Source organism: Streptomyces sp. NPDC101227 (genome assembly GCF_044767545.1).
Taxonomy (GTDB): Bacteria; Actinomycetota; Actinomycetes; order Streptomycetales; family Streptomycetaceae; genus Streptomyces.
The window spans coordinates 57,672-115,342 of the sequence record NZ_JBIWOD010000013.1 but is presented as its reverse complement, the minus strand read 5'-3'; the positions used below and the strand labels follow the sequence as shown (position 1 = coordinate 115,342).

At 73.8% G+C, this 57,671-nt stretch carries 7 protein-coding genes and 1 pseudogene (2 of these 8 cut by a window edge); 7 read left to right on the top strand and 1 reads right to left on the bottom strand.

What is annotated here, in order from left to right:
* From ACIRPT_RS27645 to ACIRPT_RS27620, 6 genes and pseudogenes are all read left to right on the top strand, one after another.
* On the top strand, nucleotides 1–2,772 hold the 3' portion of the coding sequence (locus tag ACIRPT_RS27645) for a LuxR C-terminal-related transcriptional regulator (protein WP_403831777.1). It extends 45 nt beyond the left edge of the window; the window shows 2,772 of its 2,817 coding nt (coding positions 46–2,817); the start codon falls outside the window, past its left edge; the stop codon is at nucleotides 2,770–2,772.
* Complete coding sequence (locus tag ACIRPT_RS27640; RefSeq protein WP_403831775.1) at nucleotides 2,762–5,530, top strand: ATP-binding protein; 2,769 nt, start codon at nucleotides 2,762–2,764, stop codon at nucleotides 5,528–5,530. Before ACIRPT_RS27645 ends, ACIRPT_RS27640 begins: the two co-directional genes overlap by 11 nt.
* A gap of 547 nt (nucleotides 5,531–6,077) precedes the next feature.
* Nucleotides 6,078–6,704, top strand: a complete 627-nt coding sequence (locus tag ACIRPT_RS27635; protein WP_403832016.1) for a LuxR C-terminal-related transcriptional regulator — start codon at nucleotides 6,078–6,080, stop codon at nucleotides 6,702–6,704.
* 407 nt (nucleotides 6,705–7,111) lie between these two features.
* Entirely contained in the window at nucleotides 7,112–35,581 is a 28,470-nt protein-coding gene (locus tag ACIRPT_RS27630; RefSeq protein ID WP_403831773.1) for a type I polyketide synthase, read from the top strand.
* A gap of 44 nt (nucleotides 35,582–35,625) precedes the next feature.
* A pseudogene (locus ACIRPT_RS27625) lies at nucleotides 35,626–47,235 on the top strand (SDR family NAD(P)-dependent oxidoreductase); the annotation flags it as partial.
* A 102-nt stretch (nucleotides 47,236–47,337) separates the two neighbouring features.
* Entirely contained in the window at nucleotides 47,338–48,114 is a 777-nt protein-coding gene (locus ACIRPT_RS27620) for a thioesterase domain-containing protein (protein ID WP_403832014.1), read from the top strand.
* Between the two features lie 66 nt (nucleotides 48,115–48,180).
* Here ACIRPT_RS27620 and ACIRPT_RS27615 read toward each other — a convergent pair whose 3' ends face one another.
* The gene (locus tag ACIRPT_RS27615) at nucleotides 48,181–49,368 is read right to left on the bottom strand and encodes a cytochrome P450 (RefSeq protein WP_403831771.1); all 1,188 of its coding nucleotides are present in this window, start codon (nucleotides 49,366–49,368) and stop codon (nucleotides 48,181–48,183) included.
* Nucleotides 49,369–49,624: 256 nt separating this feature from the next.
* Between ACIRPT_RS27615 and ACIRPT_RS27610 the strand changes: the two genes are divergently transcribed.
* Nucleotides 49,625–57,671, top strand: the start of a protein-coding gene (locus ACIRPT_RS27610) for a type I polyketide synthase (RefSeq protein ID WP_403832011.1). The gene runs 12,302 nt beyond the window's last position; 8,047 of the gene's 20,349 nt are visible here — the first part of the coding sequence; the start codon lies at nucleotides 49,625–49,627; its stop codon lies off the right edge, out of view.

Here is a 57,671-nt window from a genome sequence, read left to right as displayed (position 1 = left end):
GCGGGGCGTCGGCGCACCGACCCGTCCCTGCTCGAACGCGAGCAGGAGAAAACGCAGTTGAGGCAGGTGGTGGCCGCGCTCGGCGAAGGCCGCCCCGCCGTCGTCTCCGTGACCGGCCGCCCCGGCTTCGGACACAACGCCCTGCTGCGTTGGACGGCCCGCCTTGCAGAGAAGCGCTCGGTACGCGTACTGCGCGTCAGCGGCTCCCTGGCCGAACGCGACCTGCGCCACGGAGCCGTGGTCCAACTCCTCACCCCGCTCGGCGAGGTGGCCGAACGCTCAATGCGGGTCCTGCGCGGGCAGCGCGAGCCGGACGGGCTGCCGGGCCTGCCCGAACTCCTGCACACCACCCGCCGCACCCCCACGCTCGTGACGGTGGAGGACGCGCAGTGGCTGGACGCGGCCTCCCTGCCCTGGCTGCAGGCCCTGGTACGCCGCCTGTCCACGGGCATCCCCCTCGCTCTGCTCATCGGCCGCACCGGCCTGGACCCGCACGGCCCCGAATGGCTGGCCGACGCCGCCCCCTGCGCGCGGCTGACCCGCCATCTCACCGTCCGGCCACTGAGCCCTCGCGCGGTCGCCGACCTCACCGAGCAGATCTGCGGCACGCCCTGCGACGAGGAGTTCGCCACCACGGCCACCGAGGCGTCCCACGGCAGCCCCGCCATACTGCACGCGGCCCTGCACTACTTCGCCGAAGCCGGCCACCCACCGACCGCCGACCGCGTCCCGCAGCTGCGCGCCCTGGTCACCGGCATCATCGGCGACCGCGTGGGGCGCGCCCTGCGGGGACTGTCCGACGAGGCCACCGCCGTGCTCCGCGCACTGGCCGTCAGCGGCGACCTGCTGGACTTCCCCTTGAACTGCTCCCTGGCCGGGCTGCGCACCGTACGCGAATCCCGGCTGCGCGCGGCGCTGCAAGCGGCCGGCTTCACCACCCCCGACGGCGCCTACGAACGCATTCGCCTGGCCGTCGCCCGGCAGCGCATCCTGGAGGAGACGCCCGCCGCCGAACGCGCCGCCCTGCACGCCCGCGCCGCCCACCTCGCCTACCGGGCCGTGGCCGACGACGAGGACATCGCCCGCCTCCTCCTCCAGGCACCCCCCATCGGCGAGCCCTGGGCGGTCCACGCCCTGTCCGGCAGCTTCGGCGCCGCCCTGCGCCGCGGCGACTTCGTCCGCGCCACCACCTACCTCAACCGCGCCCTCGACGAGCCCCAGGACCCCCTGCAACGCGCACACCTCAGCCTCGACCTGGCCGGCGCCGAGGCCGTGGCCGCCCCCGAAGCCGGCGACCGCAGGCTCACCAACCTCATCCACACTCCGGGCAAGGGTGAAGGGTGGTCCCAACTGCGCGTACGCGCCCTGGACATGGTCCTGGCCCGCGGCGACGACTCCAGGGGCCGCCACGCCGCCACTCACGCCCTCGCCACCGCCCACGGCAGCGAGCGCGACGACCTGATCGCGCTGTACTGGTGCGCCGCGGATACCGGGCCCGAGGCCACCGACGTCCCCCTCCCCGGCGTCCCCGCCCTGTCCGAACACCCCCTCGCCCCCGCCCAGGCCGGCATCCGCGCCTGGCAGCTCGCCGCGCGCGGCCGGGACCGCGCAAGGGCCGCGGAACTGGCCCGCCGAGCCCTGGAAGCAGGCGACGCCGCACCCGTAATGCCCCGCCTGGTCGCCGCCAAGGCACTGTGGCTCACCGACGCCGCCACCGAAGCCGAGGACCACCTCGCCGCGCTCGTCGCCGAACTGCGTCGCCGCCACAGCGCTCCCACCCTCGCCCGCGCCCTGGTCCTGACCGCCGAACTGCATGTGCGCGGCGGCCGCCTGGACGCCGCCGAACGCGCCGTGAACGACGCCGAACGGGCACAGCCCGCCGCTGCCTGGCACCCCTTGGCCGTCCCGCACCTCATGGTCATCCGCGCCTTCATCGCCCTGGAGACCCGCCGCAGCGACGAGGCCCGTGCCCTGCTCGACACGCCCATGCCGCCGGGCACCGTATACGGCGTCCGCTGGTCCTACCTCCTGTACGCCCGCGCCCGAGTGGCCGCCGACGAAGGACGCTGGGCCGAGGCCTTCGAACTGTTCAAGGAGAGTGGACGCTGGCTGCTGCGCCAACAATGGGCCAACCCCATCGTGCTGCCGTGGCGTTCCATGGCGGCCCGAGCCTGTCTCACACTCGGCGACCCGGAACAGGCCCAGCGCCTGATCCGCGAGGAACTCACCCTCGCCCGCCACTGGGGCGCCCCCAGCGCAATGGACCTGGCCCACCTGGCCGCCGGATCCCTCGACCACCGGGGGTCGTCCGGCCGCTCCGGCGCATCCCCCCACCCGCCGCGCGAGCTGCCCACCCGGCTCGCCTACGCCGACATCCTGGCCGAACTCGCCACCGAGGAAGTCACCAAGGGCGACCACGTCACCGCGGCCCGCCTGCTGACCGAACTGTCCCGCCTCACCGTCACCCCGGCCGACAGCCGCCTGGCCGAACGCGTACGGCGGCTGACCGCCCGGCTGGCACAGCCCGCCACCCCCGACGGCACCACCGTCCCCGAGGAGGAGTGGGCCACCCTGTCGCCCGCCGAGCGGCAGACCGCCGAACTGGCCCGCCGCGGCCTGAGCAACCGAGAGATCGCCGAACAGCTCGGGGTGAGCCGGCGCACCGTCGAGCTCCGGCTGAGCAGTACGTACAAGAAGCTGGGCATCACCTCACGCAAGGAACTCCTCGCGCGGAGGGGGCCGACGGAAAGGAATCTCACCGATGTTGTATGAGCGGGAACCCGAACTGGCACGCATCGACACCGCAGTACGTCAGGCACAGGCGGGTCGTTCCTCCGCACTGCTGTTCACCGGCCCCCTGGGCATCGGCCGGTCCACGCTCCTCCAGGAGGCCGGAGCCCATCCACCCGATGGCTTACGGGTCTTACGGGCCAACGCCGCAGCCATGGAGCAGGACTTCGCCTTCGGCATCGTCCACCAGCTCCTCGGCCCCCTCCTGGCCGGTGGCCCCGCCGCCCCCGGCGGCCAGGAGGTGGGAGGCGCCGCCAGACCCCTCCCCACCTCCAGCCTCCCCGCCCCCGGCGACCAGGACGCCCCTGCCTCCGAAGCCGTCCTGCACGGCCTGCGGTCCCTGCTGGCCGAAGCCTGTGCCACCGCCCCCGTACTCCTCCTCGTGGACGACCTGCAATGGGCCGACCTCCCCTCCCTGCGCTGGCTCGCCTACCTGGCCCGGCGCCCGCACGGGCTGCGCGCCGCCCTCGTGTGCACCCTGCGCGACGGCGAGCCCCGCGCCCCGCACCCGCTCGTCCGCGAGATCGCGGACGCCGCCGACATCCTGCGCCCCGCCCCGCTCTCGCTCGACAGCACCCGGGCCCTGATCCACCACCACCTGGGCGAACCCGCCGACGACAGCTACGCCCACGCCTGCCACGACAGCTGCGCAGGCAATCCCCTCTTCCTCCAGTCCGTCCTGCGCGACCTGGGCCAGAGCGGCAACCGGCCCATTGCCGAACACGCCCAGCAGGCCCGCGCGCAGCGCCCTGCCCAGCTCCGCGACCGCCTGGCCGGCTCTCTGTACGCCCAGCCCGGCCCCGTACGCGACCTGGCCGCGGCCATCGCCGCCTTCGGCGACCACGGCGATCCCGAGCTCATCCAGCGCCATGCGCGCCTGGACGTCATCGGCTACCAGCAGGCCCTGCGGACCCTGCACCACCTCGGCCTGCTCGCCCCCCACGACACCCCGCGCTTCATCCACCGCGTCGTCCGTGACGCCGTCGAATCCGCCCTCACCGTCGCCGAACGCGAACGCTCCCGGTACGCCGCGGCCACACTCCTCCACGAGACCGGCCGCCCCGCCGAACAGGTCGCGGACCTGCTGATGACCGTCACCGCCACCCACCGCCCGTGGGCCGTACGGATACTGCGGACGGCCGCGGAAGCCGCGCTGCGCCGCGTCATGCCGGGAACCGCCGCCCGCTACCTGCAGCGCGCCCTGCTGGAGAGCACCGCGGGCGACGACGAGCGCGCCCGCCTGCTGATCGAGCTGGCCGGCGCCGAACGCGGCATCGACCCCGCCGCCTGCGAACGCCACATCAGCCAGGCCGTCCGCCTCCTGCCGTCGGCCACCGACCGGGCCGCCGCCACCTTGCGCATGCCACCCAACTTCCTGGGCCAGGCCCGCCCCTCGGCGGTGGACCTGCTGCGCCGCGCCTCCCAAGACCTCGACCCCACGGCGCCGCACCAAGGACGTGCCCACGACATCGCGCTGCGCCTGGAAGCGCGGCTGTGGCACGCCGGGCACGAGAACCCGGCGGAGCTGACCGGTGCGGTGGAACGCCTGCGCGCACTGGGCACCCCGCCCCCCATGGACACCGGCGGCGCCCGCGAACTGGCGGCCGTTCTGACCCACGCGGCGGTTCTCTCGAGTGCCTTGTCGGCAGCGGACGTGGCGACCCTGGCCGGACAGATCCTGGACCGCGAACCGGTGAACGCCGCACGCGCCTGCACCGCACTCCCGCTGGTCGCGGTGGCCCTGTACGCCGCCGACAGCGTGCAAGGCATCACCGCCCGCCTGTCCTGCGAGCAGCACTTCGACGGCCCGCACGCGGTGGTGCACGCCGAGAATGCCCTGATCCAGCTCGCCCGCGGCCGCCTGACCCAGGCCCGTGAACAGGCCGACCGGGCCGCGGAACTGGCCGACGCGGACTGGCGCGAGCCCACCGCCGCCGTCCGGGCCGCGGTGGCCATGGAGACCGGCGACATCCAGCTGATGGAACGCCTCGTCGAGGACGCCGGGCAGCGCTGGCCGGACAGTCTCGCCCTGACGGCCACGCTGCAACTCCTCAAAGCCTCGCTCGACGCCCGCCGCGGCCGCGGCGTCCACGCCCTGGAATCGGCCCTGGCCTGCGGCCGCCGACTGGAAGCGGTCGGCTGGCGCAACTCCGCCCTCTTCCCCTGGCGGCCCCGCGCCATCGTCCTCCACCACCGGCTGGGCGAGCCCGGCCCGGCCCTGGCCCTCGCGGACGAAGAACTGGCCTGGGCGCGGCAGTGGGCTTCCCCCGCCGCCCTCGGCCGCGCGCTGCGCCTGAAGGCGCTCCTGTCCGGCGCAGGGGGCGTCCCCGCCCTGCGCGAGTCCGCCGAGATCCTCCGCACGTCCGCCGGCGCGCTCGAACTGGCCCGGACGTTGCTTCAGTTGGGCCGAACGCTGCAGGGCGGCAAGGAACGGAACGCGGTGCTGCGTGAGGCCGCCGATCTCGCCACCGCCTGCGGCGCCCCCTGGCTGGCCGAACGTGCCTACGCGGCCCTGGGAACCGCCGCCCCGAACGCGGAGGTATCGCTCACCCAAAGCGAGCGCAACGTCGTCTCGCTGGTGGGCCGGGGCCTCACGAATCAGAAAATCGCCGGCGAACTCGGCGTGAGCACCCGTGCGGTGGAGAAGCATCTGACGTCGTGTTACCGGAAGTTAGGCGTTTCGGGGCGACGCGAGTTGCTGGCGGGCCGGCGTGCGGGCGAGGTGCCCGTTTCACGCTGAGGACGCCCGTTTCTGTGCGGCTTACCGGCGGTATGCAGCGCGGAGTGTTCGGACGGAGTGCCCGCTTCGCGCTGGGGAATGCCTGTTTCTGTGCGGCTTACCGGCGGTAAACGGTGCGGAGTGTTTGGGCGGGGCCGAGATGACCGAAAGGGCAATGGCTGGGGGGACCGAAAGGGCAAGGGTTCGGGGGGACCGAAAGGGCGGTGCGGGACCGTACCAAGCGGGGGTTCGACCACAGGTTTAGCGATGGGGGCCGGGTGAGCGTTGACGCTCGTCCGGATCGCTCCTTAGTGTCGATTGTGTCGGGAGCACGGAATTCCTTCCCGACAGCCGCCGGGACCCACGGTCGGCCCGGCCCGCTTCATTTTCTGGACTTCTCTCGCTCGATCTCTCTATTTCCGCTTTGCAGACGGGGGTTGGAAAGGATGTCGGTCCCTTGATGTTTTCTGCTCTGGTGGATGCTCCGCATTTATCGACAGGCCGGAGTGCGGCCGCCGCGGCGGGACGGCGCGAAGAGCGGCCGCTGTCCGACCAGCCGGGCGTGTGCATGGCCGTACTGGACTCGGAATTGACGATTCGTCAGGCAAACCAGGATTTCTTCCGTCACTTTGCGACCCCGACCGCCTCCGTCGACGTACTCGCCGCTCCTCCCTCCGAATCCGCGACCACGGCACCCGACGTCTGCGGACGCAAGTTCCGCGATCTGGTGCACCCCAGTGTGCGGCAGCCGCTCATGGGGCAGTTCGAACGGCTGCTGAAGGGCCACCGCGACCGGTTCGCCGCGCACGTGGTGGCGCTGCGGCCGACAGGTGACGCGTTCACCGGCAGCCTCGCGGCCACCGCCGTGAGCGGCTATGCCCCCGATCCGGCCTCGGTTCTCGTCGTGATGCGGTCGGGTCAGAGCGAGGAGGACGAGGCGGTGGTGGCGCCGCGCAAGAAATTACTCAGCGAGATCGACGCGCGCATTCTGGAGGGGATCGCGGCGGGTCTGTCCACGATTCCGCTGGCGTCCCGGCTCTACCTCAGCCGGCAGGGCGTGGAGTACCACGTCACCGGACTGCTGCGGAAACTGAAGGTCCCCAACCGCGCCGCCCTGGTCTCCCGCGCGTATGCGATGGGCGTGCTGACGGTGGGGAACTGGCCGCCCCGTGTCGTCGAGGACTTCATCAAGTAACACAGCATTCCTGTGGCGGTTCGCCGCACGGACTCGCGTCCCGGATCCAGGCCTGAGGACCTGGACCGATCCGAAAGAGAGCCAAGCAGACACAAGGCGCCGGGGGGGGGGGGGGGGCCCCCCCGGCCCCCCCCCCCCCGGGGGGGGGGGGGGGGGGCCCGCGCCCCCCCCCCCCCCCCCCCGGCGCCTTGGCGTGCGGCCGGCCCCGAGGTCCGGCGGACACTAGGGAATTCCATGGCCGCGCGCGTCAAGACTGGGCGCGTGGCGTGCGGGAAGTCGAACTGCCTCGTGCAGGGCACGCAGATAACTCAGTTGCTGTGGAACAGCCGGCCCCAGTGCCGGATGCCCACATCGAAATCCTCTGCTGACCGCCGTTCTTGAGATGGGTTGGGTCGAACGTGGCGAACATGGACCAGGAACAGAAGCTCCGCGATTACCTGAAGCGGGCCAGCGCCGATCTGCGGCGCTCGCGGACGCGGGTGGGCGAGCTGGAGGCGGCTGCCCGCGAGCCGATCGCGATCGTGGGCATGAGCTGTCGCTTCCCGGGAGGCGTGAGCAGCCCCGAGGAGCTCTGGTCCCTGCTCGCCGCCGGCGGGGACGGCATCACGGCATCCCCCGCCGACCGTGGCTGGGAGCTGTCGGCCGAGGACGCGGGGGAGTTCTCCGGCGGATTCCTGCACGACGCGGCCGAGTTCGACGCCTCCTTCTTCGGGATCTCCCCCCGTGAGGCGCTCGCCATGGACCCGCAGCAGCGGCTGCTGCTGGAGTCCTCCTGGGAAGCCTTCGAGCGGGCCGGCATCGACCCGGCGGCGGTCCGGGGCTCCAGGACGGGCATGTTCGTCGGGGCGATGCCCCAGGAATACCGGGTGGGCCCGGACGACGACGTCCAGGGCTTCGCCCTGACCGGCACCGCCACCAGCGTCCTCTCGGGCCGGCTCGCGTACTTCTTCGGGGCCGTAGGGCCGGCGGTCACCGTCGACACCGCCTGCTCGTCCTCCCTCGTGGCCCTGCACCTGGCCGCCCACTCCCTGCGCCAGGGCGAGTGCTCCCTGGCGCTGGCCGCCGGCGTCACCGTGATGTCCAGCCCCACCACCTTCGTGGAGTTCGCCCGCCAGGGCGGGCTCGCCGCCGACGGGCGCTGCCGCTCGTTCGCCGACTCCGCCAACGGCACCGGCTGGGCCGAGGGCGCGGGCGTCGTGGTCCTGGAACGCCTCTCGGAGGCCCGCCGCAACGGGCACGAGGTCCTCGCCGTCATCCGGGGCTCCGCCGTCAACCAGGACGGCGCCTCCAACGGGCTGACCGCGCCCAACGGCCCCTCGCAGCAACGGGTCATCGAGCAGGCGCTGGTCAGCGCGCGGCTCTCGGCCGACGAGATCGACGCCGTCGAGGCGCACGGCACCGGCACCACCCTGGGCGACCCGGTCGAGGCCCAGGCACTGCTGGCGACCTACGGGCAGGGCCGCGACGCCGATCGCCCCCTGCTGCTGGGATCCGTCAAATCCAACCTCGGCCACACCCAGGCGGCGGCCGGCATGGCCGGCGTCATCAAGATGGTGCTGGCCATGCGGCACGGCCTGCTCCCGCGCACCCTCCATGTGGACGCGCCGTCCTCGCACGTCGACTGGACGCAGGGGGCCGTACGCCTGCTCACCGAGCAGGTCCCCTGGCCCCAGGGCGAACGGCCGCGCCGGGCCGGCGTCTCCTCGTTCGGGCTCAGCGGCACCAACGCGCACACGATCCTGGAGGAGGCCCCGGCCCCCGAGGCCGGCCAGGAGGACACGGCAGGTCCGGCCGCCGAACCCGTGGCGGCGGGCGCCGTCCCGTGGCTCCTCTCGGGGCGCACCCGCGAGGCGCTGCGCGCCCAGGCGGCGAGGCTGCTCGAACACCTCGCGTCCCACCCCGGTCTCGCGCCCGTGGACGTGGCCCACTCCCTGGCCACGGCACGCTCCGGCCTGGAGCACCGCGCCGCGTTCACCGCGGCCGATCTGGACCGGGCCTGCGCCGCCCTCACCGCGCTCGCCGAGGGCGCGCCGACCCCTGGCCTGGTGCAGGACACCGCCAGGACACGGTCCAAGCTCGCCTTCCTCTTCGCCGGACAGGGCTCCCAGCGGCCGGGCATGGGGCGTGAACTGGCCGCCCGCTTCCCCGTCTTCGCCACCGCCCTCGACGAGGTCCTCAGCCACCTCGACCAGGGTCTCGAACGACCCCTGAAGGACGTGCTGTTCGCCGCCGAGGGCACGCCCGAGGCCGCCCTGCTCAACGAGACCGGCTACGCCCAGCCCGCACTGTTCGCGCTCGAGGTCGCGCTGTACCGGCTCGCCGAGTCCTTCGGCATCAAGCCGGACTTCCTCGCCGGGCACTCCATCGGCGAGATCGCCGCGGCGCACGTGGCCGGTGTCTTCTCCGTGGCCGACGCCGCGGCCCTGGTACGCGCCCGCGGCCGCCTCATGCAGGCGCTGCCCGAAGGCGGCGCCATGGTCTCCCTCGAAGCGACCGAGGAGGAGGTCCGGCCCCTGCTGGAGGACCGGCCGGACCGCGTCTCGATCGCCGCGGTCAACGGTCCCGCCGCCGTCGTCGTCGCCGGACAGGCCGACGAAGTCACCGCCGTCGCCGAGCACTTCGCCGCGCTGGGACGCAAGACCAAGGGGCTGCGCGTCTCGCACGCGTTCCACTCCCCGCTCATGGAGCCCATGCTGGAGGAGTTCCGTACGGTCGTCTCCCGGCTCACACCGCAGGCGCCGGTGCTCCCGGTGGTCTCCGGTCTGACCGGAACCCTCGCCACGGTGGAGCAGCTGACCTCCCCCGACTACTGGGTGGACCACGCCCGTCACGCCGTACGGTTCGCCGACGCCCTCGCCTGGCTCGACGGCCACGGCGCCGCCACCTTCCTGGAGCTCGGCCCCGACGGCGTCCTGTCCGCCATGGCCCAGACCTGCCTGGCCGCGGCCGGCACCGCCGACGCCACCGGCCCCGTTGACGGCGTCTCCGCCACGCTCGCCGTACTGCGCCCCGGCCGCCCCGAGGCCGAGACCCTCACCGCAGCGCTGGCGGGCCTGCACACCCGCGGTGTGGCCGTCCAGTGGGAGCCCTACTTCCAGGGCACCGGTGCCCGGCGCACCGACCTGCCCACCTACGCCTTCCAGCGCCGCCGCTACTGGCCCAAGAGCCTGCCCGCGACCGGCGGTGACGTGCGCGCCGCCGGTCTGGGCGCGGCACACCACCCGCTGCTGACGGCTGCCGTGTCGGTCGCCAACTCCGACGGCCTGCTGCTCACCGGCCGGCTGTCGCGGCGCACCCACCCCTGGCTCGCCGACCACGCCGTGCGCGGCACCGTGCTGCTGCCGGGCACCGCCTTCCTGGAGCTGGCCGTGCGCGCCGGGGACGAGGCCGGCTGCGGCCGCGTGGAGGAACTCACCCTGGCCGCCCCGCTGGTGCTGCCCGAGGAGGGCGGCGTCCAGGTGCAGGTGTGGGTGGGCAGCCCGGACGAGTCGGGCCGTCGCGCCGTGAGCGTCCACTCCCGTCCCGACGGGCCGGAGGAGCTCCCCTGGACCCAGCACGCCGTCGGCACCCTCGTGGCCGACGAGCACGGCGTCGGGTTCGACGCCACCGTCTGGCCGCCCGCCGACGCGCGACCGCTGGACCTCGACGGCTTCTACGACCGCATGGCCGACACCGGCTTCGGATACGGCCCCCTGTTCCAGGGCCTGCGCGCCGCCTGGCGCAGCGGCGACGACGTCTACGCCGAGGTGACGCTGCCCGAGACGGACGGCGCCGACGCCGCGTCGGCTGCGTCTGCTGCGGCGTTCGGGATCCACCCGGCCCTCCTGGACGCCGCATTGCACGCCGCGGCCTTCCTCGACCTGGGCGAGCACGCCCGTGGCGGCCTGCCCTTCGCCTGGCAGGACGTGACCCTGCACGCGAGCGGGGCGAGCACGGTCCGCGTGAAGCTGACCCCGGCCGACGGCGACGCGGTGGCGATCGCCGTCGCCGACACCACCGGCGCCCCTGTCGCCTCCATCGGCTCGCTGGTCCTGCGCACCATGCCCGACGAGCGGCTGAACGCCGCCGACTCCTTCGTCCGCGACGCCCTGTTCGAGCTGCGCTGGACCGAACCGCGCCAGGCCGCCCGGAAGGCGCCCGCCTCGGTCGCCGTCCTCGGCCCGGACCTCTTCGGCCTGGAGCGGGCCCTCTCGACGCCGGCTCTCACGGTCACCGCGCTGTCCGGCGCGGACACCGCCGCCCACCTCCCTGAGGTGGTTCTCGCCCCCGTCGCCGGTGCCGCCGATGCCGCCGATGACGACGTCGTGGCCTCCGTGCACGCCCGCACCGCCCACGTACTGGAGCGCCTGCGGACCTGGCTGGCGGACGAGCGCTGCGCCGACTCCCGGCTGGTCTTCGTCACGCGTGGCGCCATCGCCACCGACGCCCGGCAGGCACCCGACCCGGTGGCCGCCGCCGTCTGGGGCCTGGTGCGGGCCGCGCAGAGCGAACACCCCGGCCGTTTCGGGCTGCTGGACCTTGACCCCGACACCGCCGAGCCCGCCGCGGAGCCGCTGACACGGGCCCTGGCCCTGGACGAGCCGGGGACCGCCGTCCGCGGCACCGCCGTGCGCACCGCGCGGCTCGCCCGCGCCCAGGCGTCGGGGACCGAAACGGAGTGGGACCCCGAGGGGACCGTGGTCCTCACGGGCGCCACCGGCGGCCTGGGCCGCGTACTGGCCCGGCATCTGGTCGCCGAGCGCGGCGTACGGCACCTGCTGCTCGCCGGCCGCCGCGGCGCCGACGCCGACGGCGCCAGGGAACTCGTGGCCGAACTGGCCAGGCACGGCGCGCAGGTGGCCATCACGGCATGCGACCTGGCCGACCGCGCCGCCGTGCAGCGGCTGCTGGCCGGGGTGCCCGCCGAGCACCCCGTCACCGCCGTCCTGCACTGCGCCGGCGTCCTCGACGACGGCGTGATCGAGTCGCTCACCCCCGACCGGATCAGCGCCGTCCTGCGGCCCAAGGCCGACGCCGTCTGGCACCTCCATGAGGCCACCCGGGACCTGGACCTGGCCGCCTTCGTCGTCTTCTCCTCCCTCTCCGGCACCGTGGGTGCGGCGGGCCAGGGGAACTACGCCGCCGCCAACGCCTTCCTCGACGCGCTCGCCCAGCTGCGCCGCGCCCAGGGGCTGCCGGGGCAATCCCTGGCCTGGGGCCCGTGGGCGCCCACCGCCGGAATGACCGGCGGACTGACGGACGAGGACCTCGACCGCCTGGCCCGTATGGGCACGCCCGCGCTCACCGAGGAACAGGGCACAGCCCTCTTCGACGCGGCCACCGCCACGGACGCCGCCGTTCTGCTGCCGACCCGGTTCGACCTGTCCGTCCTGCGCGTCCAGGACGAGATACCGCCGCTGTGGCGTGGCCTGATCCGCACCCCGGCCCGCCGCGCGGTGGTCTCCGGCTCGGAGGCCGCCGTCACCCTCGTACAGAAGCTGTCGCGGCTGGCGGAGACCGACCGCCACGAGGTCGTGCTCGACCTCGTGGCCGGACAGGTGGCCGCCGTACTCGGCCACGCCGGCACCGCCGACATCGACGCGCGGCGCCCGCTGCGGGATCTGGGCTTCGACTCGCTGACCGCCGTGGAACTGCGCAACCGGCTCAGCGCGGCCACCGGCCTGCGCACCGCCGCGACGGTCATCTTCGACCACCCGACCGTGGATGCCCTCGCCGCGCACCTCCTCGACGGACTCATGGGCTCCGAAGCCGCCGCCGCGACCGATGCGCCCCGTACCGCCGCGGACGACGACCCCATCGTCATCGTCGGCATGGGCTGCCGCTACCCGGGCGGCGTCGCCTCGCCCGAGGACCTGTGGCGACTGGTCAACGAGGGCACCGACGCCATCTCGGGCCTGCCCACCGACCGGGGCTGGGACCTGGACGCGCTCTACGACCCGGACCCGGACCGCACCGGCACCTCCTACTCCCGCTTCGGCGGATTCCTGCACACCGCCGCCGACTTCGACCCCGCCTTCTTCGGCATGAGCCCCCGCGAGGCCCTGGCCACCGACTCCCAGCAGCGGCTGCTCCTCGAAGCGTCGTGGGAGGCCATCGAGCGGGCGGGCATCGACCCGGTGTCCCTGCGCGGCAGCCAGACCGGCGTCTTCGCGGGCGTGATGTACAACGACTACGCGACGGTGCTCTCCGGCGGGCAGTTCGAGGGCCACCAGGGCAGCGGCACCGCCCCGAGCGTCGCCTCCGGACGCATCTCGTACACCCTCGGGCTCGAAGGCCCCGCCGTCACCGTCGACACCGCGTGCTCGTCCTCGCTGGTCGCCATGCACTGGGCGATGCAGGCACTGCGCGCGGGGGAGTGCTCGCTCGCGCTGGCCGGCGGCGTCACGGTCATGTCGACGCCGGGTGCCCTCATCGAGTTCTCCCGGCAGCGCGGACTGTCCCCGGACGGCCGCTGCAAGGCGTTCTCCGACGGCGCCGACGGCGTCGGCTGGTCCGAGGGCGTCGGCGTGCTCGTCCTGGAACGCCTCTCCGACGCCCGCCGCAACGGACACCGGGCCCTGGCCGTCGTACGCGGCTCCGCCGTCAACCAGGACGGCGCCTCCAACGGCCTCACCGCCCCCAACGGCCCCTCCCAGCAGCGGGTGATCCGGCAGGCGCTGGCCGCCGCCGGGCTGTCCGCCACGGACATCGACGCGGTGGAGGGCCACGGCACCGGCACCACCCTCGGCGACCCCATCGAGGCCCAGGCCCTGCTCGCCGCCTACGGCCAGGACCGTGACGCGCAGAGCCCGCTGCTGCTGGGCTCCGTGAAGTCCAACATCGGCCACACCCAGGCGGCGGCCGGCGTCGCCGGCGTCATCAAGATGGTCATGTCGATGCGCCACGGCACGCTGCCCCGCACCCTGCACGCCGACGAGCCGTCCTCGCACGTGGAGTGGGACTCCGGAGCGGTGCGCCTGCTCACCGAGGAGACGCCCTGGCCGCAGGCCGACCGGCCGCGCCGCGCCGCTATCTCCTCCTTCGGTTTCAGCGGTACGAATGCGCACCTCATCGTCGAGGAGCCGACGGCCGCCCCCGAGCCGCGCGAACAGCCGGCGCTCACCCCGGCCGTGGTGCCCTGGACGCTGTCGGGCACGAGCCGCGCGGCGCTGCGGGACCAGGCCGCCCGGCTGCGGTCCTTCCTCGACGAGCGCCCCGCCCTCGACCCGGCCGACGTCGCGCTCTCCCTCGCCACCACCCGCTCGGCCTTCGACCAGCGCGCCGTCGTCACCGGAGACCGCGACGAACTGCTCGCCGCGCTGGCCCACCTGGCCGCTGACCGCCCCGCCTCCGCGCTCACCGAGGGCGAGATCGGCGGCACCGGCAAACTGGCCGTGCTGTTCGCCGGGCAGGGCAGCCAGCGCCCCGGCGCGGGACGCGAACTCGCCGCGCGTTTCCCCGCGTTCGCCCGGGCCCTGGACGAGGTGACCACCGCCCTCGACCCGCACCTGGACCGTCCCCTCAAGGACGTCCTGTTCGCTCCGGAAGGCAGCCCCGAGGCGGCGCTGCTGGACCGCACCGAGTGGACCCAGCCGGCCCTGTTCGCCATCGAGGTCGCGCTCTACCGGCTGCTGCGCACCTGGGGGATACGCCCCGACGTCCTGCTGGGCCACTCCGTCGGCGAGATCGCCGCCGCGCACGTCGCAGGCGTCCTCACGCTCCCCGACGCGGCCCGCCTGGTCGCCGCGCGGGCACGGCTGATGCAGGCACTGCCCGCCGGCGGCGCGATGATCTCCCTTGAAGCCACCGAGGACGAGGCCGCGCCGCTGCTCGCCGGGCGCGAGCACGAGGTGTCCCTCGCCGCCGTCAACGGCCCCCGCGCCGTCGTCGTCGCCGGAGAGCCGGCCGCGGCCGAGGAAATCGCCGCGCACTTCGCCGCCCAGGGCCGCAAGACCAAGCGCCTGAAGGTCAGCCATGCCTTCCACTCGCCGCTCATGGAGCCGGCGCTCGACGCTCTGCGTGAGGTCGCTGCGCAGCTCACCTATGGTGTACCGGAGCTGACCGTCATCTCCGGCCTCACCGGGCGGCCCGCCACCGACGACGAACTGCGCTCCCCGGACTACTGGGTCGCGCATGCGCGCGGCACCGTACGCTTCGCCGACACCGTGCGTGCCGCGCACGCCCACGGCGCCGGCACCTTCCTCGAACTCGGCCCCGACAGCGTGCTGTCGGCCCCCGCCCAGGACACCCTTGGCGATGAGGGGGACGACACGGACACAGACTTCGTCGCGCTGCTGCGCGCCGGGCGCGGCGAGGAACGCTGTGCGGCCACCGCCCTGGCCCGCCTGCACGTACGCGGCACGGCCGTCGACTGGCCCGCATACCTCGACGGCACCGGGGCACGCACCGTCGACCTGCCCACCTACGCCTTCCAGCACGAGCGCTACTGGCCCGAGCCGGCCCCGGCCCGCCTCGCGCAGGCCGCCGCCGACCCCGCGGACGCCGAGCTGTGGGGCGCCGTCGAACGCGGCGACGCCACGGAACTGGCCGCCCTCCTCGGACTGCGCGACGAACAGCACGCCTCTCTGTACGCCCTACTGCCCGCGCTGTCCTCCTGGCGCCAGCACCGGCACGAGAAGGCGCTGCTGGACTCCACCCGCTACCGCATCGCCTGGCGGCCCGTGCAGGCCAACGCCGCGCCCGTACTCGAAGGCACCTGGCTGCTCGTCACCGCCGACGGCATCGACAGCGACGAGATCCTTGACGCGCTGCGCGGCCACGGCGCCCAGTTCGAGCCCCTCGTACTGGACGCCGCCTGCCTCGACCGCGCCCACCTCGCCGACCGGCTCGCCGCCGTACGCGACCAGGACCGGCCCCTGACCGGCGTGCTGTCCCTGCTCCCGTTGGCCGACCGGCCCGGGACCGAGGCCGGCGCGCAGCCGGCCACCGGGCTCGCGCTGAGCCTCGTCCTGATCCAGGCGCTCGCGGACACCGATCTCGCCGCACCGCTGTGGACCCTGACCCGCGGCGCCGTCACCACCGGCTCCGGCGACCCGCTCACCCACCCCCTCCAGGCGGCGGTCTGGGGCCTGGGCCGGGTCGCCGCCCTGGAGCACCCGCAGCTGTGGAGCGGTCTGATCGACCTGCCGCCCGCCCTCGATGCGCCCACCATCCAACACCTGGTCAGCGCCCTCGCGGCACAGGGCGGCGAGGACCAGATCGCCATCCGCGCCGCCGCGGCCCTCGGCCGGCGCCTGATCCGTCACCCGCAGGCCGAACTGCCCCCGGCCGACGCATTCACCGCGCGCGGCACCGTGCTCGTCACCGGCGGCACCGGAGCGCTCGGCGCCGAGGTCGCGCGCTGGCTCGCCCGCAGCGGCGCCGAGCACCTCCTGCTCACCAGCCGCCGCGGCCCCGACGCCCCCGGCGCCGGTGAACTGGCCGCGGAAATCGAGGCGTTGGGCGCCCGCGTCACCCTCGCGTCCTGCGACACCGCCGACCGCGCCGCACTCGCCGCGCTGCTGGACTCCGTACCGCACGAGCACCCGCTGTCCGGCGTCGTGCACGCGGCCGGTGTCGGCCAGGCGGCCGCCCTCGCCGACACCCCGCTGGCGGACGCCGCACAGGCGATGTCGGCCAAGCTGCTCGGCGCGGCCCACCTCGACAGCCTCCTGGACGGCCACGACCTCGACTTCTTCGTCCTCATCTCCTCGATCGCCGGAGTGTGGGGCAGCGCAGGACAGAGCGCCTACAGCGCCGCCAACGCCTACCTCGACGCCCTCGCCGAGCACCGCGCGGCCCGCGGCCTGCCCGCCACCTCCGTTGCCTGGGGCCCCTGGGCCGAGGCCGGCATGGCCACCCACGAGGCCGTCTCCGACGAACTGCACAAGCGCGGGCTGCGCTTCCTCGCGCCCGCGACCGCCCTCGCCGAACTGCGGCGCGCCGTCGTCCACAAGGACGTCACCGTCACGGTCGCCGACATCGACTGGGAGCGCTACCACCCCGTCTTCACCTCCACCCGCCCCAGCGCCCTCTTCGACGAACTGGCCGAGGTCCAGGCCCTCGTACCCGCCGAGGGCGTGGGCGCCGCGCCCGAATTCGCCGCGCGCCTGCGGGGCCTGGACGAGGACGAGCAGCGGCGGCTGCTGGCCGACCTGGTGCGGGCCGAGGCGGCCATCGCCCTCGGCCACGATTCCGCGGACGCCGTCCAGGAGCGGCGGGCCTTCCGTGACGCCGGCTTCGACTCGCTCACCGCCGTGGAGCTGCGCAAGCGGCTGGCCGCCCTCACCGGCCTGGCCCTGCCCGCCACCCTCGTCTTCGACCACCCGACCCCCGCCGCCCTCGCCCGCCACCTGCGCGAGGAACTCCTGGGCACCGGCGGCGACCCGGCGGCTCCCGCGGCCGCGGCGGCCTCATCGGGCCGCTTCGACGAACCCATCGCCATCGTCGGCATGAGCTGCCGCTTCCCCGGCGGCGTCCGCTCCCCGCGGCAGTTCTGGGACCTGGTCTCCGAAGGCGTTGACGCGATCTCCGACTTCCCCGTCAACCGCGGCTGGGACACCGGCCTTCACCACCCCGACCCGGACAACCCCGGCACGACGTACTCCAGCCAGGGCGGCTTCCTGCACGACGCGGGCGAGTTCGACGCCTCCTTCTTCGGCATCTCGCCGCGCGAGGCACTCTCGATGGACCCCCAGCAGCGGCTGCTGCTGGAGACCACCTGGGAGGCGTTCGAGCACGCCGGTATCGACCCCACCACCGTCCACTCCACCCCGACCGGCACCTTCATCGGCTCCACCTACCAGGAGTACGGGTTCGGCGTCGAGGACGGCTCCGCCGGCCACCTGGTGACCGGCACCAGCCCCAGCGTGCTCTCCGGGCGCCTGGCCTACCTCTTCGGCCTCGAAGGACCGGCCGTCACCGTCGACACCGCCTGCTCCTCGTCCCTGGTCGCCCTGCATCTGGCCTGCCAGTCGCTGCGCAACGGCGAGAGCTCCCTCGCGCTCGCCGGCGGCGCGACCGTGATGACCAACCCCAACCCGTTCGTCGCCTTCAGCCGGCAACGGGCCCTGGCCGGCGACGGCCGCTGCAAGGCGTTCTCCGACGGCGCCGACGGCATGACCCTCGCCGAAGGCGTCGGCATCCTCGTCCTGGAGCGCCTCTCGGACGCCCAGCGCAACGGGCACGACATCCTCGCCGTCGTACGCGGTTCGGCCATCAACCAGGACGGCGCCTCCAACGGCCTGTCCGCCCCCAACGGCCCCTCCCAGCAGCGCGTCATCCGCCAGGCCCTGGCCAACTCGGGGCTGGCCGCGGCGGACATCGACGCCGTCGAGGCCCACGGCACCGGCACCGCCCTCGGCGACCCCATCGAGGCGCAGGCCCTGCTCGCCACCTACGGCCGGGACCGTGACCCGCAGCGCCCGCTGCTGCTCGGCTCCGTCAAGACCAACATCGGCCACACCCAGTCGGCGGCCGGCGTCGCCGGCGTCATCAAGATGGTCATGGCCCTGCGCCAGGGACAGCTGCCGCGCACCCTGCACGCGGACACCCCCTCCCGCCACATCGACTGGACACCCGGCACCCTCGCCCTGCTGAACGAACCCGCCCACTGGCCCGAGGGCGAGCACCCGCGCCGCTGCGCGGTCTCCTCCTTCGGCATCAGCGGGACCAACGCCCACACCATCCTCGAAGAGGCCCCCCGCCCGAGCGAGACGACGCCCGCCCCGCCGGTGCCCCCGGCCGGGGACGCCATCCCCTGGGTGCTGTCCGCCCGGACCCCGGGCGCGCTGCGCGCCCAGGCTGCCCACCTCGCCGCCCACCTCGACGGCGAGCAGGCACCCGGCGCGCTGGACGTCGCCCACAGCCTGGTGGCCTCGCGCGCGCTCTTCGACCACCGCGCCGTCGTCGTCGGCGCCGACGACCGGTCCCGGCGCGCGGCCCTGGACGCCCTCGCCGCCGGCGGCTCCGCACCCGGCGTCGTCCAGGGCGCGGCCGACACCGACGGCAAGACCGTCTTCGTCTTCCCCGGCCAGGGCTCCCAGTGGGTCGGCATGGGAGCGCGGCTCCTGGAGGAGTCCCCGGTCTTCGCCGAGCGCCTGACGGAATGCGCCACCGCCCTCTCGGAGTTCGTCGACTGGTCCCTGCTCGACGTGCTGCGCCAGGCCGACGGCGCGCCGCCCCTGGACCGCGTCGACGTCGTCCAGCCCGCCTCCTTCGCCGTCATGGTGTCGCTGGCCGCGCTGTGGACCTCCCACGGCATCACGCCCGACGCCGTGGTCGGCCACTCGCAGGGCGAGATCGCCGCGGCCGCCGTCGCCGGGGCGCTCTCCCTGGAGGACGCGGCCCGCGTCGTCGCGCTGCGCAGCCAGGCCATCGCCCGCGGGCTGGCCGGATCCGGCGGCATGCTGTCGGTTCCGCTGCCCGTCGCCGACGTCGAACAGCGCCTCGCCGGGACCGCCGGGTACCACGACCTGTCGATCGCCGCCGTCAACGGCCCCCGGTCCGTCGTCGTCTCCGGTGCCACCGCGCCGCTGGACGCCCTGCAGGCCGAGCTGGTCGGCGAGGACATCCGCGCCAAGCGCATCGCCGTGGACTACGCCTCGCACTCCGCGCAGGTCGAAATGGTGCGGGACGAACTGCACAGTGTCCTCGCGCCGGTGCGCCCGCGCCCCGCGCAGGTGCCCTTCTTCTCGACGGTGACCGGCGACTGGCTGGACACCACCGTCATGGACGCGGAGTACTGGTTCACCAACCTGCGCCAGACTGTCCGCTTCCGGCCCGCCATCGGCGAACTCCTGTCCCAGGGCCACCACTTCTTCATCGAGGTCAGCTCCCACCCCGTCCTGTCCATGGGCATCCAGGCGACCGCCGAGGAAGCCGGCCCCGCGGCCGCGGTGCTCGGCACGCTCCGCCGCGACGCGGGCGGTGCCGACCGCTTCCTGACGTCCCTCGCCGAGGCCTTCGTGCGGGGCGCGAGCGCCGACTGGGACGGTGTCCTCGCCGACACCGGCGCCCGCCGCGTGCCGCTGCCCACGTACGCCTTCCAGCGCGAGCACCTGTGGGCGATCCCCGACAGGTCCCAGGGCCGGCCCGAAGCGGACCCCGCGGACGCGGAGTTCTGGACGGCGGTCGAGGAGGAGGACGTCGAAGCGCTCGCCTCCAGTCTGCGGCTGGACCGCACCTCCCTGGCCCCGGTCCTCCCGGCCCTCTCGCACTGGCGCAAGCGCCGCCGCGACCTGTCCACCGTGGACTCCTGGCGCTACCACGCCACCTGGAAGCCGCTGACCGGCCTGCCCACGGCGGCCCTGACGGGCACCTGGCTCGTCGTCGCCCCCGAAGGGGCCGACACCGACGCCGTCACCGGTGTCCTCGCCGCCCACGGCGCCGAGACGCGCACCCTCGTCCTGGACGACACCTGCGCCGACCGCGCGACCCTGACCGCGCGCCTGACCGGCCTCGACGACGCGGCGGACCTCACGGGCGTGGTGTCCCTGCTGGCCGAGGCCGAGGGGCCGAGCGCAACGCACCCGGCGCTCACCCGCGGGCTCGCCCTGACCCTCGCGCTCGTCCAGGCACTCGGTGACGCCGGAGTCGACGCACCCCTGTGGTGCCTGACCCAAGGAGCCGTCTCCACCGGCCGCGCGGACCGGCTGACCCACCCCGACCAGGCCCAGATCCTCGGCCTCGGCTGGACCGCGGCGCTCGAACACCCGCAGCGCTGGGGCGGCCTGGTCGACCTGCCCGAGCACCTGGACCAGCGGGCCGGCGAGCGCCTGGCCGCCGTCCTGACCGGCCACAGCGGCGAGGACCAGCTCGCCCTGCGCGCCTCGGGTGTCCTCGCCCGCCGCGTCGTACGCGCCGCCTCCGCGGACCCCGCCCCGGCAAGCCCCTGGACGCCGAGGGGCACCACCCTCGTCACCGGCGGCACCGGCACCCTCGCCCCGCACCTGGCCCGCTGGCTCGCCCAGCAGGGCGCCGAACACATCGTGCTGACCAGCCGCCGCGGCCCGGCGGCGCCCGGCGCGGGCGAACTCGTACAGGAACTGGCCGAGTTGGGCTGTGAGGCGGAGGCCGTGGCCTGTGACCTGACCGACCGCGACGCGGTCGCGCAGATGCTCGCCGCGCTTCAGGCCGAGGGCCGCACCGTACGCACCGTCGTCCACACCGCCGTCACCATCGAGCTCGCGCCCCTGGACGAGACGACTCCCGACGACTTCGCGAAGGTCATGGACGCCAAGGTCACCGGCGCCCGGCACCTGGACGAACTCCTCGGCGACGACCTCGACGCCTTCGTCCTGTACTCCTCCACCGCCGGCATGTGGGGCAGCGGCGCCCACGCCGCCTACGTCGCCGGCAACGCCTACCTGAACGCCCTGGCCGAACACCGCCGCGCCCGCGGCGCCCATGCCACCGCCGTCTCCTGGGGCATCTGGGCCGACGACCTCAAGCTCGGCCGCGTCGACCCCGGCCAGATCCGCCGCAGCGGACTGGTCTTCATGGACCCCCAGCTGGCCCTCACCGGCCTGCGGCAGGCCCTCGACGACGACGAGACGGTCCTGGCCGTCGCGGACGTGGACTGGGAGCGCTACCACCCCGTCTTCACCGCCGCCCGGCCCACCCCGCTCTTCGAGGACCTGCCCGAAGTCCAGCGGCTCGAGGAGAACACCACCCACATCGCGGACTCCGGAAGCGAGTTCGCCACCCGGCTCCTCGGGTTGGCCGCCGCCGAGCAGGACCGCCTTCTGCTGGATCTGGTCCGGACCGAGGCGGCCACCGCACTCGGCCACGCCTCACCCGATGTGCTCTCCGAACAACGCGCCTTCCGCGACGTCGGCTTCGACTCGCTGACCGCCGTCGACCTGCGCAACCGGATCGCCGCCGTGACCGGGCTCGCCCTGCCGAGCACCATGGTTTTCGACTACCCCAACCCGCTCGCGCTCGTCGCCTTCCTGCGCGAGTCCATCGGCGGGTCCGCCACGGGCACCGCCGTCGCGACCACGAACACCGCCGTTGCCGACGACGAGCCCATCGCCATCATCGGCATGAGCTGCCGCTACCCCGGTGGCGTCGGCTCGCCGGAGAACCTGTGGCGCCTGGTCGCCGAGGGCGGCGACGCCACCGGCGAGTTCCCCACCGACCGCGGCTGGGACGCCGAGGGGCTCTACGACCCCGACCCCAACCGGACCGGACACACCTACTCGACCCGGGGCGGCTTCCTCCACGACGCCGCCGACTTCGACGCCTCCTTCTTCGGCATCTCGCCCCGCGAGGCCCTGGCCATGGACCCCCAGCAGCGCCTGCTGCTGGAGACCTCCTGGGAGGCGATGGAGCGCGCCGGGATCGACCCCGCCACCCTGCGCGGCAGCAGCACCGGCACGTTCATCGGCGCCAGCTACCAGGACTACGGAGCCAACGGCGCGAGCCCGGAGGGCGCCGAGGGACATCTGATCACCGGCACCATCTCCAGCGTCCTGTCCGGCCGGCTCGCCTACACCTACGGCTTCGAGGGCCCGGCCGTCTCCCTCGACACCGCCTGCTCCTCGTCCCTGGTCGCCCTGCACCTGGCCTGCCAGTCCCTGCGCAACGGCGAGAGCTCCCTGGCCGTCGCGGGCGGCGTCAGCATCATGTCCACGCCCGGCGCGTTCGTCGGCTTCAGCCGGCAGCGCGCGATGGCGGCCGACGGCCGCTGCAAGGCGTACTCCGACCAGGCCGACGGCATGAGCCTGGCCGAAGGCGTCGGTCTCGTCCTCGTCGAGCGGCTCTCCGACGCCCGCCGCAACGGACACCAGGTCCTGGCCGTCATCCGGGGCTCCGCCGTCAACCAGGACGGCGCCTCCAACGGACTGACCGCGCCCAACGGCCCGTCCCAGCAGCGCGTCATCCGCCAGGCCCTGGCCAACGCCAAGGTGGACCCCGACGGCATCGACGTCATCGACGGACACGGCACCGGCACCGCACTCGGCGACCCCATCGAGGCGCAGGCCCTGCTGGCCACCTACGGCCAGGGCCGCGACCCCGAGCACCCGCTGCTCCTGGGCTCCGTCAAGTCCAACATCGGCCACACCCAGATGGCGTCCGGCATCGCCAGCGTCATCAAGGTGGTCATGGCCATGCGCCACGCCACCGTGCCGCAGAGCCTGCACATCGACCGGCCCTCCTCGCACGTCGACTGGAGCTCCGGCGCCATCCAGCTGCTCACCGAGCCGCTGCCCTGGCCGAGCACCGCACACCCGCGCCGCGCGGGCGTCTCCTCCTTCGGTCTCAGCGGCACCAACGTCCACACCATCCTCGAACAGGCCCCGGATGAAGGGCCCGAGGACGACACTGTCACCGCACCGGCCCGCCCGGCCGACCCCACCCCCGTACCCCTGGTCCTGTCCGGACGTACCGAAACGGGCCTGCGCGCCCAGGCCGGCCGGCTCCTGACCCACCTCGCCGACCACCCCCTCCCGCTCACCGACCTCGCCTACTCCCTCGCCACCTCCCGGACCGCCCTGGAGCACCGCGCGGCCGTCGTCACCGACGACCCCGACGCCCTCACCCGCGCCCTGACCGCGCTGCGCGACGCGTCCCCCGACGGCGGACTGCTCACCGGCCGCCCGGACGGCGGCCGGCTGGCCTTCCTCTTCACCGGCCAGGGCAGCCAGCGCCCCGGAATGGGCCGCGAGCTCTATGACCGCCACCCGGTCTACGCCCAGGCCCTGGACGCCGTACTGGCCCGCTTCGACCTCGCGCTCGACCGCCCGCTGCGGGAGATCCTCTTCGCCGACCCCGGAACCCCCGAGGCCGCGCTGCTGGACGACACCGGCTACACCCAGCCCGCCCTCTTCGCCCTCGAGGTGGCGCTGTTCCGGCTCGCCGAGTCCTGGGGCCTGCGCCCCGACTACGTCGCGGGCCACTCCATCGGCGAGTTCGCCGCCGCGCACGCCGCCGGAGTCCTCTCCCTGGAGGACGCCTGCACCCTGGTCGCCGCCCGCGGCCGGCTGATGGCGGCACTGCCCCCGGGCGGCGCCATGGCTTCCGTCCAGGCCACCGAGGACGAGGTGGCCGCCGCGCTCACCCCGTACGACGGACGGGCCACGGTCGCCGCCGTCAACGCCCCGGAATCCCTGGTCGTCTCGGGCGACGAGGATGCGGTCCGCGCCGTGACGGCCCACTTCCAGGAGCTCGGCCGCCGCACCAAGCGACTGCGCGTCAGCCACGCCTTCCACTCGCCGCACATGGACCCGATGCTGGCGGACTTCGCCCGCGCCGTCGGCTCCGTCACCTGCCACGTACCCACTGTGCCGCTGGTGTCCACCGTCACCGGCGCACTCCTCACGCGCGAAGAGCTCGCCGCGCCGGAGTACTGGACCGGACAGGTCCGCGGCACCGTCCGCTTCGCCGACGCCGTACGGTTCCTGACCGAGCACGGTGTGACGACCTTCTTCGAGCTAGGCCCGGACGCCGTACTCAGCGGCGCGGTGCGCGAGAGCACCGGTGAGCAGCCCCACGCCACTGCCACCGCCGTCCCGTCGCTGCGCCGCGACCGGCCCGAGGCCCCGGCGCTGACCACGGCACTGGTCCGGCTGCACCTCCACGGGATACGGGTCGACTGGGACACCGTGTTCGCGGGCAGCGGCGCCCGCCGGACCGACCTGCCCACCTACCCCTTCCAGCGCGAGCGCTTCTGGCCCGAGACGGCCGGCGAAGCCGTCGCACCCGCGCACCCCGCCGACGCGGCGGACGCGGAGTTCTGGTCCGCCGTCGAGCGCGCGGACCTCGCATCCCTGGGTTCCTCGCTGCACCTGGACGACGACACGCTCACCGCCGTGGTGCCCGCCCTCTCCTCCTGGCGGCGCAAGAGCCGGGAGCGCTCCACCGTCGACGGCTGGCGCTACCGGGCCACCTGGAAGCCCCGCACCGGCCAGGCCGGTGGCGGACACCCGGCCGGGACCTGGCTGGTGCTCGCACCGGCCGACGGCGAGCGGGCTTGGACCGATGCGGTCGCCGGGGCCCTGGGTGCCGACGCCGTGCGCGTCGAGGTGAGCGCCCCGCAGCGCCGGGAGCTGGGCGAGCGGCTGAGTCAACTCGCCGCCGAGCACGGCGAGTTCACCGGCGTCCTGTCACTTCTGGCGACGGCCGGTGACGGCGCCGATGACGCCACGACCGCGGGTCTGCTGCTGACGACGACCGCCGTCCAGGCCCTCGGCGACGCGGGCATCGCGGCCCCGCTGTGGTGCGTGACGCGCACCGCCGTGGCCGTGGACCGCGCCGAGCACCCGGCCCGGCCCGCGCAGTCCGCCGTCTGGGGCCTGGGCAGAGTGGCCGCCTTGGAGCACCCGGAGCGCTGGGGCGGCCTCATCGACCTCCCCGACGAGCTCGACGGCACCGCCCTGCGCCGCCTGGCCGACGTCCTCGCTGAAAGCGGCGGCGAGGACCAGCTCGCCGTACGCACCACCGCGACGTTCGTCCGCCGCCTGGCACACCACCGAGCCGCACCGGCCCCCGAGGGCACGTTCAGCCCCACCGGCACCGTGCTCGTCACCGGCGGCACCGGCGCCCTCGGCGGCCACGTCGCCCGATGGCTGGCCGAGGCGGGCGCCCAGCACCTGCTGCTGGTCAGCCGCCGGGGTGCCGACGCCCCCGGCGCCGGCGAACTGGCCGAGCAGATCGAGGCAATGGGCGCAAAGGTCACCCTCGCGGCGTGCGACACCGCCGACCGGGACGCGCTCGCCGCCGTACTGGCCTCGATCCCCGACGAGCACCCGCTCACCGCGGTGTTCCACACCGCCGGCACCGTCGACGACGGCACCCTGGACACGCTCACCGCCGAGCAGTTCGCCTCCGTCCTGCGTGCCAAGGTCACCGCCACCCTCAATCTGCACGAGGCGACCCACGGCCAGGACCTGACCGCCTTCGTCCTCTTCTCCTCCGTCGCCGGAACCCTCGGCGCACCCGGACAGGGCAACTACGCCGCCGCCAACGCCTTCCTGGACGCCTTCGCCGAACACCGCCGCGCCCAGGGCCTGCCCGCGACCTCGCTGGCCTGGGGCCCCTGGGCCGAGACCGGAATGGCGGCCGACGGCGCGGGCATCCAGGACCGCGTCCGCCGCGGCGGCTTCACCCCCATGGCACCCCAGCTCGCCCTCACCGCACTGCGCCGGGCGATCGAGCACGACGCCACGACGCTGACCCTCGCGGACATCGACTGGCAGCGCTACGCACAGGTCTTCACCGCGACGCGCCCCAGCCTCCTCGTCGGTGACCTGCCCGAACTGCGGCAGGCCACGCGACCCGTCGGGACACCGGAAGCCGCCCTGCGGGAACCGGCCCTGCGCCGGCGCCTCGCCGGGCTCTCCCCGGCCGCGCGCCCGCGCTTCGTCCTGGACCTGGTACGCACCCAGGTGGCCGCGGTCCTCGGACACACCGGCACCTCGGCCATCGACGCCGAACGTGCCTTCGGCGACCTCGGCTTCGACTCGCTGACCACCGTCGAACTGCGCAACACCCTCATGGCCACCACCGGCCTGAAACTTCCCGCGACCCTCGTCTACGACTACCCGACACCGACCGCCCTCGCCGACTTCCTGCTCGCCGAACTCCTGGGCAACCTGAACGAACCCGGCGCCCCGGCCCTCGTCGGCCGCGCGGCGGACGACGACCCCATCGCCATCGTCGGTCTCAACTGCCGCTTCCCCGGCGGCGTACGGTCCCCCGAGGACCTCTGGCGGCTGCTGAGCCGTGGAGAGGACGCGATCGGCGGGTTCCCCGCGGACCGCGGCTGGGACCTCGACGCGCTCGCCCGCGGTGCCTCCGCCACCCTCGAAGGCGGATTCCTCGACGGCGTCGGCCTCTTCGACGCCCCCTTCTTCGGCATCGCGCCCCGCGAGGCGCTGGCCATGGACCCCCAGCAGCGGCTGCTGCTGGAGACCTCCTGGGAGACGTTCGAGCGAGCCGGAATCGACGCGACCACCCTGCGCGGCAGCCGCACCGGCGTCTTCGTCGGCACCAACGGCCAGGACTACGCCACGCTCCTGCGCCAGGGCACCGGCACCACCGACGTACGCGGCCACGTCGCCACCGGCAACACCGCCAGCGTCCTGTCCGGCCGCCTCTCCTACGCCTTCGGCCTGGAGGGCCCGGCCGTCACCGTCGACACCGCCTGTTCCTCCGCGCTGGTGGCCCTGCACATGGCCGCCCACGCCCTGCGCAACGGCGAGTGCACCCTCGCCCTGGCCGGCGGCGTCTCGGTCATGTCCAGCCCCGACTCCTTCACCGAGTTCACGGTCCAGGGCGGGCTGGCCCCCGACGGGCGGTGCAAGCCGTTCGCCGACGCGGCCGACGGCACGAGCTGGTCCGAGGGCGTGGGCGTCCTCCTCCTGGAACGCCTCTCCGACGCCCGCCGCAACGGCCACGACGTATGGGGCATCGTGCGCGGCACCGCCGTCAACCAGGACGGCGCCTCCAACGGACTGACCGCGCCCAGCGGACGGGCCCAGCAGCGCGCCATCCGCCAGGCCCTCGCCGACGCCGACCTCGCTCCCGCCGACGTCGACGTCGTCGAGGCCCACGGCACCGGCACCACCCTCGGCGACCCCATCGAGGCACATGCCCTCATCGCCGCCTACGGACAGGACCGGCCGAAGGACCGGCCGCTGCTGCTCGGCGCCGTCAAGTCGAACCTGGGCCACACCCAGGCCGCCGCCGGTGTCGCCGGCACCATCAAGGTGCTGCTGGCGATGCGCCACGGCGTCCTGCCCGAGACCCTGCACCTCAACTCCCCGTCCTCGCACGTCGACTGGACGGACGACACGGTCTCGCTCATCACCGAGCAGCGGGCCTGGCCCGAGACCGGGCACGCCCGGCGGGCCGGCGTCTCCGCCTTCGGCGTCAGCGGCACCAACGCCCACGTCATCATCGAGCAGGCGCCGGACGCCGAGGAGCCCGTGGCACAGGAGCCGCCCACCACGGTGCCGGGCCTCGTGCCCTGGCCGGTGTCGGGCAAGTCCGACGCCGCGCTGGAGGCAGGGATCGAGCGGGTCTCGGCGCTGACCGGCCCGTCGCCGGTCGACGTGGGCCACTCCCTCACCACCGGCAGGGCGGCGTTCGCCCACCGTGCGGTCCTCGCGGCCGACGGAGCGGGCGTACGGGAACTCGCACGCGGCGTCGCCCAGGAGGTCGACGGAAAGCTGGCGGTGCTGTTCTCGGGCCAGGGTGCGCAACGCGTCGGGATGGGCCGGGAGTTGTACGGCCGGTTCCCGGTGTTCGCGGAGGCGTTGGACGAGGTGCTGGCGCACTTCGATGCCGGGCTGCGGGAGGTGATGTTCGGCGATGTGGAGGGTCTGGACGAGACGGGGTTCACCCAGCCTGCGCTGTTCGCCGTCGAGGTGGCGCTGTTCCGGCTGGCGGAGTCCCTGGGCGTGCGGCCGGACTTCGTGGCCGGGCATTCGATCGGCGAGATCGCGGCCGCGCACGTGGCGGGGGTGTTCTCGCTGGCGGATGCGTGTGTGCTGGTGGCGGCGCGGGCGCGGCTGATGCAGGCCCTCCCGGCGGGCGGCGCCATGGTCGCCGTTCAGGGTACCGAGGAGGAGGTGGCCGTGCGGCTGGTCGACGGGGTGTCGATCGCTGCGGTCAATGGTCCGGAGTCGGTGGTGCTGGCGGGGGAGGAGTCCGACGTCCTGCGGATCGCGGAGGAGTTCGCCGGCCAGGGTCGTAAGACGCAGCGTCTGCCGGTCAGCCACGCCTTCCACTCGCCGTTGATGGAGCCGATGCTGGAGGACTTCCGGCGGGTCGCCGAGGGACTGTCGTACGACGCCCCGCGGATCGCGCTGGTGTCCAACCTCACCGGTGAACTCGCCACCGACGACCTCGTCCGCTCCGCCGAGTACTGGGTCCGGCATGTGCGCGAGACCGTGCGCTTCGCCGAGGGCGTCCGCGCCCTGTCCGCGGAAGGGGCCGCCGTCTTCCTGGAGCTGGGTCCGGACGGTGTGCTGACCGCGCTGGCCCAGCACACCCTGGACGGCACCGCTACCGCCGTACCGGCCCTGCGCAAGGACCGGCCCGAGGAGACCGCGCTGCTCACCGCCCTCGCCCAGCTGTACGTCGTAGGCGTCGGGGTGGACTGGTCCGGGATCTTCGCCGGTACCGGAGCCCGCCGCGTCGACCTGCCCACCTACCCCTTCCAGCACCAGTGGTACTGGCCGGACGGCGCGCCCGCCGCGGAGGCGACGACCGGTGCGCAGGACCCCGTGGACGCCGAGTTCTGGGACGCGGTGGAGCGCGAGGACCTCTCGTCGCTCTCGGACGGCCTCGAACTGGACGACGCCGCACTGTCGGCCCTCGTCCCCGCCCTGTCCGCCTGGCGTCGCGGGCGCATCGAGCGCGCGACGGTCGACGGCTGGCGCTACCACGTCACCTTCAAGCCGCTGACCGGCACCGCGCCCGGCACCCTCACCGGACCGTGGCTGGCGCTCGTCCCGACGGGCGGTGCCGACGAGTGGACCGCCGCCGTACTCGCGGCCCTCGGCGAGTCCGCCGTCACCGTCGAAGCCGACCCGACCGACCGCGGCGCGCTCACCGGACGGCTCGCCGAACTCGCCGCCCAGGGAGCCGAGTTCACGGGAGTGATCTCCCTGCTCGCGGCCTCGTACGCCGACACCCTCCCCGCCGGACCGGCATGGCCGGACGAGGCGGTGGCGGCACTGGCGGACGCCGGAATCGACGCCCCGCTGTGGTGTGCCACCCGCGACGCGGTGTCGGTGGGCCGCTCGGAGACCGAAATCAGCGTCGCCCAGGCGGCGGTGTGGGGGCTCGGCAGGGTCACGGCCCTGGACCACCCGGACCGCTGGGGTGGCCTGGTCGACCTACCGCAGGTGCTCGACCGGCGCTCGGCCGAAAGGCTCCGCGCCGTACTGTCCGGCGCCGGCGACGAGGACCAGGTGGCGCTGCGGCCCTCCGGCGTCTTCGGGCGACGGCTGGTGCGCGCCACGGACGACGTCCCCGCGACCCCGTGGCGGCCGACCGGCACGGTCCTCATCGTCGGCCCGGCGACCGGAACCGGCGGACACTGCGCCCGCTGGCTCGCCGAACAGGGCGCCCGGAACCTGGTGCTGGCCGACCCCACCGCACCGGACACGGCGCAGCTGCGCGCCGAACTCGACGCCCTCGGTGTGCCGTTGACGGTGCTCGACTGCGCACCGGCCGACGGCGAGGCGCTGCTGACCGCGCTCGCCGCGCTCCCGGCGCAGGCGCCGCTGACGGCCGTGGTCTTCACGGACGGGCCGTCCGGCACCGACGGACCCGCCACCGCCCCGGCCGCGCTGCGCGCCGACGTGGAGAGCCTGGCGGCCGTGGCCGAGGTGGCGGCCGTTGACCGCCCCCTGGACGCGTTCGTCCTCTTCTCCTCGATCGCCGGGACCTGGGGTGCCGGAGGCCGGGGCGCAGAGGCGGCGGCCGGCGCCCAACTCGAAGCCCTGGCGCGCACATTGCGTATGCGCGGACTGCCTGCCACGACGGTTTCGTGGGGCGGCTGGGCCGACACGGTCTCCGACGGTCTGGCCGCCCACCTGAGGGCCAACGGGCTGCCCGCGATGGACCCCTCGCGGGCCCTGACCGCGCTCGCCCGCTCCCTCGGCACCGACACCCCCGCGGTAACGGTCGCCGACGTGCGGTGGGACCGGTTCGCGCCCGCCTTCACCCGCAACCGGCGCAGCGCCCTCTTCGCGGAACTGCCCGAAGCCCGCGCGGCGTTGGCCGCACCGGGCGTCGCCGAGCCGGACACGGCGGGCAGCGCGAGCGGCCTGCGGGCCGAACTCGCCACCCGTCCCGATGCGGAACGCACCGAGGTCGTCCTGGCCCTGGTCCGTGCCCAGGTGGCCGCGGTGCTCGGGTTTGCGGACGCCGACGCCGTACCCTCCGGCCAGGCGTTCAGGGACCTCGGCTTCGACTCGCTGACCGCGGTCGACCTGCGCAACCAACTCGCCCTCGCGACGGGCCTGGCCCTGCCGGCCACCCTCGTCTTCGACTACCCCACGGCCGACGCACTCGCCGGCTACCTGCGGGCGGAACTCCTCGGCGAGGACGCGGAGGAACTCCCCGCGACGGCGCGGGCGAAGGGCGCCGACAGCACCGATGACCCGGTGGTCATCGTCGGCATGAGCTGCCGCTACCCGGGCGGGATCCGCTCGCCCGAGGACCTGTGGGAGCTGGCCGTGGGAGAGGTGGACGCCATCGGTGGCTTCCCCGTCGACCGGGGCTGGGACCTGGACCGGCTGCTGCACGGCGACCGTGACGGCCGCGGCCGGACCGTCACCAGCGAGGGCGGATTCCTCCATGACGTGGCGGACTTCGACCCCGGATTCTTCGGGATCTCGCCGCGCGAGGCCATGGTGATGGACCCGCAGCAGCGCATCCTCCTGGAAACCGCCTGGGAGGCGCTGGAGCGTACCGGCATCGACCCGGCCGGGCTGCGCGGCGGTGACACGGGCGTCTTCATCGGCGGTGGCTCCGGCGACTACCGGCCCGAGGCGGGCCAGCTGGGCCATGCGCAGACCGCGCAGTCGGCGAGCCTGCTCTCCGGCCGGGTGTCCTACACCTTCGGCCTGGAAGGCCCGTCCGTCAGCGTCGACACGGCCTGCTCGTCATCCCTGGTGGCCCTTCACCTGGCTGCCCAGGCGCTGCGCAACGGCGAGTGCTCCCTGGCGCTCACCGGCGGTGTGACGGTGATGTCCAGTCCGGTGAACTTCATCGAGTTCGGGGAGATGGGCGCTCTCGCGCCCGATGGCCGCTGCCGGGCCTTCGCGGACTCCGCGAGCGGCACCGGCTGGTCCGAGGGCGTGGGCGTCCTCGTCCTGGAGCGGCTCTCGGACGCCCGCCGCAACGGGCACGAGATCCTCGCCGTCCTGCGCGGCTCGGCCATCAACCAGGACGGCGCCAGCAACGGCATCACCGCCCCCAACGGCCCCTCGCAGCGCCGCGTCATCCGGCGCGCCCTGGCCGACGCCGGGCTGGCACCGGCCGACGTGGACGCGGTGGAGGCGCACGGCACGGGCACCACCCTGGGCGACCCCATCGAGGCGCAGGCGCTGCTGGCCACGTACGGACAGGACCGGGAACGTCCGCTGATGCTGGGGTCGTTGAAGTCCAACATCGGCCACACCCAGGCCGCCGCCGGCGTCGCCGGTGTGATCAAGATGGTGCAGGCCATGCGCCACGGCATGCTGCCCAGGACCCTGCACGTCGACGAGCCCACGACCCATGTCGACTGGAGTGCGGGTGCGGTCGAGCTGCTGACGGCCGCGGCCGCCTGGCGGCGGCCGGGCCGCCCCCGGCGGGCCGGCATCTCGGCCTTCGGCGCGAGCGGCACCAACTCCCATGTGATCATCGAACAGTTCGAGCGGCCCGAGCCGCCCGCCGGGACCGCACCCGCGGGGGAGTCCCACGGCCCGCTGCCGGTGCCCGTATCGGCCGCCGCGCCGGAGGCACTGCGGGCCCAGGCCCAACAGCTGCACGCCTACGTGACCGCCCGGCCCGAACTCACCACCGCCGGCCTCGCCCGGTCGTTGGCCACCACCCGCTCGGTGTTCGCACACCGTGCCGCCATCGTCGCCGTCGACCGCGACGACCTGCTGGGCGCCCTGGCCGCGCTCGCCGGCGGCCACACCTCGCCGCAGGTCGTCCAGGCAGAAACGGCGGCCCGCCATGGCAAGCTCGCGGTGCTGTTCTCCGGCCAGGGCACACAGCGGCTGGGCATGGGACGGGAGCTGTACACCCGCTTCCCGGCGTTCGCCGAGGCATTCGACGCGGTGGCCGCACACCTGGACGCCGAGCTGGAACGCCCCCTCCGTGACGTCGTGTTCGACGACGCGGAGCGGCTCAACGAGACCGGATTCACCCAGCCCGCGCTGTTCGCCATCGAGGTGGCACTGTTCCGCCTGGTCGAAACCTGGGGCATCCGCCCGGACTTCGTTGCCGGACACTCGGTCGGTGAGATCGCGGCGGCACACGTGGCCGGGGTCTTCTCCTTGCGGGACGCCTGCAAGGTCGTGGCCGCACGGGCCCGGCTGATGAACGCCCTGCCGGCCGGCGGCGCCATGGTCGCCGTCCAGGCCACCGAGGAGGAAGCGGCGGCGCTCCTGACCGGGGGAGTGTCGATCGCCGCGGTCAACGGGCCGCGGTCAACGGTCCTCTCCGGCGACGAGGCCGCCGTCCTGGGCATCGCCGAGAAGTTCACCGCCGACGGGCGCAAGACTAGGCGTTTGCGGGTCAGCCATGCGTTTCACTCCCTGCATATGGACGCCATTCTGGAGGACTTCCGACGGGTCACCCGGAGCGTGGACTACCACGCCCCGCAGATCCCGCTCGTGTCCAATGTGACCGGCGAGGCAGCGACCGAAGCACAGGTGTGCTCCCCGGACTACTGGGTGAGCCACGTCCGTGAGGCCGTCCGCTTCGGCGACGGTGTCCGCACCCTCACCGAGCGTGGCGTGACCGCCTTCCTGGAGCTCGGCCCCGACGGCGCGCTGTGCGCCATGGCCCAGGAGACCCTGGACACCCTGCCCTCGCAGGCGATCACCGTCCCGGCGCTGCGCAGGGACCGCGGCGAACAGGAGTCCGTGGTCACCGCCCTCGCCCGGCTGTACGTCGACGGAGCCGTCCCGGACTGGGATGCCCTGCTCGAAGGGGCCGCCGGCGAACCCCGCCGCACCGACCTGCCCACCTACCCCTTCCAGCACCAGCGGTACTGGCCGGCCACCCAGCCGGTCACCGAACCCGCCGCACCGGGCGGCGAGGACGACGCCTTCTGGTCGGCGGTGCGCGAGGCCGACTTCGCCTCGCTGGAGACGACGCTGCGGGTCGACGGCGACGCACTGGCCAAGGTGCTGCCCGCGCTCGCGGACTGGCGTCGCAGGCATGGCGAGCAGAGCACCGTCGACGGCTGGCGGCAGCAGATCACCTGGCAGCCGCTGACCCCGAAGCCCGCCCGCACTCCGGCAGGCACCTGGCTCGCCGTGCTCCCCGCCGGATACACCGACGACCCCTGGGCCGCCGACGCCGTCGCCGCCCTGGGCCCGGACACCGTACGCCTGGAAGCGCCCGGCCCCGACCGCGCGGCGCTGGCCGCACTGCTACGCCAACTGGCCGCCGAAGGCCACGAGTTCACCGGAGTGGTGTCCCTGCTCGCCCTCGCCGCCGCACCCGGACACGGTGCCGCGGCGCCCGAGGGACTGGCCCTGACCACCGCCCTGATCCAGGCGCTCGGCGACGCGGACCTCGCCGCACCCCTGTGGTGCGTCACCCGCGGCGCGGTCGCCGCCGCGCCCTCCGAGCCGGTACCCGGGCTCGCCCAGGCCGCCGTATGGGGCCTGGGACGGGTCGCCGCCCTGGAGCACCCGCAGCGCTGGGGCGGTCTGATCGATCTGCCCGACACCCTCGACGAGCGGTCCACGGTCCGCTTCGCCGAAACCCTCGCGACCCCCGGCGGCGAGGACCAGATCGCGATCCGGCCCTCCGCCGCCCTCGGCCGCCGGCTGGTACCCGTACCGGCCGGGCGCGGCACAGCGGAGTGGAACCCCACCGGCACCGTCCTGATCACCGGCGGCACCGGTGCGCTGGGCGCCCATGTGGCACGCCGGCTCGCCGAGGCGGGCGCTGGCCACCTGCTGCTCCTCAGCCGCCGGGGCGCCGACGCGCCCGGCGCGGACGGACTGCGGGCCGAACTCACCGCACTGGGCGCCGAAGTCACCCTCACCGCCTGCGACGTCGCCGACCGCGACGCGCTCGCCGAGGTCCTCGCCGCGATTCCCGACGGGGCACCCCTGACCGGCGTGATCCACACGGCGGGCGTCCTGGACGACGGTGTCCTCGACAGCCTCACCCCGGACCGCTACGACGCCGTCTTCCGCGCCAAGGCCGCCTCGGCCCTGGCCCTCCACGACCTCACCCGGGACCTGGATCTGGCCGTGTTCGCCCTGTTCTCCTCGTCCTCCGGAGCGGTCGGCAACGCAGGCCAGGCCAACTACGCCGCCGCCAATGCCTTCCTGGACGCCCTCGCCGAACAGCGCCGGGCCCAGGGCCTGGCCGCGACCTCGATCGCCTGGGGCGTGTGGGGCGGCGGCGGAATGGCCGACGACCACCGGGCGACCGACGTGGCCCGGCGCATCGGGATCCGCCCACTGGACCCGGACCTCGCCGTCGTGGCGCTGCGCCGGGCCGTCATGGACGGGCGGCCCACCGAGGTCGTCGCCGACATCGAACGCGACCGGTTCGTCCGCTCCTTCACCGCCGTACGGCCCAGCCCGCTCCTCGGCGAGCCGGCCGTCGCCGAGCACGGGGCGGCGGGGGACGGCGGCGAGGAGACCACCGGCGACGCGCTGCGCGAGAAGCTGACGGGCCTGTCGCCCGCCAAGCGCTCCGAAGCCGTACTGGAGCTGGTCCGCACCCGGGCCGCGGCGGTACTGGGACACCCCACGGCCGACGCCGTAGGTGCCGACCGGGCGTTCCGCGACCTCGGCTTCGACTCCCTCAGCGCCGTCGAACTGCGCAACCAGCTCGGCGTCGCGACCGGGCTGAGCCTGACCGCCACGCTCGTCTTCGACCACCCCCACCCCGCCGACCTGGCGCACCACCTCCTGAGCCTGCTCGTCCCCGACGAGGGATCGGGGCAGGGGACCAACGACGGCGACCTGGACCCCTCCGGCATCAGGGCCCTGCTCGCCTCCGTCCCCATGAGCCGGCTGCGCGAGATCGGCGTACTCGAACCCCTGATGAAGCTCGCCGCCGAGCAGAGCGCGGCGTCCCACGGCGAGGCCGTCGCCACCACGGCGGCAGACGCCTTCGACGACTCGATCGATGCGATGGACGTCGCCGGCCTGGTGCAGGCGGCACTCGACGGCAATTCCTCCCAAGAGCGCTGAAAGAGCGGACCATGACCACATCCAGTGAAACCGTCGTCGCGGCCCTTCGCGCCTCGCTGAAGGAAGCCGAGCACCTGCGCCGCCAGAACCACAAGCTCGTCGCCGCGGCCACGGAACCGATCGCGATCGTCGCGATGAGCTGCCGGTACCCCGGTGGCGTGCACTCGCCCGAGGACCTGTGGGAGCTCCTGGCCGCAGGCAAGGACGCGATCGGCGCGTTCCCCACGGACCGCGGCTGGGACCTGGACGCCCTGCGGGGCGCCGGGGTCGACCAGCGCGGCAACGCCGTCAGCCAGGAAGGCGGCTTCCTCGACGGTGCGGGGGACTTCGACGCGGACTTCTTCGGGATCTCGCCCCGTGAATCCGTCACCATGGATCCGCAGCAGCGGCTCCTGCTGGAGACCTCCTGGGAGGCGATCGAGCGGGCCGGCATCGACCCGGCGTCCCTGCGCGGCAGCCGTACCGGTGTGTTCGTCGGCACCAACGGCCAGGACTACGCCTATCTGCTGGTGGGCTCCCTGGCCGATGCCACCGGCGACATCGGCACCGGAATCGCCGCCAGCGCCACCTCCGGTCGGCTGTCCTACACGCTGGGCCTGGAAGGCCCGGCGCTGACGGTCGACACGGCGTGCTCCTCCTCGCTCGTGGCCCTGCACACGGCGACCCATGCCCTGAGGGCCGGTGAGTGCTCACTGGCCCTGGTCGGTGGCGTGAACGTCATGTCGTCCCCCGGTTCCCTGATGGAGTTCAGCCGGCAGGGCGGCCTTGCGGCGGACGGCCGGTGCAAGGCGTTCGCCGACGCGGCCGACGGCACCGGCTGGTCGGAAGGCGTAGGCGTCCTCCTCGTCGAGCGCCTGAGCGATGCCCGCCGCAACGGGCACCCCGTTCTCGCCGTCGTACGGGGCTCGGCCGTCAACCAGGACGGCGCCTCCAACGGCTTCACCGCACCCAGCGGGCCGTCGCAGCAGCGGGTGATCCGGCAGGCCCTGGCCGGTGCCGGTCTGTCGGCCGGCGATGTGGACGTGGTGGAGGCGCACGGTACGGGTACCTCGCTCGGCGATCCGATCGAGGCCCAGGCGTTGCTGGCCACGTACGGGCAGGGGCGCGATTCCGCTGACCCGTTGTTGCTGGGTTCGGTGAAGTCGAACCTTGGTCATACGCAGGCGGCGGCCGGGGTGGCGGGGATCATCAAGGTGGTGTTGGCGATGCGGCACGGTGTGCTGCCGCAGACGCTGCATGTGGATGAGCCGTCGTCGCATGTGGACTGGTCGTCCGGTGCGGTGGAGCTGCTGACGGAGTCCCGGGAGTGGCCCAAGGCCGACCGGCCGTGGCGGGCGGGTGTGTCGTCGTTCGGCATCAGCGGCACCAACGCCCACGTGATCGTGGAACAGGCCGATCCGGTCGAAGAGCCCACAAAGGAACCGGAGTTGGCGCCCACCGTGGTGCCGTGGCTGGTGTCGGGCAGGTCCGAGGAAGCACTTGCGGCGGGGATCGAACGGATCTCGTCGCTGAGGGGCTCGTCGTCACCGGCGGATGTGGGGTTCTCGCTCGCCTCGGGCCGTTCGGTCTTCGCTCACCGGGCGGTGCTGCTGGCGCAGTGCCCCGACGGCGAGCTGTCCGAGGCGAACCGGGGCCGCGCGGAGACGGGCCGCTCGCTCGCGGTGCTGTTTTCGGGTCAGGGTGCGCAGCGGGTGGGGATGGGCCGGGAGTTGTACGGCCGGTTCCCGGTGTTCGCGGAGGCGTTGGACGAGGTGCTGGCGCACTTCGATGCCGGGCTGCGGGAGGTGATGTTCGGCGAAGCGGAGGGTTTGGACGAGACCGGATTCACGCAGCCTGCGTTGTTCGCCGTCGAGGTGGCGCTGTTCCGGTTGGTCGAGTCTTTGGGTGTGCGGCCGGACTTCGTGGCGGGGCATTCGATCGGTGAGATCGCTGCGGCGCATGTCGCCGGGGTGTTCTCGCTGGCGGATGCGTGTGTGCTGGTGGCGGCGCGGGCGCGGTTGATGCAGGCCCTTCCGGTGGGCGGCGCGATGGTGGCCGTCCAGGCCGCCGAGGGTGTGGTCCGGCCGTGTCTGGTGGAGGGGGTGTCGATCGCCGCGGTCAATGGTCCGGAGTCGGTGGTGTTTGCGGGGGTGGAGTCCCATGTCCTGCGGATTGCCGGGGAGTTGGCGAAGCAGGGTCGTAAGACCCAGCGCCTGCCGGTCAGTCACGCTTTTCATTCGCCGTTGATGGAGCCGATGCTGGAGGAGTTCCGGCGGGTGGCCGAGGGGCTGTCGTACGAGGCTCCGCGGATTCCCCTTGTGTCGAATGTGACCGGGGAGATGGCCGCCGAGGAGTTGGTGTGTTCGCCCGGTTACTGGGTGCGGCATGTGCGGGAGACGGTGCGTTTTGCCGACGGTGTGCGTGCGCTGGCGGCCGAAGGGGCCTCGGTCTTCCTGGAGCTGGGTCCGGACGGTGTGCTGACCGCGATGGCCCAGCACACCTTGGACGGCACCGCTACCGCCGTACCGGCCCTGCGCAAGGACCGGCCCGAGGAGACCGCGCTGCTCACCGCCCTCGCCCACCTGCACGTCGCGGGCGTCGGGGTGGACTGGTCGGGAATCTTCACCGGTACCGGCGCGCGCCGCGTGGACCTGCCCACCTACCCCTTCCAGCACGAGCGGTACTGGCCCAGGCCCGCCGCGCCGGCGGGTGCGGTGACCGCCGCCGGACTCCTGCCCGCCGAGCACCCCCTGCTGGGCGCGGCGGTGCCGCCGGCGGGCTCGGGCGGGCTGCTGTTCACGAGCCGGCTGTCGACGCGGGCCCACCCCTGGCTGCGCGATCACGTGAGGGACGGAGCGTACGTCTTCCCCGCCGGCGGGTTCCTCGAACTGGCCGTCCACGCGGGCGACCAGGTCGGCTGCGACCGTGTCGGCACGCTCGCCCTCACCGAGCCGCTGGTCCTGGCCGAGGACGACGCCGTACTCCTCCAGGTCTGGGCCGGGGCCCCCGACGCGGACGGCATGCGCGAGGTACGCATCTCCTCTCGGGCCGCGGGCGGAGCCGACCGGTCGTGGACGGACCACGCCACCGGCACGCTGACTTCCGCAGAGCACACAGGAGAACCAACAGGAGAACCAATAGGAGAACAAACAGCACACGGAGCGACGGAGTTCGACGCCTCGGTATGGCCGCCGAGCGGTGCCGAAGCGGCGGACCCGGCGGACTTCGCCGAGGACGTCGAGCACGGCCCGGTGTTCCGGACCGTACGCGCCCTGTGGAACCGCGGAGACGAGACCTTCGTCGAGGCAGTGCTCCCCGGCGAGGTGGCGGATGCCACGGAATTCGGCCTGCACCCGGCGCTGCTGGAAGCGGTGACACAGGCGGCCGGATGCGACGGTGACCGCGTGCCCGCGGCTTGGAACGGGGTCGCGCTGCACGCCAGTGGGGCTTCGGAGGTGCGGATACGCATCGTGAAGACCGGCCAGGACGCGTTCTCCGTCGCCGTGGCGGACACCGCGGGCGCGCCCGTCCTATCGGCGGACTCACTGGTCCTGGACGCCAGGAAGCCCCTCCGGCAGCCGACCCACCGCACGGGTGCGGAACAGGGTGCGCTGCTGCGGCTGGAGTGGGTGCCGGCCGCGGAGACGCCGGTCGGCGGCGAGGTGCGGAGCGTGACGCTCGACGCCGACGGACTGGCGGCGCTGGCGGACGTTCCCGAGCTGGTCGTGGTTCCGGTCTCGGGCGCGGGCGCCGAAGGCCCGGCAGCGGTGCACGAACTGACCGCAGAGGTACTGGAGTTGTCGCAGGAGTGGCTCGCGGGGGAGCGGTTCGCCGCGTCCCGGCTGGTGTTCGTGACCTGCGGCGCGGTGTCCGGCGACGACCTGGCCGCCGCGGCCGTGTGGGGACTGGTGGGGTCGGCGCAGTCCGAGAACCCGGACCGGTTCGTCCTGGTGGACGCGCCGGACGCGGCTCTCCCGTCCCTGCTGCCGCGCCTGCCGGGCCTGCTCGCCACCGGCGACGCCCAGTTCGCCGTACGCGACGGGGCGGTGCATGTGGGCAGGCTGGCCAGGCAGGCCGCTCCGGACGACAGCACGCCCCGCCGCCCCGCCTGGGACCCGGACGGCACGACGCTGATCACCGGCGGTACGGGTGGTCTGGGCGGCCTCCTGGCCCGGCATCTGGTGGCCGAGCGCGGCGCCAAGCACCTCGCCCTGGTGAGCCGCAGCGGCGAGGCCGCACCCGGAGCCGCGGAACTGCGTGCGGAGCTGACCGCGCTCGGCGCCGACGTGACGATCGCGGCCTGTGACACCGCCGACCGGGCCGCGCTCGGGCGGGTGCTGGACTCCCTCGCGCATCCGCTGACCGCGGTGGTTCACGCGGCCGGTGTGCTGGACGACGGCGTGGTCACCTCGCTGACCGCCGACCGACTGTCGGCTGTGCTGCGCCCGACGGTGGACACGGCCTGGCATCTGCACGAACTCACCCGGGAGATGAACCTCGGCGCGTTCGTCGTCTTCTCATCGGTTTCCGGCGTCATCGGCGGCGCCGGCCAGGGGAACTACGCCGCGGGCAACGTCTTCCTCGACGCCCTGGCCAGGCACCGTGCCGCCCAAGGCCTGCCCGCCCAGTCCCTCGCGTGGGGCGCATGGGCACAGGCGAGCGGAATGACGGGAACGCTGTCCGAGGCGGATATGCAGCGGATCGCGGCGACCGGTGTGCCGCCGCTCTCCGCCGAGCAGGGCCTGGCGTTGTTCGACACCGCCACCGCGACCGACGAGCCCTACCTCGTCCCCGTCGGCCCGGTCGCCACGGGCACCCGGGTCCGTGGCACCGTACCGCCGGTGCTCCGGGGCCTGTTCAAGGGCGCCCGGCGGCCGGCCGCCGGCTCCACGGCCGGCGCCGAAGCCGCCGCCACGCTCGGCCGTCGGCTGGCGGAGGCGGGGGCGGAGGAACGCACCCGCCTGATGACCGGCTTGGTACGGACCGAGGCCGCCGCCGTGCTCGGGCACGCCTCGGCCCAGGCGATCGACGCCCGGCGGGAGTTCCACGACCTGGGCTTCGACTCACTGACCGCCGTCGAACTGCGCAACCGGCTCTCCGCCGCCACGGGGCTCAGGCTGACCGCCACCCTCGTCTTCGACCACCCCAGCCCCACCGCACTCGCCGCACACCTTGTCTCCCAGCTCGTGGAGGAAGCCCAGGCCGCTACGGGCCCGGCCCTCCTCGCGGAGCTCGCACGGCTCGACGGTGCACTGGCAGCCGGTGCGCCCGACGCCCACACCAAAGCCGCCGTCACCCACCGCCTGTCGCAGATCCTGGACAAGTGGCGAGGGACCGCGGCGCAGGAGAACGGCGCCGAAGTCGCCGAGCGGATCGAAGCCGCCAGCGCCGACGAAATCTTCGCCTTCATCGACAACGAACTCGGGCGTCACAGCGATCGCTGAGTCCGGCCCCCTACTTTGCACGGAAGGTTCCTCGTCATGCCGAACGACAACGAGTTCGTCGACTACCTGAAGTGGGTCACGAACGACTTGCACCAGACCCGCCAACGGCTTCTGGAGGTCGAGTCCGCCAAGCAGGAGCCCCTGGCCATCGTCGGAATGTCCTGCCGGCTGCCGGGCGGGGTGCGCTCGCCCGAAGAACTCTGGCAGTTGCTGAGCGAGGGCCGCGACGGCATCTCGGCGTTCCCGACGGACCGTGGATGGAACCTGGGCCTGCTCACCGGTGACGGAAGCGGCAGCAGCACGACGGGCGAAGGCGGCTTCGTGGACGCCGCCGGCTTCGACGCCTCCTTCTTCGGTATCTCGCCCCGCGAGGCCGTGGCCATGGACCCGCAGCAGCGCATCCTGCTGGAGACCTCCTGGGAAGCACTGGAGCGTGCCGGAATCGACGCGACCACCCTGCGCGGCACCGAGACCGGTGTCTTCGTCGGCACGAACGGCGTCGACTACACCAACGTCGTGCTGAACTCCCGCGAGGACGTCGAGGGGCACGGCAGCACCGGCCTCGCCGGCAGTGTGCTGTCCGGCCGGCTCTCGTACACCTTCGGCCTGGAGGGCCCGGCGGTCACCGTCGACACTGCCTGCTCCTCCTCGCTCGTCTCCCTGCACCTTGCGGCCCACGCGCTACGCTCCGGCGAATGCTCGCTCGCCCTGGCCGGAGGCGTGACGGTGCTGTCGTCGCCGATGAGCTTCGCCGGATTCAGCCGACAGGGCGGCCTCGCCGCGGACGGCCGGTGCAAGGCGTTCGCCGACGCGGCCGACGGCACCGGCTGGTCCGAGGGCGCGGGTGTCCTGGTGCTGGAGCGCCTGTCCGACGCCCGCCGTAACGGGCACGAGATCCTCGCCGTCGTACGGGGCTCGGCCGTTAACCAGGACGGTGCCTCCAACGGTCTGACGGCACCCAACGGCCCCGCCCAGCAGCGGGTGATCCGGCAGGCCCTGGCCGGTGCCGGTCTGTCGGCCGGTGATGTGGACGTGGTGGAGGCGCACGGTACGGGTACGTCGCTCGGCGATCCGATCGAGGCCCAGGCGTTGTTGGCCACGTACGGGCAGGACCGGGCCGATGGGCAGCCGTTGTTGCTGGGTTCGGTGAAGTCGAACCTTGGTCATACGCAGGCGGCGGCCGGGGTGGCGGGGATCATCAAGGTGGTGTTGGCGATGCGGCACGGTGTGCTGCCGCAGACGCTGCATGTGGATGCGCCGTCGTCGCATGTGGACTGGTCGTCCGGTGCGGTGGAGCTGCTGACGGAGTCCCGGGAGTGGCCCAAGGTCGACCGGCCGTGGCGGGCGGGTGTGTCGTCGTTCGGCATCAGCGGCACCAACGCCCACGTCATCATCGAGCAGGCACCAACCGCCGACGAGCCCGACGAGCCCGACGAGCCCGATGAGTCCGACGACGAGGACGGCGCCGAGCCGGGGACCGTACTGCCGGTCGTGCCGTCGGCCGTGCCGTGGCTGGTCTCCGCGCGGTCCGAGGACGCGCTGGCCGCGCAGCTAGCGCAGATCACCGCGCTGACCGACCACTCGCCGCTCGACCTGGGCTTCTCGCTGGCGACCTCCCGCGCACACCTGGAGCGCCGTGCGGTGCTCCTGGCCGAGGGGGACGAAACCGTCGAGGTCGCGCGCGGCCTCGCCGAGGACACGGCCGGGAAGTTCGCGGTGCTGTTCTCGGGCCAGGGTGCGCAACGCGTCGGGATGGGCCGGGAGTTGTACGGCCGGTTCCCGGTGTTCGCGGAGGCGTTGGACGAGGTGCTGGCGCACTTCGATGCCGGGCTGCGGGAGGTGATGTTCGGCGATGTGGAGGGTTTGGACGAGACCGGATTCACGCAGCCTGCGTTGTTCGCCGTCGAGGTGGCGCTGTTCCGGCTGGCGGAGTCCCTGGGCGTGCGGCCGGACTTCGTGGCCGGGCATTCGATCGGCGAGATCGCGGCCGCGCACGTGGCGGGGGTGTTCTCGCTGGCGGATGCGTGTGTGCTGGTGGCGGCGCGGGCGCGGCTGATGCAGGCGCTCCCGGCGGGCGGCGCCATGGTCGCGGTCCAGGGTACCGAGGAGGAGGTGGCCGTGCGGCTGGTCGACGGGGTGTCGATCGCTGCGGTCAATGGTCCGGAGTCGGTGGTGCTGGCGGGGGAGGAGTCGGACGTCCTGCGGATCGCGGAGGAGTTCGCCGGCCAGGGTCGTAAGACGCAGCGTCTGCCGGTCAGCCACGCCTTCCACTCGCCGTTGATGGAGCCGATGCTGGAGGAGTTCCGGCGGGTCGCCGAGGGACTGTCGTACAAGGCTCCGCAGATTCCCCTAGTGTCGAATGTGACCGGGGAGATGGCCGCCGAGGAGTTGGTGTGTTCGCCCGGTTACTGGGTGCGGCATGTGCGGGAGACGGTGCGTTTTGCCGACGGTGTGCGTGCGCTGGCGGCCGAAGGAGCTTCGGTCTTCCTGGAGTTGGGTCCCGACGGCGTACTGACCGCGCTGGCCCAGCACACCTTGGACGGCACCGCGACCGCCGTACCGGCCCTGCGCAAGGACCGGTCCGAGGAGACGGCCCTGCTGACCGCGCTGGCGCGGCTGCACGTCACGGGTGTGGCGGTGGACTGGGCCACGTGGTTCGCCGGCACGGGCGCGCGCCGCGTGGACCTGCCCACCTACCCCTTCCAGCACGAGCGGTACTGGCCCAGGCCCGCCGCGCCGGCGGGTGAGGTGACCGCCGCCGGACTCCTGCCCGCCCAACACCCCCTGCTGGGCGCGACGCTGACGCTCGCGGACTCCGACGAAGTGCTGTTCACCGGCAGCCTGTCGCTCCAGACGTACCCGTGGCTGACCGACCACGCCATAGGCGACAACGTCCTCTTCCCGGGCGCCGGTTTCCTGGAACTGGCCCTGCGCGCCGGAGACCAGGTCGGCTGCGACCGCGTCGAGGAGTTCGTCCTGCTCGCCCCGCTGGTGCTCACGGAAGAGAGTGCCGCACAGGTCCAGGTGCTGGTCGGCGCCCCCGACGCGACGGGTGCCCGGACGATCTCGGTGCACTCGCGCTCGGACATCGCCCCCGACCAGCCGTGGATCCAGCACGCCAACGGCACCCTGACCACCGGCGAGCGGATCGCGGACTTCGGCTCCCGGGCGTGGCCGCCGCGGGACGCGGTGGCCGTGGACCTGGACGGCTTCTACGACGGGACCGGGTACGGCCCGGCCTTCCAGGGCCTGCGCGCGGTGTGGCGGCGCGCGGACGAGGCCTTCGTCGAGGTCGTCCTGCCGGGCCAGGTCGCGGAGGAGGCGGAGTCCTTCGGGATCCACCCCGCGCTGCTGGACTCGGTGCTGCAGACCCACCGGATGGCCGGCGTCGGCGGCGACGAAGACCAGCTCATACCGTTCGTCTGGCAAGGTGTGTCGCTGCACGCAGGCGGCGCCTCGATCCTGCGGGCCCGCGTCGTGAAGACCGGGGAGGACTCGGTGTCCATCGCGGCCGTCGACGTCGAGGGCGCCCCCGTACTGTCCGCCGAGGCACTGGTGCTGCGCGGTCAGCTGGCCGGCACGGCAGCGCCGGCGGGCATGCGGCGCAGCGCCGAGCACGAGGCGCTGCTGTCGCTGGACTGGGTGGCCGCCCCCGAGGTGCAGCCCGCCGACATCCGCTGTGTGTCCCTGGGCACCGACGAACTCGGCGTGGGTGCGTCGGTCGCCTCCCTGGCGGACCTCACCGGCGACGAGGACCTCGTGGTGGTCCCCGTCTCCGGTACGGGCGATGACCTGCCCGCCGCTGCGCACGAGCTCACCGCCCGGGTCCTGGGCCTGCTCCACGAGTGGGAGGAGCGGCAGCGGTCCGGCACCGCGCGCCTGGTGTTCGTCACCCGTGGCGCCGTCTCCGCCGAAGAGGGCGAGTCCGTAAGGGACTTGGCCGCGGCCGCGGTGTGGGGCCTGGTGCGCTCGGCGCAGTCGGAGAATCCGGGCCGGCTCGTGCTCCTGGACCTCGAGGGCGGCGACGGGGGCCTCACCGCGGTGTGCGCGGACCTGCCGGGCCTGCTGGCCACCGACGACGCCCAGTTCGTCGTACGTGACGGTGCCGTCCGGGTGGGGCGGCTGGCTCTTCTGGGCAGCGGCGCGGGACTGCTGCCGCCCGTGGCGGTGCCGTGGCGGCTGGACAGCGCGGCCAAGGGGAGCCTCGACACGCTGATGCTCGCGCCCTGCCCGGAGACCCTGGAACCGCTCGCACCGGGGCAGGTCCGGCTGGACGTCCAGGCAGCCGGGGTGAATGTCCGCGACGTCCGGGACGCCCTGGGCGAGGAGCCGGGCGAGGCCGTGCCGATGGGTGCCGAAGCCGCTGGCGTGGTGACCGAGACCGGACCCGAGGTGAGCCAACTGCGCCCGGGGGACCGGGTGATGGGCCTGGTGCCCGGCGGCTTCGGCCCGGTGGCCGTCGCCGACGAGCGGCTCCTGACCCGTATCCCCGACGACTGGTCGCCCGACCGGGCCGCGTCCGTTCCGCTGGCCTTCCTGACCGCCCGCTACGCCCTGAAGGACCTCGCCGATCTGCGGCCGGGCCAGTCGATCCTGGTGCATGCCGATGCCGGCGGCGTCGGCATGGCGGCGATGCAGCTGGCACAGCACCTCGGCGCCGAGGTGTTCGCCGTGGCCGGCGAGGACCAGTGGGACACCCTGCGGGAACGGGGCGTCGCACACGACCACATCGCCTCGTCCCGCACCACCGACTTCGAGCGGCGCTTCCGAGAGGTCACCGAAGGCCGCGGAGTGGACGTGGTGCTCAACGCCCTGGCGGGCGAATTCGCCGATGCCTCCTTGCGGTTGACCGCACCGGGCGGCCACTTCCTGGAGACGGGCAGGACCGGTCCGTCCGACCCCGAGTCCGCCACTGGGGTGCGCTACCGCGCCTTCGACCTCGCCGAAGCGGGCCCGGACCGGACCCAGGAGATGCTCGGCGAACTGCTGGAGCTGTTCACCCAGGGCGCGCTGCGCCCGCTGCCCGTCGCCACCTGGGACGTACGACGGGCCCCCGAGGCGTTCGGCCACATGGGCCGCGCCGAGCACCTCGGCAAGACCGTGCTCACCATGCCGCGCGCCTGGGCCCCGGACGGCACCGTACTGATCACCGGCGGCACCGGCGGACTGGGCCGCGCACTCGCCCGGCACCTGGTGACCGAGCGCGGCGTACGCCACCTGCTGCTGGTCAGCCGCAGCGGCCCCGACGCGCCCGGAGCAGTCGTACTGCGGGACGAACTGGCCACCCACGGCGCCGAGGTCACCATCCTCGCCTGCGACGTGGCCGACCGCCGGGCGGTCGCCGCGGCGGTGGCATCGGTGCCGGCCGCACACCCGCTGACCGCCGTGATCCACACCGCCGGTGTCCTCGACGACGGCGTGGTGACCTCGTTGACCCCCGAGCGGCTGTCGGCCGTACTGCGCCCGAAGGTGGATGCCGCCTGGCATCTGCACGAGGCCACCAAGGACCTCGACCTGGCCGCGTTCGTGCTGTACTCCTCCCTCTCGGGCGTGACCGGAACCCCCGGCCAGGGCAACTACGCCGCGGGCAACGTCTTCCTCGACGCGCTCGCCCGGCACCGCACGGCGCACGGCCTGCCCGCGCAGTCCCTCGCGTGGGGCGCGTGGGCCCAGGGCGGCGGCATGACCGCCGCCCTGTCCGACGCGGACATCCAGCGGATCGCCGCGTACGGCGCCACCCCGCTGACCGTCGAGCGGGGGCTGGCGCTGTTCGACGCGGCCGGGGCGTGCGACGCGGCCCACCTCGTCGCGCTCGGCCGGACCTCGGGCCCGGTGCGCGTCGAGGGCCCCGTACCGCCCCTCATGCGCGGCCTGCTCCCGTCCCGCCGCCGCGCCGCCGGAACCGCCGCCACCGGCGCCGGTACGGCCGAGGGGCTCACCGGGCGGCTCGCGCAACTGGGCGAGGAGGAGCAGACCGCCTACCTGGTCGATCTCGTCCGGACCGAGGCCGCCGCCGTGCTCGGGCACGTCTCGGCCGAGGGCGTCGAGCCCCACCGTGAGTTCCTCGGGCTGGGTTTCGACTCGCTGACGTCGGTCGAGCTCCGCAACCGGGTCGCCGCGGCCACCGGGCTGCAACTGCCCGCGACGGTGGTCTTCGAGAGCAAGACCCCGGAAAAGCTCGCCATGTGGCTGCGCGGCGAACTCGTCGCACAGAAGAATCTGCACGGCTCCCCGTCCAGTGGCGAGTTCACCGGCGCTGCCCCGGGGGAAGAGGTCGACTGGCTGGAGAAGCGCTTCCTCACCGCCATCAAGGAAGACAAGATCGCGGAAGCCATGCGGCTGGTGTCGGCCATGGGTGGCGTCGGCGGCCCGTCCTTCGAGAACACGGCCGAGCTGGACGACCTGCCGCGGCCGACCACGCTCACCGAGGGCCCCTCCGCACCGCGGCTGATCTGCATCAGCACGCCCACCGCCAACGGCGGCGTCCAGGAGTACGCCAGGTTCGCCGCCCGCTTCAGGGGCAAGCGGCACGTCTGCGGGATGCCGCTGGTGGGCTTCACCCCGGGCGACCCGCAGCCGGCCACGGCCGAGTGCGCGGCCCGGTCGATCGCGGAGAGCGTGCTGCGCGCGAGCGACGGCGAGCCCTTCGTCATGGTCGGACACTCATCCGGCGGTTCGTACGCCTACGCGGCCGCCGGTGTGCTGGAGAGCACCTGGGGAATCAAGCCCGCGGGCCTGGTGCTGCTGGACACCCTCAGCATCCGGCACGAGGCACACGAGGAGATCGACTACGGCGGCCTGCTGAAGGCGAACTTCCTCGCCGCCAGCGCCTCCCAGGTGCGGATAACGAACGCCAAGCTGTCCGCGATGGGACGGTGGATGCGCCTGTTGAACAGCATCGACGTACAGCCCACGACCGCCCCCGTGCTGAGCATCGAGGCAACGCGGCTGTATCCCGGCATCGAGGCCGGCGGTGCGGGGCTGGCGAAGATGATCCCGACGGCCGACATCGTCAAGCTCGACGCGGACCACCTCTCCATCGTCAGGGACGACGCCCCGGCGGCCTCGGAGGTCGCGGACAAGTGGCTCGACGCCGTTTTCGGAGCGTGACAGCGGCACGGTGACACACGCCACGGCGGGCGGCCCCCGAGGGCCGCCCGCCGTGATGTTTCCCTGCTACCAGGCCACCGGCAGCTCGGTGAGGCCGCCGGACAGCCGGCCGTCCCGCTCATGCAGCTCGTCCACCGCGACGGCCAGGTGCAGGCCGGGCAGGCGGGTGAACAGCTGGGTGAACACCGTCTTCAGCTCGATGCGCGCCAGGGGCGCGCCGATGCAGTGCCAGATGCCGTGGGCGAAGGACAGATGCGGGTTGGGGGCCCTGGTGATGTCGAACCGCTCCGGTTCGTCGAAGGCCCGCTCGTCGAAGTTGGGGAGGCTGAAGTCGAACATGACCAGATCCCCGGACCGTATCGTCACTCCGTCGAGCGCGATGTCCTCGGTGGCATAGCGCGGCAGGATCGACCCGCCGGCCTTGGCAGCCCGCAGCACTTCTTCCACGGCGTGCGTCATCAGGCCGGGGTCCGCCAGTGCCGCCGCGCGCTGCTCGGGGTGGGCGGCCAGGAGCACCACACCGTGGTCCATGATGGTGACGACGCTGTCCAGCCCGGCGAACAGCAGGCTCACGGCCAGCGTTGCCACGCGCTCGTCCGACAGCCCGCCCTCGGTCAGCCGGGTGATGATGTCGTCGCCGGGCTCGGCCCGCTTGCGATCGACCAGCTCCGCGACGAACGCGAAGAGGTCGCGCTGGCCGTGCTCCACGCTCTCGCGGTCGTCCAGCACGGCCATCCGGGACAGCAGCGACGTCAGTTGTTCGCGGCTGTGCGAGGGCACACCGATGATGTCGTGGAGCACCGTGAGCGCAACCGGCACACACAGGCCGTCGTGCAGATCGGCGGGTGGCCCCTGCGCGATGAACCTGTCGAGTGCGCCGTCGACGACCGCCGCCACCTTCGGCTCCATCTCGCGCACCCGCCGGGCGGCGAACATCGGCGCGAGCAGGCGGCGGGACTCGGCGTGCGTCCGGCGTCCGGCCTCGGCGTCGGTTTCCGTGTTCATCAGGTCCAGGAAGGGACTCCTCACATACTGTGCCGCGTTCGCGGGGTCGGGGTGCGAGTGGCCGAACCTTTCGTCGTGGAGCAGCCGCTTGAGCTCGGCGTGGCGGGTCACCAGCCACCCCTCGTCGCCTGCGGGGGTGCGTACCCGGCAGATCGGCCCCCGCTCCTGCAGTTCGCGCAGCAGCGGGCTCACCTCCAATAAGACGGGCGGCTCAAGGCCGAGGGAAGGCAGCTCGTGGGGGGAAGCCATGTCACGTTCCTTCGCATGGGTTTCGTGGCGTTGCACTCGGTGCGCACGCGCGGGGGAAGGGACGGACGCTAGCGCCGCCGGGAACCGAAATCCCTCAGTCTGCACACCGTTGACGCCCGGACGCGTACGTCCGTCGAGGAACCGAGTACTAGGGAAACCCGCAGTCCACCCTGGATGAGGATGGCCCGTGAAAAGTGGGTCAGACGTGAGTGTTGACGTTCTGTGCCCCAGAACCGGCATTTCACGAGGGGTTGGCATCCTGATGTCGAACGAGGCGAAGCTGCGCGAGTACCTCAAGCGCGCGATCGGGGACCTCCACGAGACGCGCCAGCAGTTGGACGAGTCGGAGCTGAAGCAGCGCGAGCCCATCGCGATCGTGTCGATGGCCTGCCGCTTCCCCGGCGGAGTCCGCTCGCCGGAAGAGCTGTGGGAGCTGCTCCGGGGCGGCGTCGACGCGATGTCCGCCTTTCCCGGCAACCGCGGCTGGGACCTCGACGGGCTCTACGACCCCGACCCGGCACAGCAGGGCGCCACGTACGTCCGCGAGGGCGGATTCCTCTACGACGCGGGCGAGTTCGACCCCGGATTCTTCGGCATCTCCCCGCGCGAGGCCCTCGCCATGGACCCCCAGCAGCGGCTGCTGCTGGAGACCGCGTGGGAAGCCGTCGAACGGGCCGGCATCGACCCGCGGTCCCTCGCGGGCAGCCCCACCGGCGCATTCGTCGGCACCACTCACGGCGGGTACGACGCGGCCGGCGCAGGGCGGACGGAGGAGACCGGCGGGCACCTGCTGACCGGCAACCTCATCAGCATCGCCTCCGGCCGGATCTCCTACGTCCTGGGCCTCGAAGGCCCCGCCCTGACCGTCGACACGGCCTGTTCGTCGTCGCTGGTCGCCCTGCACTTAGCGGCGCAGGCACTGCGGCGCGGCGAATGCAACCTCGCCCTGGTGGGCGGCGCGACCGTGATGTCCACCCCGCAGATGTTCGTGGACTTCGCCCGCCAGCGCGGACTGGCCCCCGACAGCCGCTGCAAGCCGTTCGCGGCCGGCGCCGACGGCACCGCCTGGGGCGAGGGCGTGGGACTGCTGGTCGCCGAGCGGCTCTCCGACGCGGTGCGCAACGGCCACCCGGTGCTCGCGGTCCTGAAGGGCTCGGCCGTCAACCAGGACGGCGCGTCCAACGGGCTCACCGCCCCCAACGGCCCCTCCCAGCAGCGCGTCATCCGCCAGGCGCTGGCCGATGCCGCGCTCGCCGCCGCCGACGTCGACGCCGTGGAGGCCCACGGCACCGGCACCAGGCTCGGCGACCCCATCGAGGCCCAGGCCCTGCTCGCCACGTACGGGCAGCAGCGCCCCGCCGAGCGGCCCGTGCTCATCGGTTCCATGAAGTCCAACATCGGGCACACCCAGGCCGCCGCGGGCATCGCCGGCGTCATGAAGATGGTCCTGGCGATGCGGCACGGCGAGCTGCCCCGGACCCTGCACCTGGACGAGCCCACCCCGCACGCCGACTGGAGCGAGGGCGACGCCAGGCTCCTCGCCGAGGCCGAGCCCTGGCCCACCGCGGACCGTCCGCGCCGCGCCGCCGTCTCCTCCTTCGGCATCAGCGGCACCAACGCCCACGTCATCCTGGAACAGGCGCCCCCGCGCGAAGGCCCCGAAGACGCAGCCGCACCCGCGCCGGCCGCCCGGCCCGGCGCGCTGCCCTGGCTCCTGTCCGCGCGCACCGACGACGCCCTGCGCGCCCAGGCCGGGCTGCTCGCCCGCCACGTCCGGGCCCGTGCCGACCTCGAACCGGCCGATGTCGCCCACTCGTTGGTGGCCACCAGGGCCCTCCTGGACCACCGCGCGGCCGTCGTCGCCGGTGACCGCGACGCCTTCCTGCGCGGTCTGGACGCCCTCGCCGAAGGCCGGACCGCATCCGGCTCGGTGACCGGCGTCGCCGTCAAGGCACCGGCCGCGTTCCTCTTCACCGGACAGGGCCCCCAGCGCCTGGATATGGGACGCGAACTGCACGCCGCCTACCCAGAGTTCGCCGACGCCTTCGACGCGGCCTGCGCCGAGTGCGACCCGTACCTGGAGCGGCCGCTGCGCGACATCGTCTTCGCCGAGGAGGGCACGGACGAAGCCGCCCTACTCGACCGGACCGACTACACCCAGCCCGCGCTCTTCGCCTTCGCCACCGCCCTGTTCCGGCTCCTCGAATCCTGGGGCGTGACCCCGCAGTACGTCGCCGGTCACTCCGTCGGTGAGATCACGGCCGCCCATGTGTCCGGCATCCTCTCCCTGAAGGACGCCGCTCGGCTGGTCACGGCCCGTGGCGTCCTCATGCAGGCGCTGCCCGAAGGCGGCGCCATGGTGGCGGTTCAGGCCACCGAGGACGAGATCCGCGCATCTCTCGCCGGCAATGAGGACCGCGCCACCCTCGCCGCGGTCAACGGGCCCGAGGCCCAGGTCGTCTCCGGCGACGAGGATGTCGTCGCCGAGGTCGCCGCCCACTGGGAGGCCCAGGGACGCCGCGTCAAACGGATCAGGGTGAGCATCGCCTCCCACTGCCCGCGCATGGACGGCATGCTGGAGGACTTCCGGCGCGTCGCCGAGACCCTGGAGTACCGCACCCCGCGCATCCCCGTGGTCTCCACGCTCACCGGGGAGCTGGCCACCGGTGACGACCTGCGCACCCCCGACTACTGGGTCCGGGAGATCCGTGAGGGCGTCCGCTTCTGCACCGCCGTACGCACCCTCGAGGCCGAGGGCGTCACCGCGTTCGTCGAACTCGCCCCCAGCAGCGTGCTCACCCCGATGGTCCAGGACTCCCTGACCACCCTCGAACAGCCCCTCCTGCTGTCCCTGCTGCGCACCGGCCACCCCGAGGTCCAGGCCCTCGCGGAAGGCGTCGCCACCGCGTTCGCGCACGGCGTCCCCGTCGACTGGAGCGCCTGCCTCGGCACGCTCGGCGCCGCCAGCGTCGAGCTGCCGACCTACGCCTTCCAGCGCCGGTGGTTCTGGCTGGACGCCGCCGGGGCGGCCGACGGCGCACCGGCCGACGCCGAGGCCGGCGAGGCCGGGTTCTGGGAGGCTGTCGAACGCGAGGACCTGGAAGGCCTCTCGGCCGTCCTGGCCATCGACGGCAGCGAGGCCGACTCGCTCGGCAGCCTCCTGCCCACACTCTCGGCCTGGCGCAAGCAGCGCCGGACCCAGGCGGTGGCGGACCGCTGGAGCTACCAGGCCCGCTGGACCCCCTTCACCGCCCCCAACGGCACGTCCGCCAACGGAACTTGGCTGGTCGCGCTGCCTCAGGGCGGCGTCGACGACCCGTGGACCGCCCGGCTCCTGGACACCCTGCGCGCCCAGGGCCTGGCCACCGAACTGCTCGAACTGCCCGGCACCGGCGACCCGTCCGAGACCGTCACCTGGCCCGAAGGCCCCATCGACGGGGTGCTCTCGCTGCTGGCCCTGGACGAACGGCCGCACCCCGACCTGACGTCCGTGCCGCGCGGCCTGGCCGCCACCACCGACCTGCTGCGCGCCCTGGAGTCCTCCGGCCGGCAGATCCCGCTGTGGTGCGCGACCCGCGGCGCCGTCGCCGTCGACGACCGGGACGCGCTCACCAGCCCCGTACAGGCACAGGCGTGGGGCCTCGGCCGGGTGGCCGCACTGGAGCTCCCGCAGATCTGGGGCGGCCTCGTCGACCTCCCCGAGGCCCCGGACACCCGGGCTGCCGCCGCGCTCCTCGGCGTGCTCGCCGGGCGCGAGGACCAGGTCGCGATCCGGCCCGCCGGGACCTTCGCCCGCCGCCTGGCGCGGATCACGCCCGGCGGCGACACCGGCGCCGAGTGGACCGCGCACGGCACGGTCCTGATCACCGGCGGCACCGGCGCGCTCGGCACCCAGCTCGCGCACTGGCTCGCCGACGCCGGCGCGGAGCACCTGGTGCTCACCAGCCGCCGGGGCCTGGACGCCCCCGGCGCACCGGAGCTCGCGGCCGAACTCACCGAACGCGGAACCCGGGTCACCGTCGTCGCCTGCGACGCCGCCGACCGCGACGCGCTGGCGGCCGTCCTCGCCGACATCCCGCACGAAACGCCCCTGACCGGCGTCGTGCACGCCGCCGGCGTCATGGACGCCGGCATGCTCGACGCGCTCACCCCCGAACGCTTCGAGGCCGTACTGCGCCCCAAGGCCACCGCCGCCCTGAACCTCCACGAGCTCACCCAGGACCTCGACCTGGAGATGTTCGTGCTGTTCTCCTCGGTCGCCGGGTCCCTCGGCAATGCCGGCCAGGCCAACTACAGCGCCGCCAACACGTTCCTGGACGCCCTCGCCGAACACCGGCGCGCGCACGGGCTGCCGGCCACCTCGGCGGCCTGGGGCCCCTGGGAAGACCTCGGCATGGCGACGGACAGCGGCGTCGCCGACCGCGTGAGCCGCGACGGACTGCTCCCCATGGCCCCGGCCTCCGCCCTCGCCGCCCTCCGCCAGGCCCTGGCCCAGGGCGTGGCGAACGTGACCGTGGCCGACGTCGACTGGACGGCGTACGCCCCCGCCCTGACCGCCGTCCGCCCCAGCCCCCTGCTCGCCGACCTGCCCGAGGCCCGCCACGCCCTCGCCGCCGTCGCCGAAGACACCCCGCGCGAGGACCGCTCCCCGCTGGGCGACCGGCTCGCCGCACTGCCCGCCGCCGAACAGGAGCGGGCGCTGCTGCGCACGGTTCAGGAAGAGGCCGCGAAGACCCTCGGACACGACTCACCGGACACCGTCGAGGCCCGACGGGCCTTCATGGACATCGGCTTCGACTCGCTGATGGCGGTCGAACTGCGCAACCGCCTGTCCGCCGCGACGGGCCTGCGGCTGCCCGCCACCCTGTTGTTCGACCACCCCACGCCCACCGCGGTCACCGAGTACCTGCGCTCCGAGATCCTGGGCACGACCGGGTCCGCGGCCGCCGTGGAACGGACCGCCGCCGTCCTCGACGAGCCCGTGGCGATCGTGGGTATGGCCTGCCGTTTCCCCGGCGGGGTGGGCTCGCCGGAAGCCCTCTGGCAGTTGCTGTCCGAGGGCGGGGACGTCATCTCCCCCCTCCCCGACGACCGGGGCTGGGACCTCGGCCGGCTCTACCACCCCGACCCCGACCACCCGGGCACGACCTACGCGCGCGGAGGCGGCTTCCTCGACGATGCGACAGGCTTCGACGCGGACTTCTTCGGCATCTCGCCGCGCGAGGCCCTGGCCATGGACCCGCAGCAACGGCTGCTGCTGGAGACCTCCTGGGAGGCCTTCGAACGGGCCGGCATCACCCCGGAGACCCTGCGGGGCAGCAGCACCGGCGTCTTCGCGGGCAGCAACACCCACGACTACCGCGCAGTTCTGGACGCGGCGCGGGACGACGTCGCCGTTCACGCCCTCACCGGCAACTCGACGAGCGTGATCTCCGGCCGTGTGTCGTACACGTTCGGTTTCGAAGGTCCGGCGGTCACAGTGGACACGGCGTGCTCATCGTCGCTGGTGGCCCTGCACATGGCGGTGCAGTCGCTGCGGTCGGGCGAGTGCTCGCTGGCGCTCGCCGGCGGTGTGACGGTGATGTCGACGCCGACGACGTTCGTGGAGTTCTCGCGGCAGCGGGGACTGTCGGAGGACGGCCGCTGCAAGCCGTTCGCGGCGGCGGCCGACGGCGCCTGCTGGAGCGAAGGCGCCGCGCTGCTGCTCGTGGAGCGGCTCTCGGACGCCCGGCGCAACGGGCACCAGGTGCTCGCCGTCGTGCGCGGCTCGGCGGTCAACCAGGACGGCGCGTCCAACGGCCTGAGCGCGCCCAACGGCCCCTCGCAGCAGCGAGTGATCCGGCAGGCCCTCGCCAACGCCGGTGTGGCCGCGTCCGACGTCGACGCCGTCGAGGCGCACGGTACGGGCACGAGGCTGGGCGACCCCATCGAGGCCCAGGCGCTGCTCGCCACCTACGGGCAGGAGCGGCCGCAGGACCGGCCGCTGCTGCTGGGAACGCTGAAATCCAACCTCGGGCACACCCAGGCCGCCGCCGGCGCAGCCGGTGTGATCAAGATGGTCCTGGCGATGCGGCACGGTGCGCTGCCGCGCACCCTGAACGTGGACGAGCCCACCCCGCACGTCGACTGGAGTGCGGGCGCCGTCGAACTGCTCACCGAGCCGGCGGACTGGCCCGGGACGGACCGCCCGCGGCGTGCCGCGGTCTCCGCGTTCGGGGTCAGCGGCACCAATGCGCACGTGATCCTGGAGCAGGCCGAGCCCGCCGAACCCGAGGCGCAGCCTGCCGCCCCCGAGGTGACGGTTCCCCTGCTGCTGTCCGCGAAGAGCGACAGCGCCTTGCAGACCCAGGCGGCCCGGCTGCTGTCCCCTCTCGACCGCGCCCCCGAACCGCGGCTCGCGGACATCGCGTACACGCTGGCGAACCGTACGGCCTTCCCCTGCCGCGCGGCCGTCGCGGCCGACAGCCACGACACCGCGGTACGCGCCCTGGCCGCCCTGGCCGAGGGCGACACCGACCCCGCACTGACCACGGGCACCGCACATGACGGCAAGGACGCCGTCCTCTTCTCCGGCCAGGGCTCCCAACGCCTCGGTATGGGGCAAGAGTTGTACGGCCGCCACCCGGTCTTCGCGGAGGCCTTCGACGCGGTGTGCGCCGCCTTGGACGAGCACCTGGACCGCCCGCTGCGCGACGTCGTCTGGGGCGAGGACGCGGAACTGCTGAACCGGACGGCCTATGCCCAGGCCGCGCTGTTCGCCGTCGAGGTGGCCCTCTTCCGGCTGGTGGAATCCTGGGGCGTGAGCCCTGAGTACGTGGCCGGGCACTCGGTCGGCGAGATCGCCGCCGCGCATGTGGCCGGCGTGTTCTCTCTGGCCGACGCCTGCGCCCTGGTGGCGGCACGTGGCCGGCTCATGCAGGCCCTGCCCGCCGGCGGGGCGATGGCGGCGATCCGGGCCACCGAGGACGAGGTCCGCCCGCGGTTGACCGAGGACGTCGCGATCGCGGCCGTCAACGGCCCGTCGTCCGTCGTGGTCTCCGGCGCCGAGCCCGCCGTCGAGGCGATCCGGGCGCACTTCGAGCAGGAGGGACGCAAGACCGGCCGACTGCGGGTCTCGCACGCCTTCCACTCGCCGCTCATGGATCCGATGCTCGCCGATTTCCGCGCCGTCGCCGAAAGCCTGGCCTACGGCGAGCCGGAACTCACCGTCATCTCGAACGTGACCGGCGGCCCGGCCACCCAGGACCAGCTGCGCACCCCCGACTACTGGGTCACTCACGTCCGCGAAGCCGTACGGTTCGCCGACGGGATACGCGCCCTGCACACGGAAGGCGTGACGCGTTTCCTGGAGCTGGGCCCCGACGGCACCCTCTCGGCCCTGGCCCGTGAGTCGCTGCCGGAGGAGACCGCAGTCGTCCCCGCCCTGCGCAAGGACCGTCCGGAGGAGACGACGCTCCTCGCGGCCCTGTCACAGCTGCATGTGCGGGGCTCCGCGATCGACTGGACCGTGATCTTCACCGGCACCGACGCGCGCGTCCTCGACCTGCCGACGTACGCCTTCCAGCACCAGCGGTACTGGCCCACCCCCGCCCTCACCGGCATCGGGGACATCAGCGCGGCCGGTCTCGAAGCGGCCGGGCACCCACTGCTGAGCACCGCCGTGGAACTGTCCGACAGCGACGGCCTGTTGTTCACCTCCCGCCTGTCGCTCCAGTCGCACCCGTGGCTGGCCGACCACAGGGTGATGGGCTCGGTGCTGCTGCCGGGTACGGCATTCGTCGAACTGGCCGTCCGTGCCGCCGACGAAGCGGGCTGCGACCGGATCGACGAACTGACCCTGGCCGCCCCGCTCGTCCTGCCCGAGCACGGCGGCGTACAGCTGCAACTGCACGTCGGCCCCGCCGACGAGGCCGGCAGCCGGGCCCTGAGCGTCCGCTCCCGGCCGGAGGGCGACGGCGACCGGCCGTGGGTCCAGCACGCCACCGCCGTCCTCGTGACGGGTGAGCGGGCGACCGGCTCCGGCCACGACTTCCATGCGGAGTCCTGGCCGCCCGCCGGTGCCGAGGCCGTCGACCTGACCGGCCTCTATCCGGACCTGGCCGCGAGCGGATTCGACTACGGGCCGCACTTCCAGGGCCTGCGGGCCGCGTGGCGCCGGGGCGACGAGGTGTTCGCCGAGGTCGCCCTGCCCGACGTCGCCGAAGACGAAGCGCCCGCCTACGGACTGCACCCGGCGCTGCTCGACGCGGTCCTGCACACCTGCGCCCTCGACGGACTGGACCGGGGCGTCCTTCCCTTCTCCT

Excerpts from the sequence above, each read along its gene's own strand:
- ACIRPT_RS27640 (WP_403831775.1), top strand. The coding sequence starts at position 2,762 with ATGTTGTATGAGCGGGAACCCGAACTGGCACGCATCGACACCGCAGTA.
- ACIRPT_RS27635 (WP_403832016.1), top strand. The coding sequence starts at position 6,078 with ATGGCCGTACTGGACTCGGAATTGACGATTCGTCAGGCAAACCAGGAT.
- ACIRPT_RS27630 (WP_403831773.1), top strand. The coding sequence starts at position 7,112 with ATGGACCAGGAACAGAAGCTCCGCGATTACCTGAAGCGGGCCAGCGCC.
- ACIRPT_RS27620 (WP_403832014.1), top strand. The coding sequence starts at position 47,338 with ATGCGGCTGGTGTCGGCCATGGGTGGCGTCGGCGGCCCGTCCTTCGAG.
- ACIRPT_RS27615 (WP_403831771.1), bottom strand. The coding sequence starts at position 49,368 with ATGGCTTCCCCCCACGAGCTGCCTTCCCTCGGCCTTGAGCCGCCCGTC.